Annotated in this window: 54 protein-coding genes (1 of these 54 only partly in view); 16 read left to right on the forward strand and 38 right to left on the reverse strand. The window is 67.7% G+C overall.

Annotated features, from left to right (window positions below):
- The 13 genes from pbN1_RS12335 to pbN1_RS12395 all read right to left on the reverse strand — a co-directional run.
- On the reverse strand, positions 1-1326 hold the 5' portion of the coding sequence (locus pbN1_RS12335; protein ID WP_244856938.1) for an efflux transporter outer membrane subunit. 150 nt of this gene lie to the left of the window's left edge; 1326 of the gene's 1476 nt are visible here — the first part of the coding sequence; its start codon is at positions 1324-1326; the stop codon falls past the left edge of the window.
- Between the two features lie 8 nt (positions 1327-1334).
- Positions 1335-3323, reverse strand: a complete 1989-nt coding sequence (locus pbN1_RS12340; RefSeq protein ID WP_169204235.1) for a MacB family efflux pump subunit — start codon at positions 3321-3323, stop codon at positions 1335-1337.
- Entirely contained in the window at positions 3320-4588 is a 1269-nt protein-coding gene (locus pbN1_RS12345; RefSeq protein WP_210147484.1) for an efflux RND transporter periplasmic adaptor subunit, read from the reverse strand. The genes pbN1_RS12340 and pbN1_RS12345 overlap by 4 nt, the downstream gene beginning before the upstream one ends.
- Positions 4589-4829: 241 nt before the next feature.
- On the reverse strand, positions 4830-5246 hold the full coding sequence (locus tag pbN1_RS12350) for an ExbD/TolR family protein (protein ID WP_169204291.1): 417 nt from the start codon (positions 5244-5246) through the stop codon (positions 4830-4832).
- Entirely contained in the window at positions 5246-6025 is a 780-nt protein-coding gene (locus pbN1_RS12355; protein ID WP_169204290.1) for a MotA/TolQ/ExbB proton channel family protein, read from the reverse strand. The genes pbN1_RS12350 and pbN1_RS12355 overlap by 1 nt, the downstream gene beginning before the upstream one ends.
- 2 nt (positions 6026-6027) lie before the next feature.
- Positions 6028-6879: an energy transducer TonB gene (locus tag pbN1_RS12360; protein ID WP_244856940.1), complete on the reverse strand. Its 852-nt coding sequence runs from the start codon at positions 6877-6879 to the stop codon at positions 6028-6030.
- Between the two features lie 147 nt (positions 6880-7026).
- On the reverse strand, positions 7027-7503 hold the full coding sequence (gene bfr, locus pbN1_RS12365; protein ID WP_169203843.1) for a bacterioferritin: 477 nt from the start codon (positions 7501-7503) through the stop codon (positions 7027-7029).
- Positions 7500-7730 carry a bacterioferritin-associated ferredoxin gene (locus pbN1_RS12370; RefSeq protein WP_169203844.1) on the reverse strand — a complete coding sequence of 77 codons (231 nt, stop codon included), beginning with the start codon at positions 7728-7730 and terminating at the stop codon, positions 7500-7502. The genes bfr and pbN1_RS12370 overlap by 4 nt, the downstream gene beginning before the upstream one ends.
- Before the next feature lie 44 nt (positions 7731-7774).
- Entirely contained in the window at positions 7775-7981 is a 207-nt protein-coding gene (locus pbN1_RS12375) for a hemin uptake protein HemP (protein ID WP_169203845.1), read from the reverse strand.
- Between the two features lie 142 nt (positions 7982-8123).
- On the reverse strand, positions 8124-8549 hold the full coding sequence (locus pbN1_RS12380; protein ID WP_169203846.1) for a type 2 periplasmic-binding domain-containing protein: 426 nt from the start codon (positions 8547-8549) through the stop codon (positions 8124-8126).
- A gap of 10 nt (positions 8550-8559) precedes the next feature.
- Positions 8560-9789, reverse strand: a complete 1230-nt coding sequence (locus pbN1_RS12385) for a hypothetical protein (RefSeq protein ID WP_169203847.1) — start codon at positions 9787-9789, stop codon at positions 8560-8562.
- Positions 9786-12230, reverse strand: coding sequence for an EAL domain-containing protein (locus pbN1_RS12390; protein ID WP_169203848.1), 2445 nt, complete (start codon positions 12228-12230; stop codon positions 9786-9788). Before pbN1_RS12390 ends, pbN1_RS12385 begins: the two co-directional genes overlap by 4 nt.
- Before the next feature lie 12 nt (positions 12231-12242).
- Complete coding sequence (locus pbN1_RS12395; protein ID WP_244856942.1) at positions 12243-13622, reverse strand: malonyl-CoA decarboxylase; 1380 nt, start codon at positions 13620-13622, stop codon at positions 12243-12245.
- Positions 13623-13872: 250 nt separating this feature from the next.
- Here pbN1_RS12395 and pbN1_RS12400 point away from each other — a divergent pair, with 250 nt between their 5' ends.
- A complete protein-coding gene (locus pbN1_RS12400; RefSeq protein ID WP_169203849.1) occupies positions 13873-14313 on the forward strand; it encodes a two-component system response regulator in 441 nt (146 codons plus the stop codon).
- Here the strand turns inward: pbN1_RS12400 and lgt are convergent.
- Together lgt and pbN1_RS12410 are read right to left on the reverse strand one after the other, a co-directional pair.
- Positions 14301-15104, reverse strand: coding sequence for a prolipoprotein diacylglyceryl transferase (gene lgt, locus pbN1_RS12405; protein ID WP_169203850.1), 804 nt, complete (start codon positions 15102-15104; stop codon positions 14301-14303). The two genes, pbN1_RS12400 and lgt, sit on opposite strands and share 13 nt — an antisense overlap.
- A gap of 43 nt (positions 15105-15147) precedes the next feature.
- Entirely contained in the window at positions 15148-15834 is a 687-nt protein-coding gene (locus pbN1_RS12410) for a YceH family protein (protein ID WP_169119825.1), read from the reverse strand.
- Between the two features lie 149 nt (positions 15835-15983).
- On the opposite strand from pbN1_RS12410, the gene ilvD reads away from it, so the two are divergent.
- On the forward strand, positions 15984-17834 hold the full coding sequence (gene ilvD, locus pbN1_RS12415; protein WP_169203851.1) for a dihydroxy-acid dehydratase: 1851 nt from the start codon (positions 15984-15986) through the stop codon (positions 17832-17834).
- A gap of 162 nt (positions 17835-17996) precedes the next feature.
- Here ilvD and pbN1_RS12420 read toward each other — a convergent pair whose 3' ends face one another.
- Entirely contained in the window at positions 17997-18314 is a 318-nt protein-coding gene (locus pbN1_RS12420; protein WP_169203852.1) for a hypothetical protein, read from the reverse strand.
- Between pbN1_RS12420 and pbN1_RS12425 the strand changes: the two genes are divergently transcribed.
- The 5 genes from pbN1_RS12425 to egtB all read left to right on the forward strand — a co-directional run bounded on the left by pbN1_RS12425 (position 18288) and on the right by egtB (position 22318).
- Positions 18288-19286, forward strand: coding sequence for an EAL and HDOD domain-containing protein (locus pbN1_RS12425; protein WP_169203853.1), 999 nt, complete (start codon positions 18288-18290; stop codon positions 19284-19286). The two genes, pbN1_RS12420 and pbN1_RS12425, sit on opposite strands and share 27 nt — an antisense overlap.
- A 68-nt stretch (positions 19287-19354) precedes the next feature.
- The gene (locus pbN1_RS12430; protein WP_169203854.1) at positions 19355-19549 is read left to right on the forward strand and encodes a hypothetical protein; all 195 of its coding nucleotides are present in this window, start codon (positions 19355-19357) and stop codon (positions 19547-19549) included.
- A gap of 2 nt (positions 19550-19551) precedes the next feature.
- Positions 19552-19854 carry a cell division protein ZapA gene (locus tag pbN1_RS12435; RefSeq protein ID WP_169203855.1) on the forward strand — a complete coding sequence of 101 codons (303 nt, stop codon included), beginning with the start codon at positions 19552-19554 and terminating at the stop codon, positions 19852-19854.
- A 315-nt stretch (positions 19855-20169) separates the two neighbouring features.
- On the forward strand, positions 20170-20976 hold the full coding sequence (locus pbN1_RS12440; protein WP_169203856.1) for a sulfite exporter TauE/SafE family protein: 807 nt from the start codon (positions 20170-20172) through the stop codon (positions 20974-20976).
- A 40-nt stretch (positions 20977-21016) separates the two neighbouring features.
- Positions 21017-22318 (forward strand): ergothioneine biosynthesis protein EgtB, encoded by a 1302-nt coding sequence (gene egtB / locus pbN1_RS12445; RefSeq protein ID WP_210147485.1) that lies wholly within the window; start codon positions 21017-21019, stop codon positions 22316-22318.
- 26 nt (positions 22319-22344) lie between these two features.
- Here the strand turns inward: egtB and pbN1_RS12450 are convergent, their stop codons facing one another.
- From pbN1_RS12450 to pbN1_RS12465, 4 genes are all read right to left on the reverse strand, one after another.
- On the reverse strand, positions 22345-23256 hold the full coding sequence (locus tag pbN1_RS12450; RefSeq protein WP_169203857.1) for a metal ABC transporter substrate-binding protein: 912 nt from the start codon (positions 23254-23256) through the stop codon (positions 22345-22347).
- A 23-nt stretch (positions 23257-23279) separates the two neighbouring features.
- Positions 23280-24149, reverse strand: coding sequence for a metal ABC transporter permease (locus pbN1_RS12455; RefSeq protein WP_210147486.1), 870 nt, complete (start codon positions 24147-24149; stop codon positions 23280-23282).
- The gene (locus tag pbN1_RS12460; RefSeq protein ID WP_169203858.1) at positions 24146-24913 is read right to left on the reverse strand and encodes a metal ABC transporter ATP-binding protein; all 768 of its coding nucleotides are present in this window, start codon (positions 24911-24913) and stop codon (positions 24146-24148) included. The genes pbN1_RS12455 and pbN1_RS12460 overlap by 4 nt, the downstream gene beginning before the upstream one ends.
- Before the next feature lie 256 nt (positions 24914-25169).
- Positions 25170-25622, reverse strand: a complete 453-nt coding sequence (locus tag pbN1_RS12465) for a Fur family transcriptional regulator (protein WP_169203074.1) — start codon at positions 25620-25622, stop codon at positions 25170-25172.
- 233 nt (positions 25623-25855) lie between these two features.
- Here pbN1_RS12465 and queF point away from each other — a divergent pair, with 233 nt between their 5' ends.
- The gene (gene queF, locus pbN1_RS12470; protein ID WP_169203075.1) at positions 25856-26707 is read left to right on the forward strand and encodes an NADPH-dependent 7-cyano-7-deazaguanine reductase QueF; all 852 of its coding nucleotides are present in this window, start codon (positions 25856-25858) and stop codon (positions 26705-26707) included.
- A gap of 45 nt (positions 26708-26752) precedes the next feature.
- Here the strand turns inward: queF and pbN1_RS12475 are convergent, their stop codons facing one another.
- Entirely contained in the window at positions 26753-27106 is a 354-nt protein-coding gene (locus pbN1_RS12475) for a hypothetical protein (RefSeq protein WP_169203076.1), read from the reverse strand.
- Positions 27107-27515: 409 nt separating this feature from the next.
- Here pbN1_RS12475 and pbN1_RS12480 point away from each other — a divergent pair, with 409 nt between their 5' ends.
- Positions 27516-27824, forward strand: coding sequence for a c-type cytochrome (locus tag pbN1_RS12480; RefSeq protein ID WP_169203077.1), 309 nt, complete (start codon positions 27516-27518; stop codon positions 27822-27824).
- Between the two features lie 73 nt (positions 27825-27897).
- On the opposite strand, the gene pbN1_RS12485 is transcribed toward pbN1_RS12480, so the two are convergent.
- The 4 genes from pbN1_RS12485 to pbN1_RS12500 are packed head-to-tail and all read right to left on the reverse strand — an operon-like array spanning position 27898 to position 34431.
- Positions 27898-30060 (reverse strand): putative bifunctional diguanylate cyclase/phosphodiesterase, encoded by a 2163-nt coding sequence (locus pbN1_RS12485; RefSeq protein WP_169203078.1) that lies wholly within the window; start codon positions 30058-30060, stop codon positions 27898-27900.
- 51 nt (positions 30061-30111) lie between these two features.
- Positions 30112-32268: an ATP-binding protein gene (locus tag pbN1_RS12490; protein ID WP_210147487.1), complete on the reverse strand. Its 2157-nt coding sequence runs from the start codon at positions 32266-32268 to the stop codon at positions 30112-30114.
- Positions 32265-33401 carry an EAL and HDOD domain-containing protein gene (locus pbN1_RS12495; RefSeq protein ID WP_169203080.1) on the reverse strand — a complete coding sequence of 379 codons (1137 nt, stop codon included), beginning with the start codon at positions 33399-33401 and terminating at the stop codon, positions 32265-32267. The genes pbN1_RS12490 and pbN1_RS12495 overlap by 4 nt, the downstream gene beginning before the upstream one ends.
- A 4-nt stretch (positions 33402-33405) precedes the next feature.
- Positions 33406-34431 carry a CDP-6-deoxy-delta-3,4-glucoseen reductase gene (locus pbN1_RS12500; RefSeq protein WP_169203081.1) on the reverse strand — a complete coding sequence of 342 codons (1026 nt, stop codon included), beginning with the start codon at positions 34429-34431 and terminating at the stop codon, positions 33406-33408.
- Between the two features lie 21 nt (positions 34432-34452).
- Between pbN1_RS12500 and pbN1_RS12505 the strand changes: the two genes are divergently transcribed.
- The 3 genes from pbN1_RS12505 to pbN1_RS12515 all read left to right on the forward strand — a co-directional run bounded on the left by pbN1_RS12505 (position 34453) and on the right by pbN1_RS12515 (position 37041).
- Positions 34453-35340, forward strand: a complete 888-nt coding sequence (locus tag pbN1_RS12505) for an SDR family oxidoreductase (RefSeq protein ID WP_169203082.1) — start codon at positions 34453-34455, stop codon at positions 35338-35340.
- Positions 35340-35759 (forward strand): CopD family protein, encoded by a 420-nt coding sequence (locus tag pbN1_RS12510; RefSeq protein WP_169118270.1) that lies wholly within the window; start codon positions 35340-35342, stop codon positions 35757-35759. Before pbN1_RS12505 ends, pbN1_RS12510 begins: the two co-directional genes overlap by 1 nt.
- Before the next feature lie 121 nt (positions 35760-35880).
- On the forward strand, positions 35881-37041 hold the full coding sequence (locus pbN1_RS12515) for a THUMP domain-containing class I SAM-dependent RNA methyltransferase (protein ID WP_169203083.1): 1161 nt from the start codon (positions 35881-35883) through the stop codon (positions 37039-37041).
- 41 nt (positions 37042-37082) lie between these two features.
- Here the strand turns inward: pbN1_RS12515 and pbN1_RS12520 are convergent, their stop codons facing one another.
- Positions 37083-38216 carry a PilT/PilU family type 4a pilus ATPase gene (locus pbN1_RS12520; RefSeq protein ID WP_169203084.1) on the reverse strand — a complete coding sequence of 378 codons (1134 nt, stop codon included), beginning with the start codon at positions 38214-38216 and terminating at the stop codon, positions 37083-37085.
- 128 nt (positions 38217-38344) lie between these two features.
- Positions 38345-39388, reverse strand: a complete 1044-nt coding sequence (locus tag pbN1_RS12525) for a type IV pilus twitching motility protein PilT (RefSeq protein ID WP_169203085.1) — start codon at positions 39386-39388, stop codon at positions 38345-38347.
- A gap of 104 nt (positions 39389-39492) precedes the next feature.
- Between pbN1_RS12525 and pbN1_RS12530 the strand changes: the two genes are divergently transcribed.
- Genes pbN1_RS12530 through pbN1_RS12545 form a run of 4 tightly spaced genes read left to right on the forward strand, consistent with a single transcriptional unit; the run spans position 39493 to position 41899 of the window.
- On the forward strand, positions 39493-40194 hold the full coding sequence (locus pbN1_RS12530) for a YggS family pyridoxal phosphate-dependent enzyme (RefSeq protein ID WP_169203086.1): 702 nt from the start codon (positions 39493-39495) through the stop codon (positions 40192-40194).
- Positions 40195-40202: 8 nt separating this feature from the next.
- A complete protein-coding gene (proC, locus tag pbN1_RS12535; RefSeq protein ID WP_169203104.1) occupies positions 40203-41015 on the forward strand; it encodes a pyrroline-5-carboxylate reductase in 813 nt (270 codons plus the stop codon).
- Positions 41016-41021: 6 nt separating this feature from the next.
- On the forward strand, positions 41022-41600 hold the full coding sequence (locus pbN1_RS12540) for a YggT family protein (RefSeq protein WP_169203087.1): 579 nt from the start codon (positions 41022-41024) through the stop codon (positions 41598-41600).
- A gap of 5 nt (positions 41601-41605) precedes the next feature.
- Positions 41606-41899, forward strand: coding sequence for a DUF167 domain-containing protein (locus pbN1_RS12545; protein ID WP_169203088.1), 294 nt, complete (start codon positions 41606-41608; stop codon positions 41897-41899).
- 85 nt (positions 41900-41984) lie between these two features.
- Here the strand turns inward: pbN1_RS12545 and pbN1_RS12550 are convergent, their stop codons facing one another.
- The 11 genes from pbN1_RS12550 to pbN1_RS12600 all read right to left on the reverse strand — a co-directional run bounded on the left by pbN1_RS12550 (position 41985) and on the right by pbN1_RS12600 (position 54937).
- Entirely contained in the window at positions 41985-43268 is a 1284-nt protein-coding gene (locus pbN1_RS12550) for a dihydroorotase (RefSeq protein WP_169203089.1), read from the reverse strand.
- Complete coding sequence (locus pbN1_RS12555) at positions 43269-44240, reverse strand: aspartate carbamoyltransferase catalytic subunit (protein ID WP_169203090.1); 972 nt, start codon at positions 44238-44240, stop codon at positions 43269-43271. It abuts the gene before it with no gap.
- Entirely contained in the window at positions 44233-44733 is a 501-nt protein-coding gene (gene pyrR / locus pbN1_RS12560) for a bifunctional pyr operon transcriptional regulator/uracil phosphoribosyltransferase PyrR (RefSeq protein ID WP_169203091.1), read from the reverse strand. Before pyrR ends, pbN1_RS12555 begins: the two co-directional genes overlap by 8 nt.
- Entirely contained in the window at positions 44720-45190 is a 471-nt protein-coding gene (ruvX, locus tag pbN1_RS12565; protein ID WP_169203092.1) for a Holliday junction resolvase RuvX, read from the reverse strand. The genes pyrR and ruvX overlap by 14 nt, the downstream gene beginning before the upstream one ends.
- Positions 45183-45749, reverse strand: a complete 567-nt coding sequence (locus pbN1_RS12570; protein ID WP_169203093.1) for a YqgE/AlgH family protein — start codon at positions 45747-45749, stop codon at positions 45183-45185. The genes ruvX and pbN1_RS12570 overlap by 8 nt, the downstream gene beginning before the upstream one ends.
- 132 nt (positions 45750-45881) lie before the next feature.
- Positions 45882-51203, reverse strand: a complete 5322-nt coding sequence (locus tag pbN1_RS12575; RefSeq protein WP_169203094.1) for a hybrid sensor histidine kinase/response regulator — start codon at positions 51201-51203, stop codon at positions 45882-45884.
- A 21-nt stretch (positions 51204-51224) separates the two neighbouring features.
- A complete protein-coding gene (locus pbN1_RS12580; RefSeq protein WP_169203095.1) occupies positions 51225-53366 on the reverse strand; it encodes a methyl-accepting chemotaxis protein in 2142 nt (713 codons plus the stop codon).
- A 51-nt stretch (positions 53367-53417) separates the two neighbouring features.
- Positions 53418-53933, reverse strand: a complete 516-nt coding sequence (locus pbN1_RS12585) for a chemotaxis protein CheW (RefSeq protein ID WP_169203096.1) — start codon at positions 53931-53933, stop codon at positions 53418-53420.
- Between the two features lie 5 nt (positions 53934-53938).
- On the reverse strand, positions 53939-54304 hold the full coding sequence (locus pbN1_RS12590; protein ID WP_011236795.1) for a response regulator: 366 nt from the start codon (positions 54302-54304) through the stop codon (positions 53939-53941).
- A 23-nt stretch (positions 54305-54327) separates the two neighbouring features.
- Entirely contained in the window at positions 54328-54714 is a 387-nt protein-coding gene (locus pbN1_RS12595; protein ID WP_169118297.1) for a response regulator, read from the reverse strand.
- A gap of 70 nt (positions 54715-54784) precedes the next feature.
- Complete coding sequence (locus tag pbN1_RS12600; RefSeq protein ID WP_211161483.1) at positions 54785-54937, reverse strand: rubredoxin; 153 nt, start codon at positions 54935-54937, stop codon at positions 54785-54787.
- Positions 54938-54958: the final 21 nt, after the last annotated feature.

Below are 54958 nucleotides of genomic sequence, written 5' to 3' on the forward strand. Positions count from 1 at the left end.
GCGCTGCGCGTCGAGCACCGCGAGGAGGTCGTCGGCGCCTTCACGGTAGCGCAGTTCGGCGAGCCGCAGGGCGCGCGCCGCCTCGTCGCGGATCAGCTGCTGGGTGTCTTCCTGGCGACGGTTGCGGTCGACATTGCCGAGGGCGTCCTCGACCTCCTTCAGCGCGGTGAAGATTGCGGCGCGGTAGTTTTCGACGAATTCGCGCCGGCGCGAGCGCGCCGCCTCGACGTCGCCGCGCAGGCGCCCGCCGTCGAACAGCGTCTGCGCGAGGCTCGCGGTGAGCGCGACGCTGTTCGACGGATTCGCGAGCGACAGCAGCGCCGTGCTCGCGAGGCCGGCCGAGCCGGAAAGCTGCACCGACGGCAAGAGCGCGGCGCGCGCGGCGGCGACGTCGGCGTCCGCCCCGGCGAGCTGCGCTTCGGCACTGGCGAGGTCCGGGCGGCGCACCAGCAGGTCGGCAGGCAGGCCCGGGGCGACTTCGGGAATCGCGAGCGCAGCGAGCGTTTCGCCGTTGACGCCGAAGTCCTGCGGGACGCGGCCGAGCAGCACCGCGAGCGCGGTGAGCGTCTGGCGCTCCTGATTTTCGAGCGGCAGCAGCGCGGCGCGCTGCGCGAGCACGGTGCCGCGCTGGCGGCTGATGTCGAGCGCGGAGGCCGCACCGTTGCGATAGCGGGCCTCGACGATGTTGAACACGCGCTCGGCGATCGCGAGGTTGTCGCGGGCGATGTCGAGGCGGGTGCGGGTTGTGAGCAGCTGGAAATACGTGTTCGCGACGCCGGCGACGAGCGTCAGCCGCACCGCCTCGAAGTCGTGGCGGGTCGCCGCAAGGCTCGCGCCGGCGCCAGCGACGCCCGCAGCGAGCCGGCCCCACAGGTCGACCTCGTAGCTGATCGCGAGGCTCGCGCCCGACGATTCGCTGTCGATGGCACGTCCTCTCGCGGGGTCGGTGCGCCGCCAGTCGGTGTCGCCGCCGACGCTTGCGAACGGCAGCAGCGACGCGCCGGCCGCGCGCAGCTGAATCTCGGCCTGGCGCACGCGTTCCGCCGCGATGCGGAAATCGGGGCTGCCGGCGAGCGCCTCGTCGATCAGGCTTTCGAGCTGGCGCGACGAAAAACTGCGCCACCAGCCAGCGCCCGGTTGCATCGCGACGGCGGGCACGGGCTCGGACCAGCCCGGCGGCATCGTCAGCCCGGGCCGCGTCGCCGGTTCGGTGATCGCGCAGCCGGTGACGAGCAGCGCAACGGCTGCGAGGAGCAAAGTGCGCCGCCGGCGCAGGCCGGCTTGGGACGAGCTGCCGCGCGGCGCGGGAAAGGAGGATGAGGGCATCGAGAATGTCATTCCGAGGCGAGCGCGATGACCGGATCGAGGCGGGCCGCCTTGCGTGCCGGCAGGTAGCCGAAGACGAGGCCGGTTGCGAAGGCACAGCCGAATGCGAGCAGCACCGGCGGAGCCGAGTAGACGATCGGCGTGTCGAAGGCTTCGATGATCGCCGCGGCACCGAGGCCGACGACGACGCCGATGACGCCGCCGAGCGCCGAGACGACGAGCGCCTCGATGAGGAACTGCTGCAGGATGTTCTTCATCCGCGCGCCGGTCGCCATGCGGATGCCGATCTCGCGGGTGCGCTCGGTCACCGACACCAGCATGATGTTCATGACGCCAATGCCGCCGACGAGCAGCGAGATCGCGGCGACGGTGCCGAGCAGCACCGTCAGGGTGTTCTGCGTTTCGGACACGCTCTCGATGACCGACGCCATGTTGCGGATCTGGAAGTCCTCGACGCCGCTGTGGCGCGCCTGCAGCAACTCGTGCACCGCCGCCTGCGTGTCGTCGATCTGCGCGACGTCCTCGACCGCGACGGTGGCGCTGCGCAGGTGCCGTTGGCCGAACAGCCGCAGGCTGCCGGTCGAGTACGGCACGAAGATCACGTCGTCCTGGTCCGAGCCCCATGGCGTCGCGCCCATCGGACCCATGACGCCGACGACCTGGAACATGATGCTGTTGACGAGCACGAACTCGCCGACCGGATCAGCGTCGCCGAACAGCGCATTCGCGACCGTCTGGCCGAGCACCGCGACGGTCGCGTAGCGACGCTCGTCGGTGGCGCTGAAGAATGTGCCGCGGGCGATCGGCCAGTCGCGCGCGAGCGTGAAGTCGGCGCCGGTCGCGTTCGCGGAAGTGCGGTGATCGGCGTTGCCGGAGCGGATCGTTACCGTCGAGCTCTGTTCGGGCACCGCGGCGAGCACGTTTGGCAGGTCGCGGATCGCACGCACGTCGTCGAGCACGAGCGTCGCCGTGGTGTCGCGGCCGCGCTGGTTCGGCGCGCCGGGGCGCACCGTCAGCAGATTGGTCCCCATCGAGCTGATGCGGTCGACGACGTCCTGCTTCGCCCCGTCGCCGATCGCGAGCATCGCGATCACCGCGGCGACGCCGATGACGATGCCAAGCAGCGTCAGCGCGGCGCGAAAGATGTTCGCGCGTAGCGCCCGCAGCGCGGTCCGGCCGGCCTCGACGATGTCGGACAGCGGCGACGTGCGATCGACGTGCGGCGCGAAGTCGGGCTCGACGCCGGGGCGCGGACGGGGGCCGGCGTCGGCGACGATGTGGCCGTCGCGGATCTCGATGATGCGCTGCGCCTGCTCGGCGACCTCGCGCTCATGTGTGATCAGGATGATCGTGTGGCCGTCGGCGGACAGCTTGTTGAGCAGCTGCATGACTTCGGCGCCGCTCTTGCTGTCGAGCGCGCCGGTCGGTTCGTCGGCGAGGATCACGCGGCCGCCGTTCATCAGCGCACGCGCGATCGACACGCGCTGCTGCTGGCCGCCGGAGAGCTGGTTCGGCCGGTGCTCGGTGCGCTCGCCCAGGCCGAGCGACGCGAGCAGGCCGGTTGCGCGCGCGTGGCGTTCGGCCGGCGGCATGCCGGAATAGACCGCCGGCACTTCGACGTTTTCGCGCGCGCTCGCGCCGCCGATCAGGTTGTAGCTCTGGAACACGAAGCCGAACGTCTCGCGCCGCAGCCGCGCGAGGTCGTCGCGGTCGAACGCCGCGACGTCGCGGCCCATGAAGCGGTAGCTGCCGCTCGTCGGGCGGTCGAGGCAGCCGAGGATGTTCATCAGCGTCGATTTTCCCGAGCCTGAACTGCCGACGATGGCGACGAATTCGCCCGGCAGGATCGTCAGGTCGATGCCATGCAGTACCTCGACGGCGAGCTCGCCGTTGCGGAACGTTTTCGTCACACCGGACAGTTCGATCAACGGCACGCCCGCGGACGTGCCGACTTTCGTGTCGGCGCCCAGCGCGCCGATGAACGGCTCGGTTTTCATAGCCGCGGCGTGCGTCGCGCGGCGGCGGGGGCGTCGGTGCGCAGCGCCGCGCCGGAGACGACGCGGTCGCCTTCCTCGAGGCCGGACAGCACCTGGGCCTGGACGCGATTGCTGACCCCGACTTCAACGCGCCGCTCCTGCAGCGTGCCGTCGGCCGCCGCGACCCGGACGGTGCGATGGCGCGGCCCGGCGGTGCCGCTGGCCGGGCCGCGCGGGCGGGATGGGCGGGCTTCGCCACCGCCCGCTGCGTTGCCGCCGGCAGCCGTGCGCGTGACCCGCGGCGCTGCGGTGGAAAATGCCGACATCGGCACCAGCAGCGCATCGCGCGCGGCGGCGACGACAAAGAACACTTGCGCCGTCATCTGCGTCATCAGCGCCTGCTCCGGGTTCGAGACGTCGAACAGCGCGTTGTAGAGCACGACGTTGTTCTGCACGACCGGCGTCGGCTCGATCTTGCGCAGCGTCCCCCGCCAGCGGCGCCCTTCGCCGCCGAGGGTCGTGAAGTAGGCGTCCATGCCGAGCGTGAGGCGGCTCACGTCCGCCTCGGAAACCTGCGTCTGCACGGTCATCGTCGACAGGTCGGCGACGCGCAGGATCACCGGCGCCTGCTGGCTGGCGATCAGCGTCTGACCCTGGCGCGCGGTGATCGACACGACGGTGCCGGTGATCGGCGCATAAATGCGCGCGTAGTTGAGGTTTGCCTCGTCGGCACGCAGGTTCGATTCGGTCTGGTCGATCTGCGCCTTGAGCGCCTCGACCTGCGCCTGCGCGCCGAGTTGCGTCGCTTCGGCCGTCTGCAGCGCGTCGGCGGTGGTCGCGTCTTCCGCCATCAGGTTGCGTTGGCGCCGCAGCTGCAGGTCGGCGAGTCGCCGGTCGGATTCGCGCTGCATCAGCTGCGCACGCAGGTTGCGCAGCTGCGCGCGCGTCGCATCGACGCGGCTCTGCAGCACGATCGGGTCGATCTCGGCGAGCAGTTCGCCGGCTTTCACTTCCGAGCCGACTTCGACGTGGATCTTCTTCAACTGCCCCGACACCTGCGCACCGACATCGACGTAGTCGCGCGGCTGCAGCATGCCGGTCGCGGTCACGACATCCTCGATATCGCCGCGTGAGATGCTCGTGAACTGGTAACCGGACGCTTCGTCGGGCTTTGCGAGATATTTCGACCAGGCGAAATAACCCCCTGCGCCGAGCAGTGCGAGACTGAGCAATGCGATCGCAACGCGACGCCAGCGTCGCTTCGGGGAAGGTGCGGAGGGATTCATGTAGTGACCGGACTCGGGGTTGCCTGCGCACAGTGTGCCGTGCATTCGATAAGGATTGCAGCCCGAAGAATACGGGAAGGCATGCCGCTGCTTTGTATCGTATTGCAGGCAGGGGTTCCCGCGCCGGAGCGGGGCGGGTGATTATGACATGCCGCCGGCGGGAGACCGGCGCGTGCGGCCGCGCGGACGGCGGCCGGGAGGTGTGGGCAGGCGGGGACGTAGTCGCCGCCGCGCCTGCCGGTCAGTTCTCGGGAACGGTGACGAAGCCCATTTTCTGGATGCCGGCGAGGCGCGCCGCGGACATCACTTCGGCGAGCTTCTGGTAGCGCGTCTCGCGGTCCGCGCGCAGGTGCAGCTCCGGCTGCACCGGGTTCGCCGCGGCCTCAGCGAAGCGTGCCTGCAGCTCGGCGTCGCTGATCCGGCGGTCGTTCCAGTACAGCGTGCCGGCCTCGTCGATCGCCAGCGTCACCGTTTCCGGCTTCTCGTTCGCCGCCGCGCTGGCCGCGTTCGGCAGATCGATCTTGACCGCATGGGTCAGTAGCGGGGCGGTGATCATGAACACGATCAGCAGCACCAGCATGACGTCGATCAGCGGCACCATGTTGATCTCGCTCATCGGGGCGCCGCGCCCTTCCTGGCTGAATCCGCCGAAAGCCATCACGCGGCTCCCGGTGTCGGCACGCGCAGCTGGACCGGCGCCGCGCCGCGGGCAGTTGTGCTGGCGCCCGCGGCCATGTCGCCGGTCGGTGCGCTCGCCAGCCGCGTGCCGGTCGTGAACCAGGCGTGCAGGTCGTGTGCGAACGCGTCGAGTTCGGAAAGCTCGAGGCGGTTTGCGCGGGTGAACGTGTTGAACGCGAGAACCGCCGGGATCGCGACGAACAGGCCGAACGCGGTCATGATCAAGGCCTCGCCGACCGGGCCGGCGACCTTGTCGAGCGTCGCCATCCCCGATGTGCTGATGCCGATCAGCGCGTGGTAGATGCCCCACACGGTGCCGAACAGGCCGACGAAAGGCGCGGTCGAGCCGATCGACGCGAGCACCGTGAGGCCCGACTCGAGCTGCGCCGTCGACAGCGCGATCGACTTGCGCATCGCGCGGGTCACGAACTCGTCGGCGTCGAGCTTGCCGCCCAGCGTGTCGTCGTGCGTGTGGCGGCGCAGATGTTCGGCGGCCGCCGCGCCCTGGCGCGCGAGCGCTTCGAACGGCGAATCGGGTGCCGCGCCGGACAGCCGCGCGAGGCCTTCGTCGAGATGCGGGGCGTTCCAGAACGCTTCGACGGCGTTGTCGAAGCGGCGGGCGCGGAACTGGCGCACGGTGCGGACCAGGATCAGATACCAGCTCGCCACCGACATCACGACGAGCGTGAAGGCGACGAGCTTGATGATGAGGTCGGATTGGCCCCACAGGTGCGCAAGGCCGAAAGTGTCGCTAGGCATGTTCACAGTCCTTCGAGTTTGAAAATGATCGGCACGACGACCCACGCGTCGACATTGCGTCCGTCCTGCTTCGCGGGCACGAAGCGCCAGCGGGACACGGCGTTCTCGGCCGCGGTGTCAAGCCGGCGCGAGCCCGAGCTTGCAGAGAGTTCGATCTTGCCGGGCATGCCCTCGCCTGTCACGAAGACGCGCAGCATGACCTTGCCTTCCTCCCGCATCCTGCGCGACAGCGGCGGGTAGGCCGGCGGCGGATTGTTCAGGTAGGCGGCGTCGAAACGCGCGGCGACGGTCTCCGCCGGGCGGGAACGGACCGCGGGCTGCGGCGGCGCGGCGGGGGCCTCGGCAGGCGGGGCGGGAGTCCGGACGACGGGGGCGGGGGGCGTCGGCGGTTCGTCGTTGCTGACCGCAGTGGCGGAGTCCGTGAGCGGGACCGGGGGCGGCGTGACTTTCGCCGGCGCCGGCCGGCTTTGGCGCGGCGCCGCCTTGGGTGGCGCGGGCTGCGGCTTGCTGACTTCCGGTTTCGGCGGTGTCGGCAGGACGGGAGCCGGTGCCGCCATCGGGATCACCGCAGGAGGTTCGATCAGCGCGACGGTGATCGGCGGCTGCGGTGCTTCGGCGGGAGCCGGCTGAAATCGCGCGAACCCGATCGCCGCGGCAGCGTGCGCGAGCGCGACGAGCACGAGCATCAGGCGACGTTCGCGCCGGTTGCGTGCCTCGGGCCGAAGGGGCGACTGGCCTCCGGTCTTCAGGCGGGACCTTGTGGCCGGGCGCGGTGCGGCAGCCGGCTCGCGACGCGGTGCGGGATCCTGCCGGTCGAGGAACGAATCTGAGGGAAGGCTATGCGAGAGGTTCATCGGGTCTGTTCCGCGCGTCTGCCCGGTACCTGGCGGATTCTGCGCGAGAACGGGCGGGAGTGGGTGTGGAGTGGAGGGGGAGGCCGGCCGCGCGCCAGTCGGGTGCCGGAGGGTACAGCACGTACCCCGGCCCGGCGGCAGTGGCAACTAGCTGGAGCTTTCCATCTGCGACTGCAGGTAGTTCTGCAGGCCTACCTTGCCGATGAGCTCGAGCTGCGTTTCGAGATAGTCGATGTGCTCTTCGGTATCCTCGAGGAGCTCCTCGAACAGTTCGCGCGAAACGTAGTCCTGAGAGGTTTCACAGTACGCGATCATTTCGATGAGGTCGGTCCGCGCCGCCAATTCGAGCTTCAGGTCTCCTTCCAGGCACTCGGGGACGTTTTCGCCGACCAAGAGCTTGTTCAGATTCTGCAGATTCGGCAGCCCTTCGAGAAACAGCACGCGCCCGATGAGCTTGTCGGCGTGCTTCATTTCCTCGATCGATTCTTCGTACTCGTGATGACCGAGCCGCCCCAGGCCCCAGTTCTTGTACATGCGCGCATGCAGGAAGTACTGGTTGACGGCGGTGAGCTCGCTGGTCAGCTGCTTGTTGAGAAACTGGATGACTTTGACGTCGCCTTTCATAGGGCCTCCGCGGCAAACGAGAACGAGGACGCGACGACGGCGGGGGCCGGAGTCGCGGTCTGCTCTGCCAGCGCTGAACGCAGGCAATCGCGGGCGCACGTCGCGCAGCGGCCACATTCGCTCGCCACGCCGAGTTTCGTGCGCAGCTCGCGCAAGGTCGATGCGCCTTCGCTGACTGCCTGTTCGATGTGACGATCCGTTACCGCGTTGCAGACGCAGACGTACATAGTCTAGCCTCGTTATTCCGTTTGTTCGCCCGCTTGCCGCAGGATCACTTTGTCAAGATAAGTTTCCCCGCGCGGGTCGCGCGCAGGACGTAATGCATTCCGTCGTGGTCGATCGTCACGCTCGGACGCCCGAGCAGCAGCTGGGCGCTCGGGATCGCCTGCGGGTGCTGTTCCGTCGTGCTTCCCCGCGATGCCCCTTCAACCGGATGGAGGTGCGTGGCTCGCGGCGGGAGGGAGAGCTCGTTTGGCATGTTTTAATATAACGAATAGGAACGATTCGCATTACAACATTGCCTGCCGGATCGGTCAAGCGTCTTGCGTATCTTGCGGGGAAATCGGGGCACCTCGCGCTTTGCGGCCGTGATTCGAGCCGATGCGCAGGGAGAGCGGCGCTCAGGGAAGCTTGAGCAGCACTTTCATGTGGGGATCCGCATCGGCGGCCGACAGATAACCGATCAGGTTCGGGTCGGTCATGAGGCGCGCGCCAAGTTCGCGGACGTTTTCAGCTTGCTGCGGCGGCAGCGCGCGGCCCGTGAAAACCATGCGTGACCAGTAGGCGCGGATCTGGCTCGGGTTCTTGCCGGTGAGTTGCTCGTAGAAACGGTCCCGCACCCTGCCCGCCGGCAGGTCGACAAGTGCGACCGGTGTCCCGTCGGGCAGGCTGCGGGTGCGCCCGAGATACAGCTGCTCGGCCTGCTGTCGTGACAATTCGCCAATTCTGCCGTCGGCGCTGGTGACGATGACGATCTGCGCCGCGGCGAGCGGGGCGAACAGCGCCAGGGCCGCCGTGACGAGAATTCCGAGGGGGATGCGCTTCACCTGGATCGTCTCAGAAAGTCAGGTCGAGCGAGAGGCTGAACGTGTTCGCCGTATTTCCCGCGATTCGGGCAGCCTGCATATTGCCGCGCGGGAAGTAGGACCCCCAGGCGTTGCGATCCAGCCGGGCGTGAGTGAATTCTGCCTTGAGCGCGGTGGTGGGCGAGACGTCCCAGCGTCCCCCGGCGGTGATGCTGCGCTGAGCGTTGTTGCGCGAGGTCAGGTACGCCTTCCAGCCTGCATCGAGCGCTGGGAAGGACGCCGGAATCGTTGCCCTGGCGATCGGTTCGTCGAGGATCTGACGCGCGAACGAGACGTAGGGCGTCAGCGCGCCGAAGCGCCTGCCGGCGCTCAGGTACCACGCGCTCGAACTCGTCACGTAGCGGTCGGCTCGCCGGCGCACATATTCGCCGATGACCTGCCAGCGGCCGTCGTCCCATTGCAGCCCGACCGAAGTGAAACTCGTCCTGCCGTCGTCGCCCGACAGATCGCTTGTCACGCCGCCCAGTCCGACCGCGGCAAGGCCTGCGGTGAGCGCGGCATGCTGGGCGCCGTGGCGCTTGAGCATGAATCGTGCGTTGGCGCGTCCGAGATGCAGCGAAAGATCGCCCCGCGTCAGCACTAGACCGAGGCCCCAGGTCTCGTCGAGCCGCGCCCTGCCCTGCAGAAACGAGATCGCGCTGCGGCCGTAATAGGGGTGGAATTCGGCGTCCAGGTCGCCGATCCGAGCATGGTAGATGAAATCGATGCCGTCGAGGTCGTTGAACGGATTGAGGCCGTACACTTCGACGGGCGGGCGCACCCAGGGATTCGAGTAGTTCACGTACAGCGAATCCGACAGCATGAAGAACGGCGCACGGACCCGGCCCACGCGTACCGACAGACCGGGCGCGAGCGTCTGGCGGAAGAAAGCGAGCGTGACCCGCGGGTCGTAGCTGTTCGTCCCGTCCTCCATGACGAGGGCCTGCAGCGTGACGTCGTTGTCGGCCAGAAGCCGCAGGCTCGCCTGCAGGCCCAGCAGCGAGTCGGGGCTGAAGTCCGGATCGCTGCTGCTGCTGGGGTAATTGACGCCGTAACGCGTGAACCACATGTCGCGGCGGTCGGTGGTCACGGCGCCGAGCGTCGCGAAACCCGACAGTTCGGGCTTCATCGGGTCGGCCGCGGCGCTGTCCGTCGCGCGAAGGGTCACGGACAGCAGCAACAGCAGGAGGAAGCGTGCGCAATGCAGAGGGCGGACGATCATGTCGAGGCCTCGGTCAGCGTCGAAGTGCCGAACAGCAACTGTTCGGCCGCCGTGGGGTCCAGCGGGCGCGAATAGTGGTAGCCCTGCCCGTAGTCGCATCCCATCGCCCGGAGTAGCGCGTCCTGCACAGGCGTTTCGATACATTCGGCGACTACACGGATGCCGAGGTCGTGAGCGAGCTCGATGCTTCGCGCGACGATTTTGCGCAGGCGCTCGTCGTGCTCGAGGCTGCGGACGAACGAGCCGTCCAGCTTCACGATGTCGCACGGGATGGTGTGCAGGTAGCTCAGCGCCGAGTAGCCGGTACCGAAATCGTCGATCAGCACCGATATGCCGGCGTCGCGCAGCCGCTGCAGCACCTGCGCGGCGGAGCCGTACGACTCGGCGAAGACGCTTTCGGTGACTTCGACGCGCAGCCGGTCGTTGGCCAGCCCATGACGCCGGACTTCGGCGATGATCTCGCCCGCGAGGTCGGGCCGGGAAAACTGCAACGCGGAAAGGTTGACGCTGACCTTGGGGACCGGCCTGCCGTTGGCCCTGCGCTGCCACTGCAGGATGTGCTCGCAGGCGCGCGTCAGCACGAGCATGTCGAGCTCGTGGATCAGGCCGAGGGTCTCGGCGAGCGGAATGAACAGGTTCGGCGCCAGCATCCCTTCGGTGGGGTGCGGCCAGCGCACCAGCGCCTCGAAGCTGCTGATGCTGCCGTCGGCGAGCGCGACGATCGGCTGGAAATACACCGCCAGCCCGCCGCTGCGCAGCGCCGCGCGCAGCTCGCCTTCGAGCCGCAGGCTTTGCAGCGCCTGGGTGTGCATCGACACGTGGAACATCGCCACGCGGTCCTCGCCGCCCTCGCGCGCCTGCTGCAGGGCGTTGTCGGCATCGCGCAGCAAGGCTTCTCCGTCATTGTGGTCGGTGCTCAGCGCGATGCCGACGCGGCATTTCGGGTACAGCGTGTGGCCGGCGAGCCACGTCGGCTTCGCGAGGTTCTCGCGCAGCGCCTCGGCAAGGCGCAGCGATTCGGCCGGATCGTCGATGCCGTTGAGCAGCAGCGCGAACCGGTCGCCGCCGACGCGCGCCGCGACATCGCCCTGGCGCAGCGTCGCCCGGATCGCCTCCGCCACTTTCTTCAGCAGTTCGTCCCCAGCGGCGTGGCCGAAGCTGTCATTGACGAGGCGAAAGCGCTCAAGGTCGATCGCGAGTACTGCAAAGCCGAAACGGTCGGCCCGGCGCTGCTGCTGACCGAGTGCGCTGTGTACGTGCTCGAGGAACAGGGCACGATTCGGCAGTCCTGTCAGGCTGTCGTGGAGGGCATCGAACTGGAGCTGCATCTGCGCCAGCTTGTGCAGGTGGATGTCACTGATCGATCCCGCCATGCGGAACGCGCGGCCATCGGGGCCGCGCAGCGCCACGCCGCGCTTCATGACCCAGCAATAGCTGCCGTCGTGCTGGCGCATGCGGTATTCCGCCTTGAACTGGGCGCTGTCTCCCTTCAGGTGCTCGACCAGCTTGTTGCGATACGCCGATACATCGACCGGGTGGATTCCGCCGAGGATGTCGGTGGGCGACTGCAGCGGGCGGTCGGCCGAAAGGCCCGTGATCTCGCAGCAGCGCGGCGAGCAATACACCGACCCGGCGGCGATGTCCCAGTCCCACAGGCCGTCGTGGGCGCCCTGGATCGCGAGTTCGTACCGCTGCTCGCTGGTTTTCAACCGCGCCGCCGTGTCCTGCAGTTCCCCGATCCGGTCCTGCAGGTTCGCGGCCATGACGTTGAAATGCTGGGCGAGGCGGGCGAGCTCGTCGTGGCCGTCTTCCGGCAGGCGGTGGTCCAGCCGCCCCTCGGCGATCGCCTGGCTGCCCGCGAGCAGGCGGCTCAGCTTGCGGGTGAGCAAGAAACCGATGCCCGACAGCAGCGCGAAGGTCAGCAGGATCTCGGCCAGCGCGATCACCCCACCTTGCTCGGTGATCGCCTTGCGCGCTGCGGCGAGCACCGACACCGACACGCCGAACTGCAGGAAGCCGATTTCGTTGCGTTCGAGCAGCAGCGGCCGGCGCACGTGGATCAGCTCGTTGTGGTGGCTGTCGTTGGCGACGTCCGAGTTGTCCGGCGGCAGTTCGGTCATCCCGGGCATCCCCGCGCTGACGAGGAGGTGTCCATCGGCGGTGCCGATGCGCACATAGACAAGGCCTTCATCGGCTTCGCCGAGCAACTCGCCCAGCACGTCCTGCAGCACGTCGAACTGGCGCTGGTCGCCGTACGCCGCCGCCATCGCGTGGAGCATCGTTGCGTTCTGGTCGATGAGCGTGTCGAGGCTCGCGGACGTCGCGTCGTTCATCAGCCGCACGCTGTTGGCGAGCAGCAGCGTCAGCAGCAGGATCTGGACGACCGTGCTGCCCAGCAGCAGGCGGACACGGATTGAAGTGCTCCGGAAAGGAAACTTCACCGTGCCTCGCCGTTAGCGCCGTGCAAGCCGCTTCACGCCGGCGGCGGCGTCGATTTCCCCGCTGGCGGCGAAAGTCTCGACGTTCGTCACGATGCGATCAGGGTCATAGAGATAATTGACCATGATCCCCCACGACTGGTCGAGTCCCTTGTCCGAGGTGTCCGCGAGCCAGTTCAGCCGCTCGATGCGGGCTCCATTGCCCAGATGGAAGCGGGCGACCGGGTCGATCGCCTTGCTGTCTCGCCGGCCGCCGAGCAGGTAGGCCGCAGCGGTCCGCAGCAGCGGATCACGCAGCGCGCGCGCAAGGGGTCGGTCGGCGACCCATCCGTGGCTCCCCGCCAGTACCGGTTTGAGCCGCTCCGAGTCCGGCCCCTCGATGCCGATCGCGGCCAGGCGCTTCCAGTCGGTTTCGGTGAACGCCGCGGCGACTTCGTCCGGATGCTTCGAAGCCCAGCGCACCAGTCCCGGGATCGGCGAGAGCGTGGCGAAGGTGTTGAGTTTCGGGAAGTCGCGCTTGAGGTCGTCGAGGACGCGCTTGAGCAGGAAATTGCCGAACGAGACGCCCCGCAGCCCTTCCTGGGTCGCGCTGATCGAATAGAAGATCGCGGTGGTCGCGCGGTCGGTGTCGGCCGCCGGAGCGTTTTCGTCGAGAAGTTTCTGCACGTTGTCGGCGAGATCCTCCATCAGCGCGACTTCGACGAAAATCAGCGGCTCCTGCGGCATCCGCGGGTGGAAGAACGCGTAGCAGCGACGGTCGGACCCGAGCCGGTTCTTCAGGTCCCGCCACGACTGGATCTCGTGCACGGCCTCGTACTGGACGATTTTCTCGAGCAGCGCGGCGGGGGAATTCCACGTCAGCCGCGTGAGCTCGAGAAAGCCGACGTCGAACCACGCCGTCAGGCGCGCTTCGAGTTCGCGGTCGAGCGACTTGAGTTCCTTGTCTTTCTCGAGGAAGCGAAGCAGATCCGCGCGCAGGTCGACGAGGAACTTCACGCCCTGCGGGATCGCGTTGAACTGGGTCAGGATGCGGATCCGCGACGAGCGCATCGCGGCGCGCAACTGCGCTTCGGCGTCCCATTGCCGCTCCGTCCCCACCGCGGCCTGATACGCTTCGTGCGCTTTCGCGATTCTTTTCGGATCGGGGCCGAACTCGAGCGCGATCATGCGCAGGAATGCGATCCGTCCCGCATCATCGAGGCTCAGATAGGTTTCGGCGAGACGGCCTGCGCGCAGCCGCGTCGACACTTCGCCGCCCAGTCCCTCGGCGCATTCCTTTAGTTGCCGCCGGATGCGGGCGAGCACTTTTTCCGACGGCTCGCCGCTTTTTCCGCCTGCTCCGGCGACCATTGCGCGCACTTTCGACAGGCTGCGAGAAACAAGTCCGGATGCCACGTCATGCCTCCTAAAGTCGCTCCTCTTGCAATGAGAGCATCATAGTACGTAAATGTTGCCAAACGTATCCGGGATGGTGCGGCGGAGCCCCCCGATGAAGGGGCTTCACGTCCCGTCCGCTGCCTCCGCCACGCCGTGGGGGCCCTCACGCCAAACTCGCGAAGTCCGCGCGATGCCGAGTGGAATCCCTAATGTCATCAGCGTCGGGCCTGTGGCATGATCGGCCGAAATATTTCCGGGACGAGCCTGAATGCTTCCGTTGCTCCAATACCGCCGTCGACAAACCCTTTCCGGTCGGCCGCTGCGCGTCATGCTGGCGGCCCCGCGAGAGCGCTGCTGCGAGCGGCTCGACGACTTCCTGCTGAGCTCGCCGCTGTTTGATCTCGTCGGCAGGGCCGATGCCGAAAGCCGGGCGCTGCAGCTCTATTTCCGCGTCCGGCCCGACGTCACGCTGCTCGACTGGCGGGTCGCGGCGAACGAGCCGGCAAGATTCATCGGACTGTTGCGACGTGTCGCGCCGGATGCGTACATCATTTCGATCGTGCCGTCGCTCGACTCGATGCCTGCCCGCGCGGCGTCGGCGCTCGGCGCCGATGTCGTCGTGACCTGCGACATGCTGCCCGCCGCACTCGCGGCGCTGGCGGGGGCGACGGACGACACGGCGAGTGCGGAAAGCGGTCAATGCGCCTGATTCGCCTGATTCGCCCGATTCGCTGCGAGCAACCCGATGCCGACGGCGATCATCGGCACGCACAACCACTGGGCCGTGGACAGCCCGAGCGACAGGGTGCCGAATATTCCCGGATCCGGCGTGCGGAAGAACTCGGCCGCGAAGCGCAGCACCCCGTAACCGATCAGGAACATTGCGGAGACGGCCTTCAGCGGCCGCGGGCGCGCTGAATAGACCCACAGGATCGCGAACAGCAGCAGGCCTTCGCCCGCCACCTGATAGAGCTGCGACGGATGGCGGGGGAGCGCGTCGACCCACGGGTACACCATCGCCCATGGCATGTCGGTCTCGACCGGCCGGCCCCACAACTCGCCGTTGATGAAATTGCCCAGGCGCCCCGCGGCAAGCCCCGTCGGCACCAGCGGCGCGATGAAATCGGTGACCTGCCAGAAACCCTTGCCGCTGCGGCGTCCATATAACCACATTGCGACGAGCACGCCGAGAAAGCCGCCGTGGAAACTCATCCCGCCCTTCCAGATTGCGAGGATCTCCGCGGGGTGGCTGAGGTAATACGCGGGTTGGAAGAACAGCACTTCGCCGAGCCGCCCGCCGAGCACGACGCCGAGCATGCCGTATAGCAGCAGGTCGTCGAGCTGCTGCGCGTTCCAGCCCAGTTCCGGGCGCCGCCGCGCGTGCACGCGGCCGAGCGTCATGAACAGCACGAACGCGGTCAGGTACATGAGACCGTACCAGCGCACCGACAGCGGGCCGACGGAAAATGCGATGGGGTCGAACTGGGGATGGATCAGCATGGGCGGTGGGCGGATAGGAGCGTGATGTACGGAAGCCGGCCGCTCATTCGAACTGCGAGCGGAATTTCTCGAACTCGCTGCGCAGCAGGTCGAGCTCGTCGCGCAGGCGCCGCACTTCCTCATCGAGTTCCGAGGTCCGCCCCCGCATCGCCCCGCCTGCCGCGTACCCGCTCGCGACGGCTTCGCCCATCTGCGCGAAAGCCTGCCGGCCGCCCAGCAGATGCGCGTAGCGGGTCTCCTTCGTGCCGGGCGCCTTCGGCAGCGCGGCGACCATCGGCGGGTATTTTTCGCCCAGGTGCTCGAGCACCTTGTCCACCGCGGCAATGTCGTCGAAGCGATACATGCGTTCGCTGCGCTGGCGGATCTCGCCAGCGGTTTGCGCACCCCGCAGCATCAGCGTCGCAAGCGCGGCCTGTTCAGGCGGCGGCAGCGAATGGCGCAGGCGAACGAGGTGTTCGTACTTGCCGACGCGCGCGCCGGCCTGGTCGCGCTTCGACACGAGCTTGCGCGCGATGAGCCGGTCGAGCGCATCCTGGACTTCGGTTTCGGTGAGATTCATCACCGGATCGCGGCCGGTGAGCTGGTTCGAGCCGGTGACGATCGCGTTCACCGAGAGCGGGTAGTTATCCGGCGTGACGAAGGCTTTTTCCATCAGCACGCCGAGGACGCGGATCTCGGCGGGGTCGAGGTCGAAGCCTTCACCGGCGTCGGCCAGGGTGTGGTCGGTCATTGCATTCCCATTCGGTGCCGCGGGCGTGCCCGCGGCGGGAGGGGAATGATAGCCGACGGGCGTTTCGCTTCGGTTAGAATTCCAGGTCTGAACCCGAAGTGGCGCAGGCCGACGAGAGCCGAGCGCCCGATTTCCGAGCCGAGGACATCATGCCCCAGTACCGTTCCCGTACTTCCACCGCTGGCCGCAACATGGCGGGCGCCCGCGCGCTGTGGCGCGCCACCGGCATGAAGGACGGCGATTTCGAAAAACCGATCATCGCGATCGCCAACAGTTTCACGCAGTTCGTGCCCGGCCACGTGCACCTGAAGGACCTCGGCCAGCTGGTTGCGCGCGAGATCGAGGCGGCGGGCGGCGTGGCGAAAGAATTCAACACCATCGCCGTCGACGACGGCATCGCGATGGGCCACGCCGGGATGCTCTATTCGCTGCCGTCGCGCGAGCTGATCGCCGACAGCGTCGAATACATGGTCAACGCGCACACCGCGGACGCGCTGGTGTGCATCTCGAACTGCGACAAGATCACCCCCGGCATGCTGATGGCCGCGCTGCGGCTGAACATCCCGGCGATCTTCGTGTCCGGCGGGCCGATGGAAGCGGGCAAGGTCAAGTGGGAAGCCAAGGTGATCTCGCTCGATCTCGTCGATGCGATGGTCAAGGCGGCCGACAGCAGCTGCTCGGACGCCGAGGTCGATGCGATCGAGCGCTCCGCGTGCCCCACCTGCGGCTCGTGTTCCGGCATGTTCACCGCGAACTCGATGAACTGCCTCACCGAAGCGCTGGGGCTGTCGCTGCCGGGCAACGGCACGGTGCTCGCGACGCATGCCGACCGCGAGCAGCTGTTCCTGCGTGCCGGCCGCACGATCGTCGACATGGCGCGGCGCTACTACGAAAAGAATGACGCGTCGGTGCTGCCGCGTTCGATCGCGACCTTCCAGGCGTTCGAGAACGCGATCACACTCGACGTCGCGATGGGCGGCTCGACGAACACGGTGCTGCACCTGCTCGCCGCCGCACGTGAAGCCGGGGTGGATTTCACGATGGCCGACATCGACCGCATCTCGCGCAAGGTGCCGTGCCTGTGCAAGGTCGCGCCGGCGGTGGCCGACGTGCATATCGAGGACGTGCACCGCGCAGGCGGCATCATGGCGATCCTCGGCGAACTGAACCGCGCCGGCCTGCTGCATGCTGAACTGCCGACTGTGCACAGCAAGACGATGGCCGAAGCGCTGTCGCGCTGGGACGTCATGCAGGCCCACGACAACGCGGTGTTCGAATTCTACAAGGCCGCTCCCGGCGGCGTGCCGACGCAGGTCGCGTTCTCGCAGAACCGGCGCTGGAACGAACTCGACATGGATCGCTCGCACGGCGTGATTCGTGACCGGGCGAACGCGTTCACGCAGGAGGGCGGTCTCGCGGTGCTGTACGGCAACATTGCCGAGAAAGGCTGCATCGTCAAAACTGCCGGCGTCGATGAATCGATCTGGACTTTCACCGGACGTGCGTGCGTGTTCGAGAGCCAGGAAGCGGCCGTCGAAGGCATCCTCGGCGATCGCGTCGTCGCCGGCGACGTCGTCGTGATCCGCTACGAAGGGCCCAAGGGCGGTCCCGGCATGCAGGAGATGCTGTACCCGACGAGCTACCTGAAATCGAAGGGGCTCGGCAAGGAATGCGCACTGCTGACCGACGGCCGTTTCTCCGGCGGCACTTCGGGCCTGTCGATCGGCCACGTCTCGCCGGAAGCGGCGTGCGGCGGCGCGATCGGGCTGGTTGAGGACGGCGACTCGATCGAGATCGACATCCCGAACCGGCGCATCCACCTCGCCGTACCCGATGAAGTGCTGGCCGCCCGCCGTGCCGCAATGAGCGCGAAGGGCGACAAGGCGTGGAAGCCGGAAGGGCGCCAACGTGTCGTCTCGGCGGCGCTGCAGGCCTATGCGGCACTGACGACCAGCGCAGACACCGGCGGCGTGCGGGATGTGACGCAAGTCCAGCGCTGATGCGAGGCGGACGGAATCCGGTGAAGGCGCGGCCATGCTGCGGTGGGTGAGTTGTTCGGCTGGCTGATGCGGCTGTTCGGCGGCAGGCCGGCGGCGCCGCTCGTCGTCGCGGCGCCCCCAGCCACAGTCGTCGTTCCCGCGGCCGACTCCACTGCGGCACCGTCAGCCGCCGTTCGACCGGCCGCACCGCCTGATGACATTGCTGTAGACAAGGACGACGCGGCCGCGCCATTGCTGTGCCGCACCGAGGTCCTCGATCGCGACCAGTGCCCCCTCGGTTACGCATTCGAACTGCGCGAGGATCTCGCGGGCCGCATCCGTGCCCCAGGACGACGCGCGCGCGATTTCGTCAACGGTCTGCTTGTCGAGCAGCTTGCGCACTACCGGCACGGCGCAACCTTGCGCAATCGCGACCTTTGCATACGCGTCTGGGACGGATTTCTCGCACAGCCCGTGCTGGAGCGCCTCGTCGGGCTGCATGTCGCGCTGCTCGTCCAGCCCGAGAACCCGGCCCGTGCGGCCGGCGGCGAAACAATCGCTCATGCGCGTCGGCTGCGGGGGCTGGGGATGCGCATCGCGCTCGACCACAACGATCCCGGGCCGTGGCTCGAGAGCCTGCTGCCGGTCGCCGATGCGGCCGTGTTCCGCATGGGGTTCTGCGTGCCCGAGGAGGTCTCGCTGTTCGCATGCGCGATCGCGCGGCGGCAGCCGGACGTGGCAGTCTGGGTGTGGGACGTCGGCACCCACGACGACTTCGAACTCGCGCGCAGCGCCGGATGCTCGGCCTTTGCCGGCGGATTCGTAACGCGCCGCGACGACTGGAAAGGCAACAGCCTCTCGCCGCACGGGGCCCGCCTCGCCTCGCTGCTCGACCGCTTGCACCGCGGCGTCGAGACACAGGAGATCGCGCAGATCCTCAAGCACGACCTCGCGCTCGCTTATCGCCTGCTGCGCTATGTCAATGCCGCCGGGTGGGGGCTCAACCACCACATCACCTCGGTCGAGCAGGCAGTGGTGCTGCTCGGCCGGGAGCCGCTGCAGCGCTGGGTCTCGATGATGCTGCTCGGGAGCGCGCGCGGCGTGCCCGGGGCGGGCGCGGTGCTCGAGGTGGCGCTGACGCGGGCCCGTTTCCTCGAACTGCTCGGGGCACTTCGCGGTGAGCGGGACCCGGCCGCGCAGCTGTTCGTGCTGGGCCTTTTTTCGCTGCTGGACGTGGCGCTGAAAGTGCCCATCGAGGACGCGATTCGCCCGCTCAAGCTCTCGGCGGCGATGCGGGACGCGATCCTGGACCGGCGCGGACCCATGGCGCCGTATCTCGAACTGGCGCTGGCGCTCGAACAGGGCGACGCGCAGCGGGTGACGTCCTTCGCCGACGTGCTGGGTGTCGAGCCGGGCGAACTCACCCGGCTCCAGTTCGAGGCGCTCGACTGGGTTCAGGTCGCCGAGGCCTGATTGCGCTTCGGCTGCCACGCCGGCAGCCCTTCTTGACCGCTTGGCGACCGCCCTCTACCATCCGCCGCATGGACGCAGAACTCAACAAGCTCGAGAACCAGCTCGAACAGCTGATCGGCCTGTACGAATCTGGCAGGGTCGAAATACGCGAACTGCGGACCCGGCTCGCCCGGCTGGAGACCGATAACCGGGCGCTGGCCGAGAAGGTGCGCTTCGCGACGGGCAAACTCGAATCCTTGCTCGAACAATTGCCGGAATCCTAGACATGCCCTCGGACACACTCGACATCACCTTGCTCGGCAAGGCTTACTCCGTGACCTGTCGTTCGGAAGACAAGGAAGGTCTGCTCGCGGCGGTTTCTTATCTGGACGAAAAACTCAACGGTCTGGCCGGCAAGACGCATGCGTCGGGGGAGAAGCTCGCGATGATGACGGCGCTGAACATCGCCCACGAATTTTTGCAGTTTCAGCGCTCCGGCGGGTTTGACATGCAGGCCGTGAAGCGTAGAATCAATTTCGTAAACGCACGCCTCGACGGGGTGCTCGCGCAGCGAGAAAAGCTTTTCTGACAAAGGCTTGGCGCGAGTTGGACAAAGGTTTGGCGTGAGTTGAAAGATCAATCCCCCGCCTGTTCGTTGAAGTCGTAGATTCCTTGGACCAATGTCGAGAGACTTGGTCGCGGACCATGGATGCCGCAGGTGTGCACGCCCCTCGCCGGGTGAGCCTGATGCGGAAGGGAAGCGACCTCCCTGAACCCCAGGTTCAGGATGCCGGCGGAGACGAAACAGGTGGGGGGCCAAATTGAGAGGCACGGATTGCAGTCCGTGCCTCTCTTGTTTTTTGCGGGCGTTTTTCATTGTCTGCCAGCTGATGGGACTGGAAGCATGGTTTTCGATGTGTGGTGGTTGAGCTACCTTGCGCTCGGTGCGTTCGTCGGTTTCTTTGCCGGCCTGCTGGGCGTCGGCGGCGGCGGGATCATGGTGCCGGTGCTGACGAGCCTCTTCATCGCGCAGGGTTTCGCGGTCGACAGCGTCGTGCACCTCGCACTCGGTACGTCGATGGCGGCGATCGTGATGACTTCGCTGTCGAGTCTGCGCGCTCACAATCGCCATGGCGCCGTGCGCTGGGATGTCGTGCGCAGCATTACCCCGGGAATCCTGCTCGGCACCTTCGCCGCGACCTTCATCGCGTCCCGGGTCGCGTCCGAGCCGCTGGCGATCTTCTTTGCCGGCTTCATGGCTTACGTGGCGCTGCAGATGCTCGCAAACGTCAAGCCGAAGCCGTCGCGCGAGCTGCCGGGATTGCTCGGCATGAGCGCGGTCGGTGCAGGGATCGGGGGCGTATCCGCCCTCGTCGCGATCGGCGGCGGGTCGTTGTCCGTGCCGTTCATGACCTGGTGCAACGTCAAGGTCCATAACGCGATCGGCACCTCGGCTGCGATCGGATTGCCGATCGCGCTCGCGGGCACTGCCGGTTACCTGGTCAATGGCTGGGATGGCGCGGGGATGCCCGAATACAGCCTGGGCTTCATCTACCTGCCGGCGTTGCTGCTGGTCAGCGGCGTGAGCATGTTCACCGCCCCGGTCGGCGCGAAACTCGCCCACCAGTTGCCGGTCGCAACGCTGAAGAAGGTGTTCGCGGGCGTGCTGATCCTGCTGTGCGCGAAGATGCTGCACGCGATTTTCTTTTGAGTCCGGCTGGTTCGCGGGGCGGCAACGGGGAGGTCGAGTCATGAGGCGATTGCGGGCGGTGGGCGAGATGGCCGACGCAGATCCGGAGGCATTGCGCGAGGCATGCATTGGGGCATACCGCGACATCCGGGCGGACACCGAAGCGCTGGTCGCGCCGTTGTGTACGGAGGATTTCGTTATCCAGGCCGCCGACGAGGCGAGCCCGGCCAAGTGGCACCTGGCTCACGTGAGCTGGTTCTTCGAGACTTTCATCCTGCGCGAATACTCGCCGGGCTACGTCGAGTTCGATCCCGCGTACCGGGTCCTGTTCAATTCCTATTACGAGCAGATCGGCGCTTTTCATCCGCGTGCGGCGCGCGGATTCCTTTCCCGGCCGACGGTCGAGGAAATCTACCGCTATCGCGCTCACGTCGATCGCCACATGCTCGAGCTGCTCGACGACCGCCGCGACCGGCCGTGGCCGGAAATCCTCGAGCGCCTTGAAATCGGGCTGAATCACGAACAGCAGCATCAGGAACTGCTACTGACCGACATCAAGCGCAATTTCAGCGTCAATCCGCTGCGTCCTGCCTATCGCGCAGATCTGGCGGTGGCGCCGGCGCGTTCGCGCAGCGCGCTCGAGTGGCTAAGTTTTGGCGGCGGCCTGTGCGAGGTCGGCGATACCGGCGAAGGATTCGCGTACGACAACGAGCGTCCGCGCCACCGCGTGTGGATCGACCCTTTCCGGCTGGCGTCCCGGCCGGTGACGAACGGCGAGTTCCTCGCGTTCATGGAATCGGGCGGCTATGCCAATCCGGCGCTGTGGCTGTCGGATGGCTGGGCGCGGGTGAAGCAGTCGGAGTGGAGCAGTCCGCTGTACTGGGAGCGCATCGAAGGCGAATGGTGGCAGTTCACACTCGGCGGGATGCGGCGCGTGCATTCGGACGAACCGGTCTGCCACGTCAGCTATTACGAAGCGGACGCCTTCGCGACGTGGTCGGGGCGGCGCCTGCCGAGCGAGGCCGAATGGGAAGTGGCAGCCGCGGGTCACACAGTGGGCGGAAACCTGCGCGATGCGGGCTATCTCCATCCCGTCGTCGCGGACGCCGGTGAAGGCCTGCGCCAGCTCTACGGCGACGTGTGGGAACACACCGCGTCGGCGTATTTGCCGTATCCGGGCTTCCATGCCGCAGCCGGCGCGCTGGGCGAGTACAACGGCAAGTTCATGTGCAGCCAGATGGTGCTGCGCGGCGGTTCATGCGCGACTCCTGCCGACCATGTACGCCCGACTTATCGGAATTTCTTCTATCCGCACGAGCGCTGGCAGTTCCAGGGCTTTCGCCTCGCCGAGGACGGTGACTGAAACTTCGCCGCAGGCCGCCTGGGCGCTCACGGTGCCGACGTCAATCCCTCCATCAGCGTCTTCAGGTTGTGACGCATCATGTCGAGGTAGGTCGGCGCCGGGCCGTCGGCGTTCGATAGCGCATCCGAGTACAGTGTCCCGCCGAGCCGCGCGCCGCTCTCGTGGCTGATGCGTTCGGCCAGCCGCGGATCACTGATGCTCTCGACGAACACGGCAGGGGGTTTCTCGCGCCGCAGCTGGCGGATCAGCTGCGCGATGCCGCTCGCCGAAGGTTCGGACTGGGTGCTGATCCCGGCCGCGGCGAGGAAACGGACGTCGTAGGCGTGGCTGAAGTAGCCGAAGGCGTCGTGCGAGCTCACGACCTTGCGCCGCTCCGTCGGCACCGTCGCCAGCGTGCGGCGGATGGTCGCGTCGAGGGCTTCCAGTTCCGCCGTGTAGCGGGCGGCGTTCTGCCGGTAGACGGCAGCGCCGGCCGGATCGGTCCGGATCAGCGCCTCGGCGATGTTGGCGACGTAACGGATCGCGTTCGAGACGTCCTGCCACGCGTGCGGGTCCACGGCGCCCTCGTGGGCATGTCCATGTTCGTCCTCCTCTGCGAGCGGCCGGATGCCGGCGCTCGCGATCAGGACCGTGCCCTGGTAACCCGCGGATTGCGCCAGGCGCTGGATCCACTCGTCGAAGCCGAGGCCGTTGGCGACGATGAGCCGCGCGTTGCCGAGGCGCCGGGCGTCGGAGGGGCGGGGCTGGTAGTTGTGGGCGTCGGCGCCTGCGCCCACGAGGGTCGTCACGGCGACACGTTCTCCCCCGACGCGGCTGACGAAGTCGCCGAGGATGCTGAAGCTCGCGACCACTTCGAGCGGCGCGGCGCGCAGCGCCGGGGAGACGAGTGCAAGACCGAACGCGAGCGCGGCGAGGAGGGCGATTTTCAGATGATTCATCGGTACTGTGACGACAGGGCGGTTCAGGATTCGAGATGCGGGCGACGCTCGAGCCGCGCGCCGAGCATGCCGCCGGGCGCCAGCGCGAGCGACAGCAGATAGACGGTGCCGGCGGCCAGGATGATCGCCGGTCCCGCCGGGACGTCGGCATGAAACGACGCGAGCAGGCCGCCGATGCCGCTCGCCATGGCGATCAGGATCGCCAGCGCCAGCATCGAGGGCAGACGCCTGACCCACAGCCGCGCCGCGGCGGCGGGGAGGATCATGATGCCGACCGCCATCAGCGTCCCGAGCGCGTGAAAGCCGCTCACGAGATTCAGCACGACGAGGACCAGGAAGCCATAGTGGGCGACCGGGCTCGTGCCGCTGACGCTGCGCAGGAACGCGGCATCGAAGCATTCGATCACCAGCGGGCGGTAGAGCAGCGCCAGCGCGAACAGCGTCAGCGTCGAGATCGCGCTGATCAGCAGCAGCGAGTTGTCATCGAGGGCGAGCACCGAGCCGAACAGTACGTGCAGCAGATCGAGGTTGCGCCCGCGCAGCGACACGATCATCACGCCGGTCGCGATCGACAGCAGGTAGAACGCGGCGAGGCTGGCGTCCTCCTTGAGGATCGACGAGCGCGCGACGAGCCCCGCGGCGAGCGCGACGACCAGCCCGGCGATGATCCCGCCGACCGTCATCGCGCCGAGCGACAGGCCGAACGCAAGGTAGCCCAGTGCCGCGCCCGGCAGGATCGCGTGCGCCATCGCGTCGCCCATCAGGCTCATGCGGCGCAACAGCAGGAACACCCCAACCGGCGTCGCCCCCAGCGCGAGCGCGAGGCAGCCCGCCAGGCCGCGGCGCATGAACTCGAACTCGAGGAACGGAGTGAGCAGGGCATCCGCGATCATGCGGCCCCCGGCTCGGGTTGTCGCTGACAGACGCGCGCCGCATCGTCGAAATCGCTCGCGAGGCGGCGCGCGATGGCGAGGCGCTCGTTGGTGAGGACCTCGGCGGTCGGGCCGAAGCCGACTGGTTCGCGCGCGAGCAGCAAGCATTCGGGAAAGTGCCGGCGCACGAGTTCCAGGTCGTGCAGTACCGCGAGAATCGTCCGGCCTTCGGCATGCCAGCCAAGGACGATCGTGACCAGATCCTCGATGGTGCGGGTGTCGATGGCGTTGAACGGCTCGTCGAGCAGCAGCAGCGGTGCGTCCTGGAGCATCATCCGGGCGAAGCGCGCACGCTGCAGCTGTCCGCCCGACAGCGCGCCGATCTGGCGCGATTCGAAGCCGGACAGGCCGACCGCGGCGAGCGCCGCGTGCACGCGTTCGGCCTGGTCACGGCGCAGTCCGCCGAACGCGCCGATGTCGCGCCACAATCCCATTGCGACCATGTCGAAGACGCATACCGGAAAGCTGCGGTCGAGCTCGCTTTGCTGCGGCAGGTAGGCGACGCCTTCGCGGCCGGCCTTCAGCCGGAAAGTCCCCTGCAGCGGCGAGAGGTCGCCGGTCAGCGCCTTGAGCAGCGTCGATTTGCCGGCGCCGTTTGGGCCGACGATTGCGACCAGCGCGCCGCTCGCAATGTCGCAGCTGAGGTGGTGCACGGCCGGGTGCCGGTCGTAGCCGAGCGTGAGGTTCTCCAGGTGCAGCGCCGGGACGTCGGTGTCGCGTTTCATGAGAGTGCCCAGCCGATCGTGATCCACAGCAGCGCTGCGCCGGCGGCGGCGAGCGCGAGCCGGGTGCCGACCCCCTGTACGAGAACTGACGAGCTGAACGACGGGTGGGGGTGAGGAGGCGCGAGCGCAGCATGCCGGCCATGTCCGTGCGGGCCGTGGGGGTGGGACGCGGTTGCCGCGGCCGGGGAAGGGACGGGATTCATTGTCGGAGCAGAGGTGGCAGATTCGTCGCGGGAAGTGGGGTATGCGCCGGCGCTCATGCGCCCTCGGCTCGCCGGCACCCGCAATCCGGGCACGTGCCGTGGAAGACGAGTTCGGCCCGCTCGGGGCGATATCCGGCAGGCAGCGCCAGGCTCTCGTCCGGGCGTATCGATTCCAGACACACGACGTGACCGCAGCGGTCGCAATGGAAATGCGCGTGCGCACCGGCGTTGTCGCCGCCGCTGTTGAAGCGCCACGCGCGGTCCGGCCCGCTGACGCGATGCGCGAGCCCCTGCTCCACGAGCCAGTCGAGCGTGCGGTAGAGCGTGACGCGGTCGTGATGCACATCGAGCGCAAGCAGCCGCGCCGCGATGTCGTCATGGCTCAGCGAATGGGCGCTGTCACGCAGGATTCCGAGCACCGCGAGGCGGGTGCGCGTAATGCGTCCCCCGCATCCCGCGATCAATGCGGCAGCGCTTTTTTCGGAAGGCAGGGTCGGGGCGGGCATGGCTGGGCCGGGGTGCAGGTGTCGCTAACGCAACATTGTAGCATTTCAGGGGCGGAGCTCGGTGCCGTGTTGATGGGTGAACTCTTCGTCGTGTGACCGCCGCTCGCCCATCGCCTCGGCCTGCTCCACAATCTGGGCGAGGGGCCGGGCGTTGTGTGCTTGATATCAGCGTGCCTGATAAGGTCGGCCCGCCCGCCGTGGAGGCAGGAGCCGATTCCCTTACAATCGCCGGCATGAACCCTTCCGATACGCACGACCACGGCGCCGAGGCGTCACCGTTGGGCCAGTCCGTCGTCTATCCCGACAGCTACGCCCCGGAGCTCCTGTTCCCGATTGCGCGGCAGATCAAGCGCGACGAACTGGGCCTCGCCCCCGACACGCTTCCGTTCGTTGGCGAGGACCTGTGGAACGCGTACGAACTGTCGTGGCTGAACTCGCGCGGCAAGCCGGTCGCCGCGATCGGCACGTTCCGCGTTCCCGTCACGTCACCGCGCCTGATCGAGTCGAAATCGCTGAAGCTCTACCTGAACTCTTTCAACCAGCATCGATTCGTCGATCCGACGCTCGTGCACGACACGCTGACGCGTGACCTGTCCACCGCCGCCGGCGCGCCGGTCGCGGTATCGATCGAGGTCCTGTCGCGTCGGCCGACGCGTGTTTTCGGCTACCCGCATGGTGTGTTGCTCGACGAGATCGACATCGAGATCGACACCTACCGGACCGACCCTGCTTTCCTGCAAAGCGACTTCAATGCCGACGAAGTCAGCGAGACGCTGTATTCGCATCTGCTGAAATCCAACTGTCTCGTCACCGGCCAGCCCGACTGGGGGACCATCGTCCTGCGCTACATCGGCCCGCCGATCGACCGCGCCGGGCTGCTGCGCTACATCGTTTCGTTCCGCAGCCACAACGAATTCCACGAGCAATGTGTCGAACGGATATTCTGTGATGTGCTGCGCCGCTGTGCGCCGCGGCATCTGGCGGTCTGGGCGCGCTACACGCGGCGCGGGGGGCTCGATATCAACCCTTTCCGTTCGACCGGCCACTTCACGCAATTCGACAATATCGCCGAGGTGCGCCAATGAACCAGGCCGCTTTCAGCGCCGCGCGATGCCGGATCGCGCCGAACGCTAATACAAGTCGGTGAAGCGCCCGAGCCACAGCCAGTCGACGCCGAGCAGCACGACGACGATCAGCGTCCAGCACGCGACGACGAAGCAGCCGGCGGCGAGAACGTCGGCGCCGATGTGGCACAGTGCACCTCCGGCGCTGTAGCACAGTCCGGTCAGGATCACCCATTTCATGATGAAGCCCGGCAGGTATACCCGCATCGCGCGGTTGTGGCGGTAGTTCTGCTGGCGCTCGAGGCTACTGCCCCGCGTGACGTCGCGAAAATACTGGAACGGCCACAGGAAACGGTAGGCGACCCGCCACAGCGGGTCGCCGGACCGGGAGAAATCTGGTTGCTCGTCGCCAACAGTCATGGGTCGCCCTTTCGTCCCTGGCCGCCACGTGCCGGATGACGCGGCTCACTCGAGATCGCCACGTCGGCACGGTTCGGCCTGGCCACTGCCGATATCGCTGCCGGATGCGTGTCTCTTCCGGTGTCACGAGCCTGCCTTATGCTGGGGAGCGTTTCACGCCTCAAACAGTTCCGGCCGGGGGAGAACATTCCCGGTTTCGGAGCGCTGCGCCGCGTGCCCTGCATTCCAGGCGCCCGGAAAGTCGACGTCAACGCAAGCCGGGACCGAGGCGTTGATTGCTCAGGTCCGGACGGCGCGTTTGCGAGACTTGAATCGATGTTCGCGCAACAGTGTTGCGTCGTAGTCAAATCCGAGCCGCTGGTTTAATATCCGGCCACCTTTTTACACCACCCCTGATGAGGAAAAGAGCATGAAACTGTTCGTTGCCGCCGCGGTTGCCGCTGGCCTGCTGTCCACCGCCCCGGCGTTCGCTTCTGCTGAACTGGCCAAGGCCAAGAACTGCCTCGCCTGTCATGCGGTCGACAAGAAGCTGGTCGGCCCCGCGTACAAGGACGTGGCGAAGAAATACGCCGGTCAGGGTGATGCAGTCGCCAAGCTGGCCGACAAGATCCAGAAGGGTGGCTCCGGCGTCTGGGGTCCGGTGCCGATGCCGGCGAATCCGCAAGTCAGCGCCGACGAAGCCAAGCTGCTTGCGACCTGGGTGCTGTCGCAGAAGTAATCGGCGCCACATCGGAAGAGCCAGCCGCGAGCTGGCTTTTTTTCGCCCGCTCGGGGGGTAGTAGCCGTCGGGCTCAGTTCAGCAAACCGGCCGGCGGCCTCGTCATCCACGCGACGGTTTCATTCGGCGGAGTGGGGCGCGAATAATAGAAACCCTGCATCACGTCGCATCCGAGAGCCCGTAGCGTTTCGGCCTGCGCCGGGCGTTCGATGCCTTCGGCGATCAATTGCAGCCCGAAACCGCGCGCGATGCCGGTGATTGCCGAGATGATCGGATTCGTCACCGGTCCGTCGAGGTCGCGCACGAAGCTGCGGTCGATCTTCAGCGTGCTGACGGGTATTTTCTGCAGATAGGCAAGCGCCGAATAACCGGTGCCGAAATCGTCGATCGCGATGCCGAGACCGGCGTCGCGCAGCTGCCGCACCTTGTGTGCGACAAGCGTCGTATCCTGCATCATCATGCTTTCGGTGATTTCGAGGTCGAGACGGTTTGGCGGGATGTCGTGCCGTTGCAGGCACTCGATGACCGCGGAGACGATGTCCTCACGTTCGAAATCGTGAGTCGACAGATTGAGCGACATCTTCAGGTCGGCAAACCCGGCCCGTCGCCACTGCGCCAGTTGCCCGCAGGCCGCATTCAACACCCAGCGGCTGATTTCGCCGATCAGGCCGAGTTCCTCGGCGAGCGGGATGAACAGGTCGGGGGCGACGAAACCGTGGGCCGGACGGTTCCAGCGCAACAAGGCCTCGGTGCCGACGACCCGCTGTTGCGAAAGACTGACCTGGGGCTGGAAGTAAAGCTGTAATTGTGACTGGTCGACTGCCGTGCGGAGATCGTTTTCGAGCGTGATCCGGTCATGATGGTGGTGGTTGAGTTCCGGGTCGAAGAACCGGAAACCGTTCTTTCCCGAACGCTTGACCTGATACATCGCGATGTCGGCGTGTTGGGTCAGCGCTTCGGCAGTCCCGCCGTCGCGCGGATAGAGCGCGACGCCGACACTCGCCGTCGCCCGGAACTCGCCGTGCCCGAGCGTGAACGGGGTGTCGAGCGCCTCGAGGATCTTGCGCGCAGTGGTTTCGGCATCGCGGGCGTGGCCGATGTCCGGAAGCAGGACCGTGAACTCGTCGCCTCCCAGGCGCGCCAGCGTGTCGCCGCGTCGCAGCGCCGCGGACAGGCGGTCTGCGATACCGCGCAACAGCGCGTCGCCCTCGGCGTGGCCGTAGCTGTCGTTGACCAGCTTGAAGCGGTCGACGTCGATGAACATCACGGCCAGCGTGCCGCGCTGGCGCTGCGCCTGGACGATTGCCAGTTCGAGCCGGTCCTTGAACAGCACCCGGTTCGGCAGCTGGGTGAGCTGGTCGTGATAGGCCTGGAAAGTGATGATCTCTTCGGCGCGCTTGCGTTCGGAAATGTCGCGGGCGACGCCGTAGAGCCCGCAGGTGCGCCGGTCGGCGATGCCGGCGAGCATCGGCGTCCCCTGCAGCGCCACGGTGACGTATCCGGCCCCTGCCTGCCTTGGGCGGCGCAGGCGCAGTTCGACGGAAAAGGCAGCGCCGGCCGCGGTTTGTTCCGACTCCAGCAGGTGTTCGATGCGCTCGGCGTCTTCCGGCATCACGAGCGACAGGAACGGGCGGCCGATCAGCTGGTCGCGCTCGAATCCGAGGAGGTCTTCGACGCGCGGGTTGAGGTAACTGAAGCGGCCCGCGGTATCGAGCGTGAAGATCAGGTCCGGCGAACTCTCGACGAGGTAGCGGTGCAGCCGTTCGGATGCGTGCAGGCGGCTGCTCATGGCCCGGTTCGCGCGTTCCAGCGCCGTCTTGTGCAGCGCGCCCTGCACGGCGCGCTGCAACTGCGCGACATGGTAGGGCTTGCGCACGAAGTCGTCCGCCCCGCGCCGCAACGCGCCGATCGCGGCGTCGATCGCATCCTCGCCGGAAATCATGATCACGGCTTCGCTGCGGCGACGGCTCGCGAGCCAGTCGAGCACGGCAAGACCGGTACCGTCCGGCAGGCGGTAGTCGAGCAGGATCAGGTCGTACTGCGTGTCGTGGAGCCGTGCAATCGTTTCGGCGACGTTCGCGCACTCGTCGAAGCTGCGCCCGTCGCGGGCGAGCAGGTGCGGCAGGGCGCGCCGCAGCGGTGCGTCGTCATCGACGATCAGGATCCGCGCCGACGCGCAATCCGTACGAGAGTCGGATGCACTGTCGTAGAAAGGCTCTTCTGCCGGAATAACCATGGTTCTCCGATCTGATCAATGCACTCGATGGACGGACAATGATGCCTCAGTTCAGGTGTTTGTATCCAGAGGTAACAGCAATTGGAAGCTGGTGCCGCTGCCGGCCTGGCTGCGGCAGAGGATCAGGCCGTGCCATTGTTCGAGGATTTCACGGACGATCGACAGGCCGATGCCGTCGTGGCCGCTGCCCTTGCCGCTCGGACGGGGGCTGAAAAGATCCGCGAGCCGCTCCGGGGGCAGGCCGGGGCCGTTGTCGATCAGGCGGATTTCAAGGCATTGCCTGCCGTTTGCAAGCACCTGCCCGGGAACGGCAACCGAGAAGCGGCCGCCCGGGTGAAGGGCCTCGGCCGCATTGCGGAACAGGTTCAACAGCACCTGGCGGAGCGCCGAACCCGGGATTGCGGCAGCAGGCAGAGCGGCTGCGGCGCGCAGCTCGAACCGGATGCCGCGCCGGGCGAACAGGGATTCGCCGTACAGGCCGTGGAGTTCCTGCAGCAGTTCGGGGACGCGGCAGCGTGCGGGTTCGGATTCGGCAGCCGGAGTCTCGGCTGCCCGCTGCAGAAGGTCGGCGATGCGGTCCAGCTCGCCGTGCAGCGCGTCCATTTCCCCGGCGAGTCCGCTGGCGCCCGGATGGCGCTGGGCGACGATGCCGAGGTAACTCTTGATGACGGTGAGAGGGTTGCGCGCCTCGTGGACGATGCGTCGGACATGTTCGCGATGATGCGCCTCGATGCGTTCTTCGGCTTCGGCGCGAGCGCTCTGCCGCTGGTCGAGGTCGCGCAGGGCCCGCGCAGCGGCGGTCGCGAGTTCGGCCAGGATGCGGGCCGCCGCGGGAGCCAGCGGGCTGCGCTCGTCGGCTGCGATGACGGCAACGCCCGCGCCGTCCTTCAACCCCAGGGGCACGCAGCGGATCCCTTCCCGGCCGAGCCAGCGCACGATGTGCCAGTCGGGGACGCTCCGCGGCGGCACGCCGGAGCGCAGGAAACATGACGAAGGGCTTGCCGTGCGGGCCGCCAGCGCGATGATGCTGGCTTCGTCCTCGAGGCGCAGGCGCAGCTCGCTGTACGGTTTCGCAATGTCCCGCCCCGCCGCCAGCGGCAACGCCTGGAGGATGCCGTGCTCGTCGGCGGCGACCACGAATACCGCATCCGCATCGTTTCCGCACAGCAGGCGAAGCGCCATTATGAGGCGCTCCGCGACGCGTTGCGGGTCGAGGTCCATGAAGGCGGTCCGCAGGAGTCCGGACAGCGCCGTGTCGAGCATCGCATCAAGGCCCGATCCGCAAGGGCTCCCTGGCCTGGCAACAACCGGCGCACCGCTGCCGGCCCACTCGTCGCCCGGTTCGTCGCCCATCGCGTCGGTCAGCGCCGGCGGGGTCGAGGACTGCCGCACCAGGAAACCGACGTCGGTACGCAGGCTCAGGAGCGTCTCGACCGCCAGGCCGCACATCCGCGCGAGGCTTGGCAACTCGCGTTCCCAGCCCTCGCGGGCGAGCCGGCGCGCCGTCCGCAGCAGGGGCACGAGCGGATGGGCGGACAGGCCGGCTTCTTCCAGCGGGTGGTCGAATGCCAGTGCGTCGGCAAGCGGGCCGGCGAGCCCGCACCGCTGAGCGACGGTCGCACCGAACGGGTGCCACAGGCCGGCGAGATAGGCTTCGTCCGGATACGGGTAGCGGGTTTCCAGGGCGAGATGGAGCGCGCATTCAGCCGCCATCAGGGCCTCGCCGTAGCGCAGGCGGGCATCGCGATCGACAGGGGCCGCGCTCCATGCGATCTGCAGCAGCCAGGCACGCAGCACGCTGGCACCGAGGACCTGCAGTCGCTGCGAGAGTTCGACGCGCAGTGTCGAGGCGAGGCGCTGCCGTGGCGGCAGCGGGGCGGCGACGAAAATCGAACAGAGCAGGGCCGGGTCGCGCAGGATCAGCGACGCGAGCTCGTCCCAGTCGGGCGCGTCGGGAACGAGCAGCCGCAGCGCACCCTCCCGGTGCTCGGCCAGGGGGGCGAAAGAACGGAGAGGAAAGAGGCCTTGCTCGGACAGGACCGTCATCGGGTGGCCGGGCGCTTTTGTCGGGACGATGGGGCATTCTAGGGGCGACGCGTTGCGCGCGATGTGACCGAATGCCTGCGGGAACGACTGACGCATACTTAATCCTGCGTCTCCGGACGCTGCCGGCAGGGGGAGCGCCCGCCGGGCTGCGGGCCGCTTCAAGCCTGCAGGCTGTCCGCGAAGCCCAGCGCGCCGACGATTGCGCGGTTGATCTGCTCCGGAGCGATCTGCAGTTCCGCCGCCTGCTTCTGCAACGCCGCAGGGTCGAAGCTTTCGCACTTTTTCGCCAGTTTCAGGAAGGGCGCATAGGCGCCCTGGTCCAGAAGCAGCGCGTCGCTGACCGCGGCGGGAAGGCTCATCTCTTCGAGCAGGCTCTGCATCGAGGTTCCGAGCATCACGTCGAGCAGCGAAAATGCGCCAGTGATGAAGAGGTTGTCATGTTCGGACTTGTCGAAGAACGCCGCGCCGATTTCTTCCATGAACCGGCCGCGCGAAATCGACGTCTGCATCATCGCCGGTGCGCCCGGGTCGCGGTTCGCGGTGACCAGCAGCAACGACAGCCATTTGTGCAGTTTCGCGTAGCCCAGGATGCTGACCGCGTGGCGGAAGGACTGGATCTCGCACATCAGCCCGAATCCGGCGGAGTTGATGTAGCGCAACAGCTTGTAGGAAACCGCGACGTCCTGGCGCAGCACGGCCTCGATCTCGCGGATGTCGGCGTTGTTGCGCACCAGCCCGATCAGCCGGACGAGTTGCGCGTGCGCCGGCGACAGCTGCTTTGGCGGCTGGTTGCCGTGCAGGAAGAACCAGCCGGAGGCGCCGTCGTAGCCTGCCTGGACGGCCTGCCCGAAGGCGTCGACATTGGGCAGTCCCCACGCGAGGGCAATGCCGGGCGAACCCGACGAGGCCTGATGCTTCCTGCTGTCCATCAGGACGAAGCGCCAGTCGTAGCCGGCCGGCACCGGCGTTCCCGGCGCGAACCAGCTCAGGCACACGCTGACGCCGGCTTCGCGCAGCTGCGGCAGCAGGGCCTGCGTCTGCGGATGGGCAAGGGCCTGCACCGGGATCTCGACCATCGCGTTCGGCGGCGCCTGCCACTTCATCAGCTCCGGCATCGGCACGAGTTTGCCGAGGCAGAGGAAAATGGGGTGATGCGTCGGCCACGTCTCGCCCAGTCCGTTGAGCATTTCCACCACGGCGGCGATGTTCGGGGCATGGGCAATCAGGCGGTTCGCGGTGATCGCCCGGTTGCGGTTGACGACCGGTTCGCGCGTGAGAAAGGCAGTCTCGGCCATCGTCTCAGCGGCCCGCGTCGGAAGCGAAGGTGAATGCGTCGGAGAAGAAAGTCTCTGCGCGCAGGTGGCGCTCGGCGACGAGGTCCCGGCGCGCCGCGTCGATCATCGCCGGGGCGCCGCAGGCATACACTTCATGGGCGGAGAGATCGGGGAGGTCCTGCATCACGGCGTGGTGGACGAGACCCGTTCGCCCGTTCCACGAGTCGCCTGGGCCGGGTTCGGAGAGGACCGGAACGTACCGGAAGCCGGGCAGCAGCGATTCCCATGAGCGGGCCAGGTCGTCGAGGTAAAGACCGGCGCGGTCGCGCGCGCCCCAATACAACGTTATCGGACGTCGTTCTCCGGTGCGGATCGCGTGCTCGACGATGCTCTTGATCGGCGCGAACCCGGTGCCGCCCGCGATCAGCACCGTCGGTCCGCTGGAGCCTTCGTGCAGGCCGAAGCTGCCGAGCGGGCCTTCGAAGCGCAGGATGTCGCGCTCTTTCATCGCGTCGAACACGTGGTCGGTGAATTGTCCGCCGGGCACGTGCCGGACGTGCAGTTCGAGGTGATCGGCATCCTCCGGCGCATTGGCGATCGAGAAGCTGCGGCGGCCGCCGCCGGCGAGGATGAAGTCGATGTACTGGCCGGCGTGGAAGCGGAAGGGGTCGCTGGCCGGCAGCTTCACGTCGACGATCATCACGTCCTGCGCGACGCGGCGCAGGCGCTGCACGCGACAAGGCAGCTTCTTGACCGGGATGTCGCCGGCGCGGCGCACATTGCGGGCTTCGATGACGAGGTCGCTGCGGGCGCGGGCACGGCAGAGCAGCGCGAGGCCGGCGGCGCGCTCCACGTCGGGCAGGGCGTTCGCCGAGACTTGGCCGATGTCGATCTCGCCGCTGACCACCCGGCCCTTGCATGCGCCGCACGCGCCGTCGCGGCAGCCGTAGGGAAGCAGCAATCCGGCAGCGAGCGCTGCGTCGAGAATGGTCTGGTCGTCTTCGGCGGTGAAGCGCTGTCCGTCAGGCTCGAGTGAAATCTGGAACGGCATCGGGCGTGAGATAATTAAAACATGAAGAGAATATTGATCGTCGGCAGCGGTGACGTTGCCATGCGGGCGATTCCGTGGCTGGCGAAACGCTTCCGGGTATATGCCGTGACGCGCAGCCCGACCGCGTGCGCGGCGCTCCGCTCCCGCGGCGCGATCCCGTTGCTCGCGGATCTCGACGACCGGCGCAGCCTCGCAAGACTGGCCGGGATCGCCGACGTGGTCCTGCATTTCGCCCCGCCTCCCGGCGCCGGCCTCCAAGACCCGCGTACCGCAGGGCTGCTGGCAGCGCTGGCGCAGCGGCCGAGTCTACCACAGCGGGTCATATACATAAGTACGACGGGCGTCTATGGCGACTGTGGCGGCGCGCGGGTCGGCGAGGCGAGCCGTTGCGTGCCGCGGACGGATCGCGCGCGGCGGCGCGTCGACGCCGAGCGCCGCCTGAGGCGTTTCGGGCGCCGCTGCGGGGTCGCCGTCAGCATCCTGCGCGCGCCGGGCATTTACGCCGCCGACCGCCTGCCGCTCGCGCGCCTGCGGCGGGGCGAGCCGGTGCTGCTGGCAGAGCAGGACGTGCATACCCACCACATTCATGCCGATGACCTCGCACAGCTCGCCTGTGTCGCGATCTTTCGCGGACGCCCGGGGCGGGTGTATAACGCGGTCGATGATACGAGCATGAAGATGGGGGACTATTTCGACTTCGCCGCGGATTTTTTTGGTGTTCCGCGGCCGCCGCGCATGAGCCGGGCCGACATCGCCGCGGCACTCTCGCCGATGGCGCTGTCGTTCATGTCGGAGTCGCGTCGTTTGTCGAACGAGCGCATCCGGCGCGAATTGCGCGTCCGCCTGAAATACCCGACCGTGCGCGAAGGGTTCGCCGCGGCACTCAACGATCGCGGAGGAAACATTTGATGCTGGTGGTCAAGGCGCTGCACATCACGTTTGTCGTGAGCTGGTTCGCCGGGCTGTTCTATCTGCCGCGCCTGTTCGTGAACCATGCGATGGTCGAGGACGCGGCGACGCGCGAGCGCCTCGCGCTGATGGAATACAAGCTGTACCGGTTCATGACGCCGCTCGGCATCCTCGCGGTCGGCCTCGGCTTCTGGCTGTGGTTCGGCTTCGGCGACAGGATCGCGATCGGCGGCTGGCTGCATGCGAAAACGATGCTGGTGCTGTTCCTCGTCGCGTACCACCTGTACTGCGGCAAACTGATGCGGGATTTCGCCGCCGGCCGCAACACCCGCAGCCATGTCTGGTTCAGGGTGTTCAACGAAGTGCCGGTGCTGGTGCTGTTCGCGGTCGTCTTTCTCGCGGTGTTGAAGCCGTTCTGACGTACAGTGCCGGCGGCGAGGCGGTCGCACGATCGCTTTGCCGCCGCGCCGCCCGATGCGTCGCATCCTTTCCGATTCCCTTTCCTTTCTTTCCCTTCCCTTTCCCGTCGCGGTCCCCGATATGTCCGAATCCTTTTTTTCCCCCTGTCCGCGCGGCCTCGAGCCGGCGCTCGCCGAGGAACTCGCGACGCTCGGCGCCGCTTCGATCGCGCCGACCCACGGCGGGGTCGGTTTTTCCGGCGACTGGCGCGTGTGCTACCGCGCCAACCTCGAGAGCCGCCTCGCGACCCGCGTCATGTGGCGCCTCGCCGAGGGGCGCTACCAGAGCGAGGAGGACATCTATCGCCTCGCCTACGGCGTGACCTGGGCGAAGTGGTTCACCGTCGACGACACGATCCGCATCCATGTCACGGCGAAGCAGTCGCCGCTGAAAAGCCTCGAATTCATCACGTTGCGCATCAAGGACGCGGTGTGCGATCACTTCCGCACCGTGACCGGCAAGCGCCCGAGCGTCGACACCGCGAATCCGGCCATCCGCATCCACGCCTTCCTGACGCGCGACCGCGTCACGCTGTATCTCGATACCTCCGGCGAGCCGCTGTACAAGCGCGGCTTCAAGCCGGCCGCCGTCGAAGCGCCGCTGAAGGAAAACCTTGCCGCCGGCATCCTGCGCCTGTCGGGGTGGCAGCCGGGCGAAGCGCTGCTCGATCCGATGTGCGGCAGCGGCACTTTCCTCATCGAGGCAGCGCAGATCGCGCTGGACATCGCGCCGGGGCTCGGCCGCGGCTTCGCGTTCGAGCGCTTCCGTCATCTCGATCGCGCGGCCTGGGCAAGCATCCGACAGGCGGCCGAGGCACGTCGCCAGCCGCCGCGGCGGCTGAAGATATACGGCTCGGATATCGTCGGCGAGCAGGTGCGGCGCAGCCGCGTCAACCTGCAGTCGGCGGGGCTCGGCGATTGCGTCGTCCTCGACCGCGCCGATTTCCTCAAGCTCGAACCGCCGGCGGAGTCGGGCGTGCTGGTGACCAATCCGCCCTATGGCGTGCGTATCGGCGAGGCGGAAGAACTGGCGGCGCTGTATCCGCAGTTCGGCGATGCGTTGAAGCAACGCTGGAGCGGCTGGCGCTGCTATTTCCTCACGGCCGACCCGGCGCTGCCCAAACTGATCGGGCTCAAGGCCAGCAAGCGCACGCCACTATTCAACGGCGCGCTCGAATGCCGGCTGTTCGAATACCGGATGGTCGCCGGCAGCATGCGGCGCAAGCCGGCCGGCGGCGAGTAGGCGCGCGGCCGGCCGAGGCAGCGGCCCGGGGGCCGGACGCTTCACACGATGTCGAGGTGCTGGATGCCCGACACCAGGTCCTTGTCGCCGTGCTTGCTGTTGAGCTTGATCTGCAGGCGCAGATCGTTGACCGAGTCGGCGTTGCGCAGCGCGTCCTCGTAGCTGATCCGCTCTTCCTCGTAGAGGTCGAACAGGCTCTGGTCGAAGGTCTGCATGCCGAGCTCGCGCGAGCGCTTCATGACCTCCTTGAGCCCCGGCACTTCGCCCTTGAAGATCAGATCGGCGATCAGCGGCGAATTCAGCAGCACCTCGACCGCCGGCACGCGGCCCTTGCGCTCCTTCAGCGGCAGCAGGCGCTGCGAGATCAGCGCGCGCAGGTTCAGCGACAGGTCCATCAGCAGTTGCGGGCGGCGGTCTTCGGGAAAGAAGTTGATGATCCGGTCGATCGCCTGGTTGGCGCTGTTCGCGTGCAGCGTCGCGAGGCACAGGTGACCGGTTTCGGCGAACGCGATCGCGTAGTCCATCGTCTCGCGGTCGCGGATTTCGCCCATCAGGATCACGTCGGGCGCCTGGCGCAGCGTGTTCTTCAGCGCGGCTCCCCAGTTGTCGGTGTCGATACCGATCTCGCGCTGTGTGACGATGCAGTTCTTGTGCTGATGCACGTATTCGATGGGATCCTCGATCGTGATGATGTGGCCGTACGAGTGTCCGTTGCGGAAGTCGACCATCGCCGCCAGCGACGTCGTCTTGCCGGTGCCGGTCCCGCCGACGAAGATCACCAGCCCGCGCTTGGCCATCGCGATGTCGCGCAGCACCGGCGGCATGCCGAGCTCGTCGAAGTTCGGGATCGTCTGCGCGATCGTGCGCAGCACCAGCCCGACCTTGCCCTGCTGGATGAACGCGTTGGCGCGGAAGCGGCCGACGCCCGGCGGCGAGATCGCGAAGTTGCATTCCTTCGTCGACTCGAACTCGGTCGCCTGACGGTCGTTCATGATCGCGCGCGCGAGTTCGGTCGTGTGCTGCGCCGTCAGCGTCTGGTTCGACTGCGGCGTGACGCGCCCGTCCACCTTGATCGCTGGCGGAAAACCGGCGGTGATGAAGAGGTCCGAGCCGTTTTTCTGCACCATCAGCCGCAGCAGGTCGTGCATGAACTTCAGGGCCTGATCGCGTTCCATTGCTGCGCTCCCGCGGAAAGTGTCCGCTCTTTCTGTATGCCGGGTTGCCCGATTATCGCTGCCAGTCGGGGTGAAGCAGGGGGTGGTTGCGGTGCGCCGCGAATCCGGCCGGAATTACCCGGCGAAATTTACCCGGCGAAATTGTCCTTGTTCTGCGCGCGCAGCCTGGCTTCGCCGACCGACACGACGTTGCGCCGCACGAGGTCCGCGAGGTTCTGGTCGAGCGTCTGCATGCCGACTGCCTGGCCGGTCTGGATCGCCGAGTACATCTGCGCGATCTTGTTCTCGCGGATCAGGTTGCGGATCGCCGGGGTGCCGATCATGATCTCGTGCGCCGCGACGCGGCCCTGCCCGTCCTTGGTCTTCAGCAGCGTTTGCGAGATCACCGCGCGCAGCGACTCCGACAGCATCGCGCGCACCATGTCCTTCTCGGCTGCCGGAAAGACGTCGACGATGCGGTCGACGGTCTTCGCCGCCGACGAGGTGTGCAGCGTGCCGAACACGAGGTGGCCGGTCTCGGCGCCGGTCAGCGCGAGGCGGATCGTCTCGAGGTCGCGCAACTCGCCGACGAGGATCACGTCCGGGTCCTCGCGCAGCGCCGAGCGCAGCGCGTTGTTGAACGACAGCGTGTCGCGGGCGACTTCGCGCTGGTTGATCAGGCAGCGCTTCGATTCGTGGACGAATTCGATCGGGTCCTCGATCGTCAGGATGTGGCCGTAGTCGTTCTCGTTGACGTAATCGACCATCGCGGCGAGGGTCGTCGACTTGCCCGAGCCGGTGGGGCCGGTCACCAGCACGATGCCGCGCGCCTGCTTGGCGATGTCCTTGAAGATCTTCGGTGCGTTCAGCTCCTCGAGGCTCAGCACTTTCGTCGGAATCGTCCGGAACACCGCCGAGGCGCCGCGGTTCTGGTTGAACGCATTGACGCGGAAGCGGGCGAGGTTTGGCACCGCGAACGAGAAGTCGCATTCGAGCACTTCCTCAAACTGCTTGCGCTGGCCGTCGTTCATGATGTCGTACACCATCGAGTGCACGTCCTTGTGCTCCATCGGCGGCAGGTTGATGCGGCGCACGTCGCCATGTACCCGGATCATCGGCGGCAGCCCGGACGACAGATGCAGGTCGGAAGCCTTGTTCTTGACCGCGAAGGCAAGCAGTTCGGTGATGTCCATGGGATTGTCGCTTGAGGTTGACCGGGCGGATTGCGGGGCGCGGGGGCGTCCCGGTCGCGATGCTATACTCGCTCGCCTGATCCACGGCCGAAATCCGCCGCTATATGACATCAATCTCCGCGAACTTGCAAGCCGTGCGCCAGCGCGTCGCGGCTGCCGCCCGGGCGTCGGGACGCACGCCGGAGGACGTCGCGCTGATCGCCGTCAGCAAGACGCAGCCGGCGCAGCGCGTGGCCGAGGCGGCACAGGCCGGCCAGCGGCTGTTCGGCGAAAACTATGTCCGGGAAGGTGTGGCGAAAGCGGTCGAACTGCACGCGCAGCAACTCGAGTGGCATTTCATCGGGCCGCTGCAGAGCAACAAGACGCGCCCCGTCGCCGCGCATTTCCAGTGGGTCCACTCGGTCGACCGGCTCAAGCTCGCCGAACGGCTGTCCGAGCAGCGCGGCGGCGACCTGCCGCCACTCAACGTCTGCATCCAGGTCAATGTCGGCGGCGAGGCGAGCAAGAGCGGCGTCGCCCCCGACGAGGTGCCGGCGCTTGCGGCGGCGGTTGCGAAGCTGCCGCGTCTGGCGTTGCGCGGCCTGATGTGCATCCCCGAAGCCGGGGGCGACGAAGCGCTGTTGCGTGCGCGCTTCGCGACTTTGAGGCAGCTGCGCGATCGCCTGAACGACGCCGGGTTCGCTCTCGACACGCTGTCGATGGGCATGTCGGACGACCTGGAGCTGGCGATCGCCGAAGGCGCGACCATGGTTCGGGTAGGCACTGCAATTTTCGGCGCACGGAACGTGCGCGAGGAGCGAGCATGACGGAACGCATGAAGATCAGTTTCCTGGGCGGCGGCAACATGGCGACCGCCCTGATCGGCGGCCTCGCCGAGCGCGGTTTTGCGAGCGCGGACATCCAGGCGGTCGACCTGCAGGCCGACAACCGCGCGCGCCTGGCGGAGCGCTTCGGCCTGCGCACGACGCAAGACGTCGATGACGAGGTGCTCGCGTGCGACGTCGTCGTGTTGGCGGTCAAGCCGCAACAGATGAAGGCCGCCGTCGCACCGCTGGCGGGGCGCCTGACGCGCCAGGTGGTCGTCAGCATCGCCGCCGGCCTGCGGCTCGCCGATGTCGGTCGCTGGCTCGGCGGCTACCATCGGTTAGTGCGCGCGATGCCGAACACGCCGGCGCTGATCAGCGCCGGCGTCACCGGCCTGTATGCCGATCCTTCCGTGGATGCCGCCGGGCGCGAATCGGCCGAGCGCATTCTCGGCGCCGTCGGCAGCACGGTGTGGATCGCCGACGAGGCGCAGATGGACGCGGTGACGGCCGTCTCCGGCAGCGGCCCGGCCTACGTGTTCCATTTCATCGAGGCGCTCGAAGCGGCCGGCGCCTCGCTCGGCTTCGACGCGGCAACCGCGCGGCGATTGGCGATCGATACCGTGCTCGGCGCGGCGAAACTCGCCGCCGGCTCCGACGAGGCGCCCGCCGTGTTGCGTGAGCGCGTGACGTCGAAAGGCGGCACGACCGAGGCCGCGCTCGCGAGCATGGCGTCGTCGGGCGTGTTCGACGCGATCGTGCGCGCGGTGCATGCCGCGAACGTGCGCGGCCGCGAACTCGGCGAACAGCTCGGAAAGGATTGATCCGTCATGCTCGGCAACGTGCTGCTCCTGATCCTGAACACCGCCGCCGGCTTCCTGACGCTGATGCTGCTCGCACGCTTCTTCATGCAGTGGCAGCGGGTGTCGTTCCGCAACCAGATCGGCCAGTTCGTCGTCGCGACGACCGACTGGATCGTCCGCCCGCTGCGCCGCGTGATTCCCGGCCTGATGGGGATCGACCTCGCGAGCCTCGTGCCGGCCTGGGTGCTGCAGACGCTGATGGTGTTCATCGAGCTGTGGGTGAGGGGGGTGTCGCTCGACGGCAGCGTTGCCGGCCTGCTGCTCGGCGTCTGGGGGCTCGGCCTGCTGGAACTGCTGCGCATGGCGATCTACCTGGTCTTCGCCGTGGTGCTGATGTCGGCCGTGCTGTCGTGGGTCAGCCCGCACGCCCCGGCGGCGTCGGTCTTCCACAATCTATCGGCGCCGTTCCTGCGGCCGTTCCGCCGCGTGATCCCGCCGATCGCGAACGTCGACCTGTCGCCGCTGGTGCTGCTGCTGGTGCTGCAGATCGTGCTGATGGTGATCAGCGGGCTGCGCGGCAACTTTGCGGTGCTGCTGGCGGGCTAACGGGCGTGGACTGGCTGCGTGAAGCCGCGGACGGCAGCCTCGTCCTGTCGCTGCATGTCCAGCCCGGGGCGAAGAAGACGGAATTCACCGGCCCGCATGGCGAGGCGATGAAGCTGCGTCTCGCCGCGCCGCCGGTCGACGGCAAGGCGAATGCCGCGCTGACGGTTTTTCTCGCCGGCTTCTGCGGCGTCGCCCGCTCCGCGGTCACGCTGCTCAGCGGCGAGACCTCGCGCGCGAAACGCGTGCGAATCGAAGGGGCGGGCAGCGAAGCCCTCGCCCGCCTGCGCGCGCTCGGGTAGGTCGTTTGCTGCGGAGGCGGTCGCTGCGGATGAGCGTCCCGCCAGATCGCGCGGATCTCTGCCGCGCCCTCCAGCGGGCTGGGGTTCAGCTCAAGCTCAGCTCGTGCATCACCTGGCCTTCGACCAGCGTGTAATGCACGCGTCCCGGCAATTCCAGCCCGAGGAAGGGCGTGTTCTTGCCCTGGCTGTGCAGCGTGTCGCGGCGCACCGTCGTGTGGGCGGCCGGATCGAACAGGCACAGGTCGGCCCGCGCGCCCGGACTGAGATGTCCGGCCTTCGTGATGCCGACGATGCGTGCGGCGTCGGAAGTCACGCGGGCGAGCGCGTGGATCAGCGGCAGCCCCGCTTCTTCCGCCCACTTCAGCGTCAGCGGCAAGAGCAGTTCGAGGCCGGTCGCGCCGGGCTCGGATTCGCTGAACGGCGTGAGCTTGCCGTCGTCGTCGACGGGCGTGTGGTCGGAGCACAGCGCGTCGATGCTGCCGTCGGCGAGCCCCTGCCGCAGCGCGTCGCGGTCGCGCTGGCTGCGCAGCGGCGGCACGAGGTGGCAGTTGCTGTTGAAGTAGCCGATATCCATGTCGGACAGGTGCAGGTGGTTGATCGAGACGTCGCAGGTGACGTCGAGCCCGTCGGCGCGCGCCTGGCGGATCAGCGCGAGCCCTTCGGCGCTCGATAGCCGGGTCACGTGCAGGCGTGCGCCGGTCGCGCGGGCGAGCTGGATATGGGTATACAGCGCGATCGTTTCGGCGGCCGTCGGGATGCCCGGCAGGCCGAGGCGGGTCGCGACTTCGCCGTCGTGCGCGAAACCGCGCGACAGGAAAGGCGCGAGCGGCTGCAGCCAGACGCGGAAGCCGAAAGTCGCCGCATACTGCATCGCACGCAACAGCACCGCGCTGTCGATGACCGGGACGTTGGCCTGGCCGAATGCGACGCAGCCGGCTTCGACGAGCTCGGCCATCTCCGACAGGCGCTCGCCGTTGAGCCCGACCGTCAGTGCGCCGACCGGATAGACGTGCGCGCGGTTCAACTTCTTCGCGCGGTAGCACAGCATTTCGACGAGGCCCGGTTCGTCGAGTACGGGATCGGTGTCGGGCGGGATCGCGAGGCTCGTGACGCCGCCGGCCATCGCTGCATCCATTTCGGATTCGAGCGTCGCGCGGTATTCGAAGCCGGGCTCGCGCAGGCGCGCGGCGAGATCGATCAGGCCGGGTGCGACGACGAGGCCGGTCGCGTCGATCGTGCGTTCCGCGGCGAAGCCGTCGGGTGCACGCCCGTGGGCGACGATCTTGCCGTCCGCGAGATACATGTCGCGCGTGTCGTCGAGTCCATTGGCCGGGTCCACGACGCGGCCATTGGCGATGCGAATCTTCATTTACTTGCTCCCTTGCTGACCGGCCAGCATGCTCATGACTGCCATCCGCACCGCGATGCCGAAAGTGACCTGCGGCAGGATCACCGCCTGCGCGCCGTCGGCGACCGAGGAATCGATCTCGACGCCGCGGTTCATCGGCCCCGGGTGCATCACGATCGCGTCGGGCTTCGCCAGCGCGAGCTTCTCGGCGGTCAGGCCCCACACCTTGTAGAACTCCTGCGGCGTCGGCAGCAGCGCGCCGTTCATGCGCTCGTTCTGCAGCCGCAGCATCATCACGACGTCGACGTCGCGCAAACCTTCGCGGATGTCGTGGAAGACGCGCACGCCGAGCCGCTCGACGTCGCTCGGCAGCAGCGTCTTCGGGCCGATGACGCGCACTTCGGGCACGCCGAGCGTCGTCAATGCGCCGATCTGCGAGCGGGCGACGCGCGAGTGCAGCACGTCGCCGACGATCGCGACGGTGAGGTTCGTGAAGTCGCGCTTGAAGTGGCGGATCGTGTACATGTCGAGCAGCCCCTGCGTCGGGTGCGCATGGCGCCCGTCGCCGGCGTTGACGACGTGGATGTCGTCGCGGCCGGTCGCCTGCAGGTGCTGTGCGATCAGGAACGGCGCGCCGCTCGCCGCATGGCGCACGACGAACATGTCGGCCTGCATCGCGCACAGGTTGTCGACGGTGTCGAGCAGGCTCTCGCCCTTTGCCGTCGAGCTGGTCGACACGTTCAGATTGACGACGTCCGCCGACAGGCGCTTCGCGGCGATCTCGAAAGTCGTGCGGGTGCGCGTGGAGTTCTCGAAGAACAGGTTGAAGATGCTTTTGCCGCGCAACAGCGGCAGCTTCTTGACTTCGCGTTCGGCGACCTCGGTGAAGGGCGCCGCGGTGTCGAGGATCGCCGTCAGGATGCCGCGCGGCAGGCCGTCGATCGTCAAGAGGTGCTGCAGTTCGCCGTGTTTGTTGAGCTGCGGATTACGCATCGATCAGCCTCAGCGTCAGTTCGCCCGTCGCGCCGGCCTCGAGCTGCAGGCTCTGGTTCGCGGGCAGGGGTTCGGGCAGGGTCAGCGCGCAGTAGCGCGGCGCGATCGGCAGTTCGCGGCCACCCCGGTCGATGAGCACCGCGAGGTCGACGCGCGCCGGGCGGCCGAAGTCGAACAGCTCGTTGATCGCCGCGCGCGTCGTGCGCCCGGTGTAGAGCACGTCGTCGACGATGATCACGTCGGCGCCTTCCACCGTGAAGGGGATCTCGGTGCGCTTGGGCTGCGGATGCAGGCCTTTCGAGCCGAAATCATCGCGGTAGAACGATACGTCGATCGAGCCCGGCGGCTGGCTCAGGCCGAGCGCGCGGTGCAGGCGTTCGGCGAGCCACACGCCCCCGGTGTGGATGCCCACCAGCGCGGTCGCCGGTGAGACGTGCGGGCGCATCTGCTCGACCAGCGTCTTGCAGAGCGCCTCGGCATCAAGGCTTTGCATGTCCATGAGTGTCCAGGAAGTGTTGCAGGATGATCTGTGCCGCGACGGCGTCGAGGACTTGCTTGCGGGCGCGCCAGTCGTGCGTCCCCGCTTCAGCCAGCGCTGCGTCCGCCGCGGCCGACGACAGCCGCTCGTCGCATTCGAGCACCGGCATGCCGAACCGGCCGTGCAGCTGGTTCGCGAAACGTCGGCAGCGCGCGGTCATTTCGTGCGGCGTGCCGTCGAGATGGCTCGGCATGCCGACCACCAGTCCGACCGGCCGCCATTCGGCGAGGAGCTTTGCGATCGCCGCGAAGCGCGGCGCGCTGGCTTCGCCCTGGAGGGTCAGCAGCGCGCTGGCCCGGCGGGTTTCGAGTTCGCCGACGGCAACGCCGATGCGCGCGAGACCGAAGTCGAAGCCGAGCAGGGTGCCGCGGGCGGGCAGGGCAGCGGGCGCTGGTCCCGGCGCCTCAGGCATGCCCCGCGGACTCGCTCAGGTTCGCGAAGTCGATGCCGAGCATTTGCATCGCCGCAGCGAGGCGCTCCTCGGGCGGGAGTCCGAAAACGATCGTGAGGTCGGCCGGCACGGTCAGCCAGCTGTTGTCGGCGATCTCCTGTTCGAGCTGGCCGGCGGTCCAGCCCGCGTAGCCGAGCGTTACCAGCACGTCGGGTGGCTCGCCGCTGCTGCCGACCGCCTGCAGAATGTCGCGCGAACTCGTCAGGCCGACTTCGTCGTTCACGACGAGCGTCGAATGCCATTCGCCCGCCGGACGATGCAGCACGAAGCCGCGATCGGTCTGCACCGGCCCGCCGAAATAAACCGGCTGGCCGGCAAGCCCGTCCGCTTCGAGCGGCACGTCGATGCGTTCGAACAGTGCCGCGAGCGTCATGTCGATCGGCCGATTGACGATGATCCCCAATGCGCCCTGCTCGTTATGCTCGGCGATGTAGGTGAGGCTGCGCACGAAATTCGGATCGGCCATGTTGGGCATGGCGATCAGGAAATGGTGCGTGAGATTCGAAGTGATTGCGCTCATGGCTGCATTTTAGCTCGTCGTGGCGAGGATGCGCAGGAATGCGTTGGAAGGGATTTTTCGTCGCAACTCCCGCGTGGCAACTCCCGCGTGGCAACTCCCGCTTCCCGACCACCGTGTCCTCCGCGCGGCTCTTCAGGGCGGCAGGGCGGCTCGCCCGGTATGGGTGCGCAGCAGTCCGAGCAGCTCGTCCTCGTCGTACGGCTTGCCGAGATAGTGGCTCGCGCCGATGCGTCCGGCGTACTCGCGGTGTTTGTCGGCGAGGCGCGACGTGATCATGATCACCGGCACCTCGCGCGTGCGCTCGTCGGCGCGGATGTTGCGCAGCAGGTCGAAGCCGTCCATGCGCGGCATCTCGATGTCCGACAGGATCACGTCCGGCACCGCTTCGAGCAGCCGCTCCAGGGCCTCGACGCCGTCCTTCGCCGCGACGACCCGGTAGCCTTCGCGTTCCAGCAAGCGTCCGGTGATCTTGCGCACGGTGAGCGAATCGTCGACGATCATCACGGTCGGGACGCGGACCGGCGCCACCTCGAACGGCTCCAGCGGTTCCGGCGCTTCGCCGCCCGCGTTCGCCGCGGCCGCGGTGCCTTCGGCGAGGCGGCGGCTCGCCAGTGCGACGGGGTTCAGGATCAGCACGATCTCGCCGTCGCCGAGCACTGTCGCGCCGGAAATGCCGACGATGCGCGCAAGCTGCGGGCCGGCATTCTTGACGACGATTTCCTGGTTGCCGCGCAGCGCATCGACGTGCAGGGCCAGCGTCTGCGCGCCGATGCGCAGCAGCAGGACCCAGTTGAAGCGCTGCTCCGGCGGCTGGGTGAAACGGTCGCCGAGCAGCTGCGGAAGATAGCGGTACGCGAAGTGCCGGCCCTGCCACTCGGTGCCGCCTTCGCGGCGCAGCGCGTCGAGCGGTTCGGCCTTGAGTTCGAGCACCTGCGCAATCATGCTCGACGGGATCGCGTAAGTCCGGCTGCCGGCGCGGATCAGCAAGGCCTGCGTGACCGCGAGCGTGAGCGGCAGATGGATGCGGAACTCGGTGCCGCGGCCGACCTCGGCATGGACGTCGATGCGACCGCCCGCCGCCGCCGTCTCGGACTTCACGACGTCCATGCCGACGCCGCGGCCGGCGAGCGGCGACACGCTGTCGGCGGTCGAAAAGCCCGGGATGAAGATCAGGTTCGTCAGGCGCCACTCGTCGGCCACCTCGTCGGCGCCGAGCAGGCCGCTCGCGCGCGCCCGTTCGGCGATGCGCCCGTAGTCGAGGCCGCCGCCGTCGTCGGCGAGTGCGATCGCGATTTCGTTGCCTTCCTGGCTTACGCTCAGCGTGATCTGGCCGATTTCGCCCTTGCCGGCGGCGCGCCGCGCGTCGGGATGTTCGATGCCGTGCGCGACGGCGTTGCGCAGCAGGTGTTCGAGCGGCGCAACCAGGTGCTCGAGCACGCTGCGGTCGATCTCGATGCGTCCGCCGCGCAAGTCGAGGGCGGCACGCTTGCCCAGTTCCTTCGCGCTCTGGCGGACGACCCGGTAGAGCCGGTCGGCGAGGCTGTCGAACGGCACCATCCTCACCTGCATCAGCGCCTGCTGCAGGTCGCGTGACAGGCGCGCCTGGCTGTTCAGCGCCAGCTCCGCGCCGTCGAGGTTGCGCAGCAGGCTCTGCTGGACGGTCGTCACGTCGCCGACGCTCTCGGCCATCATCCGCGTGAGTTCCTGCAGCCGCGTGTAGCGGTCCATCTCGAGCGGGTCGAACGCGCCGTCGTGCGCGTCGCTGCGAGCGATGCGGGACTGCATCTGCACGTCGGCCTGGATCTCGACTTCGCGCAGCTGGTTGCGCAGGCGGATGACGTTTTCGGTCAGGTCGAGCAGCGAGCGGCGCAGCGTGCGCAACTCGCCGGCGACGCGCGTGCGGGTGATGCCGATTTCGCCCGCCTGGTTGACGAAGCGATCGACCGCGTCCGCGCGCACGCGCAAAGTCGCGGCGCCGCTCGCCCCTTCCTGCTCGGCTGCCGTTGCCGGTGCCGCGTCGTCCGGTGCAGGCGCCGGTTGTCCGGGGGCGCCGCCGGCGATCGCGTCGATCATCTGTTCGGCCTGATCGAGCCCGGCGGTCAGTTCGTCGATCAGTCCGCCGGCCGGTTCCTGTCCGCCTTCGAGCGCTGCAACGAGCTGCGATTCGAGGTGGTGGACGTGCTGTCCGAGCGTCATCGCGCCGGCCATGCGCGCGCTGCCCTTCAGTGTGTGCAGCAATCGTGCCGTGCTTTGCGCGGCATCGGCCGCGCCGTCGGCGCGCCACTGGCGCAGCGCCGCGTGCAGCTCGCCGAGCAGCTCCGCGCCTTCGTCGAGAAAGACCGGCAGCAGCTGCGCGTCGAGTTCGTCATGGACCGGGGAGCCGGATTCGGACGGCACGATCCCGGCGTCGGCTGGCTGCCCGGCGATGATGTTGTCGTGGCTGGCGATGCCGCGGACGCTCGGTGCCCTTTCGGTCTCGGTTCCGGTTTCCAGTGGGGTCTCGCGGCCGACGTCGCCGAGCTGCTCGACGAGCTCCGGTACCGCGAGTGGCATGCGGCGCGCGACCACTTCGGCCAGCATCGCGCCGAGCGTGTCGTTTGCGGATTTCAGCAGCGCGGCCTGTTCGGCCGTGGGCTCCTGGGCGGTGTCGCGCAGGCGTTCGAGCGCGTGTTCGAGTCCGCGTGCGAGCTCGTGCAGCGGCATCAGCCGCGTGGTGCCCGAGATGCCCGCCAGCGTATGGGCGGCGCGAAGCGCTTCCTCCGCCGGTATCAGGGTCGGATTGGCCTCCAGTCGCGCGAGCTCGGCGTGCAGGACCGCGAGGTGCTGACGCGCTTCGCCGACGTAGAGGTCATAGAGCGGCCGGCTGACTTCCGCCGCGCCGATGCGCACGATTTCCCGCTCGGCGGTCGCGGACAGCCCGGCCGGCTCGCCGGGGCCGGCATCGGACGCCCCGGCAGCGGCTTCGAACGACGCGCCTGGCGCGAAGTCGAGCACCTCCGGCTCGAACGGCAACAAGGTCGCTTCGGGATCGCTTCCGGGAAGATCACCGAAATCGAAGACCGAGCTCTCGATTTCGAGGCCGGCAAGGAGTTCCTCGTCGCCGAAGGGTGTAGCCGGTGCGAAGGCGTCGGCCGCTGCCTCGTCGAGCGGCGTGCAGGCAGGGAGCGTGTCGGGTTCGGCGGGATGCCCGGGGAATACCGGCGGCGCCTTGTCTTCCGGCAGGGCGATTTCAGCGGGTGTTTCAATGATCGCCTTCGGCTCGGTGATCGCCTTTGGCTCGGCGATCGCCTTCGGCCCGGCAGGTGGCGAAGCTTCGGCCGCGTTCGCGTCGCTGCGCAGATGCTGCGCCTCGGCGACCAGCACCGCGACATCCCGCGCCTGACTCCGGCCGGCTTCGAGATCGCGCACCCATTCCAGCAATGTCGCGCGAGCCGCGTCGATCAGCCGATGAAGGGCGCCTGACGGCGTCCACTCGAGCTGCAGCCAGCGGTTCAGCGTCTGTTCGATTTCCCACGCCGTTTCACCGAGGTCGTGCAGACCGACCATGCGGCCGCTGCCCTTGAGGGTGTGGAAGCCGCGGCGGATCGAGACGAGATGCTCGCGCGCGTCGGCGTCGCTGCACGACAGGTCGAGGCGTTCGCCGATCGTCGCAAGGACTTCATGGGCTTCCTCGATGAAGATCGCGAGCAGTTCGGCATCCAGTCCGGTGGCTTCGGCTGCGGGCGGTGCCGCGGCAGGCTCTGCTGTCTGCGCGCCGGCGGGCGCCGGGGCCAGCGTCTCTTCGACCTCTTGCGGGTCGAGAAAGCGCTCCAGCCGTGCGGGGCCATGCTGCAGGGCTTCGACGTAAAAACCCAGCGCCGAGAGTCGCCGCGCGAGCCGTTCGTGTTCGCCCTGATCGGGGCTCTGCCCGGCGTCCGCAAGGCGCGCGACCGTGCCGGCGGCGTCCTCGACGAGGGCGACGGCCGTGGTGTCGCCGATCAGCGCGAACGCCCCGGCGATCTGCTTGAGCGGCTTTGCGAGGCCCGCCAGCAGCGCGCGTTTCTGTTCGTTGCGGAAAAAATCGTCGAGAACCTGCTCGACCTGTGCGAGGCTCGACAGGATTTCACGCGAAAGCTGTCCGAGCGCGTCGCGCTCTTGCGCGCGCCGTGCCGTCTCCACCGCCGGCGAACGCTCGGCAGCGGGGACCGCCTCGCCTCGTGCGAGCGCTTCCAGGCGCGCCACCGTGTCGTCGACGTGCGCGGAAAATCCGGCACCGGGTGCGCCGCGCTCGAGCCCCGCCTCGCACAGCAGCAGTGCGGTCGCGATTTCCAGCGCGATCGGATCGCTGCAGCGCAGTGGGTCCTTGCGCAGCCATGCGATGAATTCGGCGATGCCGCGAAGCAGCCGGTCGAGCGCCGGCCGGCCGAGCCGGGAAGCTTGTGCGGCGAACTCGACGAGATGCGCGTCGAAGCGCGGCAGCTCCACCGCCTGGCCCTCCGCGAAGCCGTCCCAGGCCTGTTTCGCCGCGCTCATCAGCCCCTGCAGGGTCTTCAGCAGCGCAGCGAGCGGAGCTGCACTGACCGTCGCGCCGGGTTGCGGAAGCAGCGCGTCGAGTCGCCAGGTCGCGCGGACGTCCTTCTGGTGGGCGCTGCGCGCCGGCGCCTGGCTGGTCCAGTACAGCAGCTCGCGCACGAGGCGGTCGGGGACGACGACCGGGATGTCGGACAGGCGCTTGAGCTGGGCATCGAGCTGCGAGCACAGGCGCTTGATTTCCGGCCGTGCCGGCAGGTCCTGATGGATCAGCGTCTCGAGGAAGGCCTGTGCGGCGTACCACAGCACGCCGACCGGGGTGCCGGTGTGCAGGGCTTCGATCTCGCCGACCGCTGCGAGCATCGCGTGCGGACCGGCGGCGTCCGCGGGGGTGCGCAGCCATTGCAGCAGGCCACGCTGGAACAGCGCGCGGTGGGTGCGCAGCTGTTGCTGGCGGACGTCCTCGTTCAATCCGGCCGGCGCCGCGCCGCGCCGCGCAGGACGCAGCGAGAGGTCGGGGAAAAACAGTTCCGCGGGCGACAGCGGCCCCGCGCCCCGGACGGTGCCAATCTCCTCGTATAGCGACAGAAGGCGCAGCGGCTGGTCCGGCGTGCCGTGCACAAGCTCCTCGAGATAGTTGCCGATCGTCGCCAGCGCACGGCGCGCGAGATCCACCGTCGAAGCGTCGATCGGCCGTTCGTCGTGCGCGAGCATGCCCAGCAGCTGGTCGAGCGAGGACGCGAACTGGCTCAGCCCGTCGAGGCCGACGATCGACAACGCGCCGCTCGCCTGGTGGAGATGAGTCTGCGCAAACTGGACGCAGGCGGCGGCCGCCGAGGCGCCGAGCGCTTGCTCGAGGGATTCGTCGGCGCGCGCGAGCGCGAGATCGATTTCGGTCTTGACCCACGCCAGCGGGCCGAGATCCAGTGCGTCAGGGTGGCTCATGGGCGTCCTCGATGCCGCGGGTCAGACCTTGAAGCCCGACACCGAGCCCTTGAGCTCGACCGCGAGATCGGCTAGCTGGCCCACCGACACGGCGGTCTGCTGCGTGCCGCGCGCCGTCTGCTCGGTGACTGCGAGGATCTCCTTCATCGCTTCGGCCACGCGCGTCGCGGCCGCGGCCTGCTGCTGCGTGTCGCCAGAAATCTGTTCGATGAGGCGCGCGGTTTCCGTCGACACGTCGCCGATCTCGGCCAGCGCCTGGCCTGCGGCGTCGGACAGCTGCGCTCCTTCGACCACGTCGCGCGTTGCCGTTTCCATCGAACCGACCGCATCCTTGGTGTCGGTCTGGATTGTTTTCACGATCGCCGCGATCTGCTTCGTCGCCTCGCCCGAGCGCTCGGCCAGGCGCTGCACTTCTTCGGCGACGACAGTGAAGCCGCGCCCCGCTTCGCCGGCCGAGGCGGCCTGGATCGCCGCGTTCAGCGCGAGGACGTTGGTCTGTTCGGTGATGTCCGAGATGAGTTCGACGATCTCGCCGATCTCCTGCGACGACTCGCCGAGCCGCTTGATGCGCTTCGAGGTTTCCTGGATCTGGCCGCGGATGTCGTTCATCCCCCGGATCGTGTTCTCGACCGCACCGGCGCCCTTGCGCGCCGAGTCGAGGGAGCGCCGCGCGACCTGCGCCGAGCGCAACGCGAGTTCGGACGATTCGGTCATCGAACGGGCCATCTGCTGCACGGCCGCGCCGGCTTCCTGGATCTCCCGCGACTGGCGTCCGGTCGCGTCGAGCAGCTCGTTCGACGTGCTCTGCGCCGATTCGGTCGCGGCGGTGACGCGGCCGGCGGCGTCGTTGATCCGCCGCACCAGCACCGAGAGTTCCTCGATGGTGTAATTGACCGAGTCCGCGATGGCGCCGGTGATGTCTTCCGAGACGGTCGTGCGCACCGTCAGGTCGCCGTCGGCGAGGTCGCCCATCTCGTTCATCAGCCGCAGGATCGCCTGCTGGGCAAGGTTGTGTTCGTTCTCGGCGTTCTTGCGCAACGCTTCGGCTTCGGCGCCGCGGGCAGCGATCTCCGCATTGTTGATCTTCGCCATCAGGCCGAGGAGCGCCAGGCCGAGCAGTGCGACGACGGCGATCCCGAGCGTCGCCGGAGTCAGGCCGCGGACGCTTTCGTCGAGGGTGGCGGACAGCGCGCGCACATGGGTCGTCAGTGCCTCGGAATCCTGATAGAAGATATAGCGACCGGCCTGTTTCGCCCGCACGAGGACGTCGATGTTGTCGACGATGCGGGTGACCGCGCCGAGAGTGTCCTGCGCGTGCGCCTCGAAACCCTGCAGGCGCGCGCGCGCCGCGGGATCCGTCGTCGCCTGCGCGATCGTGGCGACGAGGTCGACGAGGACGCGCGCGTCCTGGCCGAGCGCGGTCGCTGTCTGCGGTTCGATCGCGTTGGGGGCGAGCAGCGCGTTCGCGTTCTTCGTGATGCGTTGCGTCAACATCACCACGGTGCTGGCCGCGGCGATGTCGGCGCCCGAAGTGTTGGTCTGCAGCTTGACTTGCGCCAGCTGCCGGGCCTGCTGGAACAGCTGTTCGTCCTCCTCGTTGAGCGTCGTGATGGCGTCGGTCAGCGTGAGAAGGATCTTCTCCTGGCCGAGCAGCCGGGCGGCGTTGCGGTCGGTCTCGCTCCACGCCGCGCGCAGCGCGGCGATTCCGGCTTGTGCGACGGCAGGCACCGGTGGGATTTCCCTGCCGGCGATCGAGCCCCCCTGATCGAGCGTGTCGAGGAGTTCGGTGAAGCGGCTCGTCCCGCTGCGCAGGTCGACGAACGCCTGCGGGTTGCCTTGCAGCGACAGTTGCGCCGCCTTGGCGATCCGTTGCGACAGCGTTTCCATTTCGCCGGCGACGGAAATGTAGGTCGTCGCGTTCCCCGATTCGCGGAACTGGTGGAAGATCAGCCCGAGACCCGTGATCGTCGTCAGTGCGAAGGCGATGCCCAGCAGGACGATCTTTTCGGACGCGGTGCGGGCGTGCTTTTGCGCCGGTGCCTTCCGTTCCTTCGCCGCGGGGCGGCGCAGCGGCGCTTCCATGATCGTGGTCGCGGCCGGCGCGTCCTCCACGTAGGCCGTCCTGGCGATGCTGAAGTCCAGCTTTGGAAGCTTGAGGGCCATGTTCTTGCTCCGCGAATTCGGATCGTCGTTCAGGGGAAAAACGGGTTTGCGTCAGTCGATGCCGGCGTTCAGGAAGCCGCGATGCGCAAGGAGTTGCGGGACGTCGAGCTTCAGCCACAGACGCTCCCGCGCGTCGCGCAGGCGGCCCTGGACCCACGGCCGCGCGTCGTCGCCCCCGCTCTGGTCCGGCTGGAAGTCGTCGGGGCTGCGCAGGCCGATCGCGCGCGAGACGAGCAGCGCGCAATTCACGCCGTGACGCATGCCCACCAGCAGCAGCCGCGTCGCTCCGCCCGGGGCGATCGGCGCGCCATCGTGGAAGGCCGAAAAGTCCACGACGCTGAACAGCGTGCCGCGCACGTTCACGAGGCCGCGGAACCATTCGCACGCGAGCGGCACCGGCGCGAGCGGCGGCACCGGCAGGATCTCGCCGGTGTCGGTCAGGGTGATCAGCCAGTTTTCCGTTCCTGCGCGCACGCCCAGCAACGCGTGGCGGTCGCCGCTGCGCGCTTCGGCAAAACGGCGGACGAGGTCTTCCTGGAACTCGCGCAGGCTCAGTCGCTTCGCCATCCGCCTCAGCCCAGCGCCTGGATGCGGACGAGCAACTCGGCGCCGTCGACCGGTTTCACGAGATAGTCATGGGCGCCCTGGCGCATGCCCCAGATGCGGTCGGTCTCGAGACCCTTGCTGGTGCAGATGATGATCGGGATCGAGCGGGTGGATTCGCTGCGCGCGATCATGCGCGTGGCCTGGTAGCCATTGATACCGGGCATGACGACATCCATCAGGATGAGGTCGGGCATTTCGCTCTTGCTCTTCGCGATCGCGTCCTCGCCGTTTTCGGCCGTGACCACCTGGTAGCCGCGCGCGGACAGCAGCTCGGTCAGGGCGAAGCGTTCGGTCGGCGAATCGTCGACCACGAGGATTTTCTTGATCGTCATTTGTCCCGGTGCTCCCGTGGCGGTCAGTCTGTGGCGCGGCTGGCGTGGGCAGCTGCCGCCCTGAGCAGGCTGTCCTTCGTGAACGGCTTGGTGAGATATTCGTCCGACCCGGCCATGCGGCCGCGGGCGCGGTCGAACAGCCCGTCCTTCGACGACAGCATGATCACCGGCGTTGCTGAAAGCCGGGGGTTCTTCTTGATCAGCGCGCAGGTCTGGTAGCCGTCGAGCCGCGGCATCATGATGTCGACGAAAATGACATGGGGGCGATGGTCGGCGATTTTCGCCAGCGCATCGAAGCCGTCCTCGGCGAGGAGCACCTCGCAGCCCGAGTGGGTCAGAAAGATCTCGGCGCTGCGCCGGATGGTATTGCTGTCGTCGATCACCATCACCCTGAGTCCGGTCAGATCCATGACGTCAATCCTCGCTGCTTCGTTCTTGCGGGCCGTTCCGCCCGGCCGGCATGTGCGACATTCGCAGACTTCAGAGCTCGACCAGTTCGAAGTCTTCCTTGCGGGCTCCGCACTCGGGGCAGGTCCAGTTCGGCGGAATGTCTTCCCAGCGGGTGCCCGGCGGGATGCCTTCGGCGGGCACCCCAGCGGCTTCGTCGTAGATGAAGCCGCAGATCAGGCACATCCAGGTCTTGTATTGCGTGTT

Origin of the sequence: Aromatoleum bremense, assembly GCF_017894365.1 — a bacterium.
In the GTDB taxonomy this organism is placed as follows: domain Bacteria; phylum Pseudomonadota; class Gammaproteobacteria; order Burkholderiales; family Rhodocyclaceae; genus Aromatoleum; species Aromatoleum bremense.

What these genes read in the sequence shown, in the direction of transcription:
- pbN1_RS12340 (WP_169204235.1), bottom strand. Translation starts at nt 3,323, where the DNA reads ATGAAAACCGAGCCGTTCATCGGCGCGCTGGGCGCCGACACGAAAGTC.
- pbN1_RS12345 (WP_210147484.1), bottom strand. Translation starts at nt 4,588, where the DNA reads ATGAATCCCTCCGCACCTTCCCCGAAGCGACGCTGGCGTCGCGTTGCG.
- pbN1_RS12350 (WP_169204291.1), bottom strand. Translation starts at nt 5,246, where the DNA reads ATGGCTTTCGGCGGATTCAGCCAGGAAGGGCGCGGCGCCCCGATGAGC.
- pbN1_RS12355 (WP_169204290.1), bottom strand. Translation starts at nt 6,025, where the DNA reads ATGCCTAGCGACACTTTCGGCCTTGCGCACCTGTGGGGCCAATCCGAC.
- pbN1_RS12360 (WP_244856940.1), bottom strand. Translation starts at nt 6,879, where the DNA reads ATGAACCTCTCGCATAGCCTTCCCTCAGATTCGTTCCTCGACCGGCAG.
- bfr (WP_169203843.1), bottom strand. Translation starts at nt 7,503, where the DNA reads ATGAAAGGCGACGTCAAAGTCATCCAGTTTCTCAACAAGCAGCTGACC.
- pbN1_RS12370 (WP_169203844.1), bottom strand. Translation starts at nt 7,730, where the DNA reads ATGTACGTCTGCGTCTGCAACGCGGTAACGGATCGTCACATCGAACAG.
- pbN1_RS12375 (WP_169203845.1), bottom strand. Translation starts at nt 7,981, where the DNA reads ATGCCAAACGAGCTCTCCCTCCCGCCGCGAGCCACGCACCTCCATCCG.
- pbN1_RS12385 (WP_169203847.1), bottom strand. Translation starts at nt 9,789, where the DNA reads ATGATCGTCCGCCCTCTGCATTGCGCACGCTTCCTCCTGCTGTTGCTG.
- pbN1_RS12400 (WP_169203849.1), top strand. Translation starts at nt 13,873, where the DNA reads ATGCTTCCGTTGCTCCAATACCGCCGTCGACAAACCCTTTCCGGTCGG.
- lgt (WP_169203850.1), bottom strand. Translation starts at nt 15,104, where the DNA reads ATGCTGATCCATCCCCAGTTCGACCCCATCGCATTTTCCGTCGGCCCG.
- pbN1_RS12410 (WP_169119825.1), bottom strand. Translation starts at nt 15,834, where the DNA reads ATGACCGACCACACCCTGGCCGACGCCGGTGAAGGCTTCGACCTCGAC.
- ilvD (WP_169203851.1), top strand. Translation starts at nt 15,984, where the DNA reads ATGCCCCAGTACCGTTCCCGTACTTCCACCGCTGGCCGCAACATGGCG.
- pbN1_RS12420 (WP_169203852.1), bottom strand. Translation starts at nt 18,314, where the DNA reads ATGCAGCCCGACGAGGCGCTCCAGCACGGGCTGTGCGAGAAATCCGTC.
- pbN1_RS12430 (WP_169203854.1), top strand. Translation starts at nt 19,355, where the DNA reads ATGGACGCAGAACTCAACAAGCTCGAGAACCAGCTCGAACAGCTGATC.
- pbN1_RS12435 (WP_169203855.1), top strand. Translation starts at nt 19,552, where the DNA reads ATGCCCTCGGACACACTCGACATCACCTTGCTCGGCAAGGCTTACTCC.
- pbN1_RS12440 (WP_169203856.1), top strand. Translation starts at nt 20,170, where the DNA reads ATGGTTTTCGATGTGTGGTGGTTGAGCTACCTTGCGCTCGGTGCGTTC.
- egtB (WP_210147485.1), top strand. Translation starts at nt 21,017, where the DNA reads ATGAGGCGATTGCGGGCGGTGGGCGAGATGGCCGACGCAGATCCGGAG.
- pbN1_RS12450 (WP_169203857.1), bottom strand. Translation starts at nt 23,256, where the DNA reads ATGAATCATCTGAAAATCGCCCTCCTCGCCGCGCTCGCGTTCGGTCTT.
- pbN1_RS12455 (WP_210147486.1), bottom strand. Translation starts at nt 24,149, where the DNA reads ATGATCGCGGATGCCCTGCTCACTCCGTTCCTCGAGTTCGAGTTCATG.
- pbN1_RS12460 (WP_169203858.1), bottom strand. Translation starts at nt 24,913, where the DNA reads ATGAAACGCGACACCGACGTCCCGGCGCTGCACCTGGAGAACCTCACG.
- pbN1_RS12465 (WP_169203074.1), bottom strand. Translation starts at nt 25,622, where the DNA reads ATGCCCGCCCCGACCCTGCCTTCCGAAAAAAGCGCTGCCGCATTGATC.
- queF (WP_169203075.1), top strand. Translation starts at nt 25,856, where the DNA reads ATGAACCCTTCCGATACGCACGACCACGGCGCCGAGGCGTCACCGTTG.
- pbN1_RS12475 (WP_169203076.1), bottom strand. Translation starts at nt 27,106, where the DNA reads ATGACTGTTGGCGACGAGCAACCAGATTTCTCCCGGTCCGGCGACCCG.
- pbN1_RS12480 (WP_169203077.1), top strand. Translation starts at nt 27,516, where the DNA reads ATGAAACTGTTCGTTGCCGCCGCGGTTGCCGCTGGCCTGCTGTCCACC.
- pbN1_RS12485 (WP_169203078.1), bottom strand. Translation starts at nt 30,060, where the DNA reads ATGGTTATTCCGGCAGAAGAGCCTTTCTACGACAGTGCATCCGACTCT.
- pbN1_RS12495 (WP_169203080.1), bottom strand. Translation starts at nt 33,401, where the DNA reads ATGGCCGAGACTGCCTTTCTCACGCGCGAACCGGTCGTCAACCGCAAC.
- pbN1_RS12500 (WP_169203081.1), bottom strand. Translation starts at nt 34,431, where the DNA reads ATGCCGTTCCAGATTTCACTCGAGCCTGACGGACAGCGCTTCACCGCC.
- pbN1_RS12505 (WP_169203082.1), top strand. Translation starts at nt 34,453, where the DNA reads ATGAAGAGAATATTGATCGTCGGCAGCGGTGACGTTGCCATGCGGGCG.
- pbN1_RS12510 (WP_169118270.1), top strand. Translation starts at nt 35,340, where the DNA reads ATGCTGGTGGTCAAGGCGCTGCACATCACGTTTGTCGTGAGCTGGTTC.
- pbN1_RS12515 (WP_169203083.1), top strand. Translation starts at nt 35,881, where the DNA reads ATGTCCGAATCCTTTTTTTCCCCCTGTCCGCGCGGCCTCGAGCCGGCG.
- pbN1_RS12520 (WP_169203084.1), bottom strand. Translation starts at nt 38,216, where the DNA reads ATGGAACGCGATCAGGCCCTGAAGTTCATGCACGACCTGCTGCGGCTG.
- pbN1_RS12525 (WP_169203085.1), bottom strand. Translation starts at nt 39,388, where the DNA reads ATGGACATCACCGAACTGCTTGCCTTCGCGGTCAAGAACAAGGCTTCC.
- pbN1_RS12530 (WP_169203086.1), top strand. Translation starts at nt 39,493, where the DNA reads ATGACATCAATCTCCGCGAACTTGCAAGCCGTGCGCCAGCGCGTCGCG.
- proC (WP_169203104.1), top strand. Translation starts at nt 40,203, where the DNA reads ATGAAGATCAGTTTCCTGGGCGGCGGCAACATGGCGACCGCCCTGATC.
- pbN1_RS12540 (WP_169203087.1), top strand. Translation starts at nt 41,022, where the DNA reads ATGCTCGGCAACGTGCTGCTCCTGATCCTGAACACCGCCGCCGGCTTC.
- pbN1_RS12550 (WP_169203089.1), bottom strand. Translation starts at nt 43,268, where the DNA reads ATGAAGATTCGCATCGCCAATGGCCGCGTCGTGGACCCGGCCAATGGA.
- pbN1_RS12555 (WP_169203090.1), bottom strand. Translation starts at nt 44,240, where the DNA reads ATGCGTAATCCGCAGCTCAACAAACACGGCGAACTGCAGCACCTCTTG.
- pyrR (WP_169203091.1), bottom strand. Translation starts at nt 44,733, where the DNA reads ATGCAAAGCCTTGATGCCGAGGCGCTCTGCAAGACGCTGGTCGAGCAG.
- ruvX (WP_169203092.1), bottom strand. Translation starts at nt 45,190, where the DNA reads ATGCCTGAGGCGCCGGGACCAGCGCCCGCTGCCCTGCCCGCCCGCGGC.
- pbN1_RS12570 (WP_169203093.1), bottom strand. Translation starts at nt 45,749, where the DNA reads ATGAGCGCAATCACTTCGAATCTCACGCACCATTTCCTGATCGCCATG.
- pbN1_RS12575 (WP_169203094.1), bottom strand. Translation starts at nt 51,203, where the DNA reads ATGAGCCACCCTGACGCACTGGATCTCGGCCCGCTGGCGTGGGTCAAG.
- pbN1_RS12580 (WP_169203095.1), bottom strand. Translation starts at nt 53,366, where the DNA reads ATGGCCCTCAAGCTTCCAAAGCTGGACTTCAGCATCGCCAGGACGGCC.
- pbN1_RS12585 (WP_169203096.1), bottom strand. Translation starts at nt 53,933, where the DNA reads ATGGCGAAGCGACTGAGCCTGCGCGAGTTCCAGGAAGACCTCGTCCGC.
- pbN1_RS12590 (WP_011236795.1), bottom strand. Translation starts at nt 54,304, where the DNA reads ATGACGATCAAGAAAATCCTCGTGGTCGACGATTCGCCGACCGAACGC.
- pbN1_RS12595 (WP_169118297.1), bottom strand. Translation starts at nt 54,714, where the DNA reads ATGGATCTGACCGGACTCAGGGTGATGGTGATCGACGACAGCAATACC.
- pbN1_RS12600 (WP_211161483.1), bottom strand. Translation starts at nt 54,937, where the DNA reads ATGTGCCTGATCTGCGGCTTCATCTACGACGAAGCCGCTGGGGTGCCC.